Genomic DNA, 57,671 nt, shown 5'->3' with positions numbered 1-57,671 from the left:
ACGAAAATGTAACATTATAGGCTCACTTTGAGTGATATAATTAAGGTTAGTTTAGTAGTATGTCATATTTTAAACTGAATCGTTTAAAGTATTATTGGACTGTGAAGGAAGGGATTCAATGAATGCGAAACAAAGATACATATTATTATTAATCATTGACTCTATAATCGTAACGTTATCGGTATTTATCTGTTACTACATTTTAGAGCCATTTTTTGAAGGGTATAGTACGAAGCTCCTTATTACGACAAGCATTGTCTTATTAATCAGTCATCATATCTTCGGTTATCTATTTAACCTTTATCATCGTGCATGGGAGTATGCGAGTATCAAAGAACTCATCGCGATTGTTAAAGGTGTAACGGCAAGTGTACTTGTAACAACACTGATCATTAGCATAATGAATGGATACATATTTGCACGTCTTATGATAATTACATGGATGATGCACTTAATACTCATTGGTGGATCAAGAATTAGTTGGAGAGTGGTCAGAAGTTACGTCTTCAATAAGAAGGAAGACTTGATTCCTACCCTTGTTGTCGGAGCAGGACGCGGAGGTAACTTACTGATTAGTCAAATGAACACAACACCAGCACTAGGCATGAAGCCCGTGATCGCTGTTGATGATGATGAAGACAAACGAAATATAGAGTTATCCCAAGGCGTAAGAGTAAGAGGGACAACTAAAGATATCGAATCACTTGTAAATCGATATGATATAAAGAAAGTGGTTATTGCGATACCTAGTCTTGAAAAGAAGAAGCTTAACGCCATCTACGAAGATGCAAACAAGACAGGAGCAGAAGTGCTTATTATGCCGAATATCGATGACATTATGGCCGGCAAATTGGAAGTATCACAGCTGAAGCGAGTTGAAGTAGAAGACTTACTCGGACGAGATCCAATAGAATTGGATGATGAAGGCATTGCTGAGCAATTAGAAGGCAATACAATTCTCGTCACCGGCGCAGGCGGATCAATTGGGTCAGAGATATGTCGACAAGTCGTGAAGTATAACCCTAGTCGATTAGTCATTCTAGGCCATGGAGAGAATTCGATTTATTTAATCAACGAAGAATTGAATAATCGACTGTTAGGTAGTGTCGAGATTATTCCAGTCATCGCAGATGTTCAAGATCGCGACAGAATGTTTGAACAACTTGATAAGTATAAGCCGGAAGTTGTATACCACGCCGCAGCACATAAGCATGTGCCATTGATGGAAGCGAACCCAACAGAAGCGGTGAAGAATAATATTCTTGGAACGAAGAATACAGCAGAAGCGGCAATTGCAGCAGGAACGAAGAAGTTCGTACTCGTATCAACGGATAAGGCAGTGAACCCACCAAATGTAATGGGAGCAACGAAGCGAGTAGCTGAGATGGTCATCCAAGCGTTGGATAAAGAAAGTGAATATACAAGGCTTGTGGCAGTGAGATTTGGCAATGTCCTTGGATCAAGAGGATCTGTTATACCGAAGTTTAAGCAGCAAATCGAAGCGGGAGGACCTGTGACTGTGACGCATCCGGATATGACGCGTTACTTTATGACAATCCCTGAAGCATCGAGGTTGGTCATTCAAGCCGGAGCACTTGCGAATGGTGGAGAAATCTTTGTACTTGATATGGGAGAACCAGTAAAGATTGTCGATCTCGCGAAGAACTTGATAAGATTGTCGGGGTATAAGGAAGAAGAGATAGGGATTGAATATAGTGGTATTCGCCCTGGAGAGAAATTGTTTGAAGAGTTATTGAACGAAGATGAAATACACCCTGACCAGATATATCCGAAGATATATATTGGGAAGGCGAGTGAAGTTGAGTTGGATGAGATAAATAAGTTAATTCCTAAATTATTTAGTAACAATGAATTAAAAAATATATTACTTAATTTTATTGAACAGAAACCTAAGGAGGATTTAACATGAAATTTGGAATCGTTGGTTGTGGATTCATTGCAAAAAAACACGCTAAAGCATTATCAAACATAGAAGGTGCCGAATTTGTAGCTGTATGTGACAAAGTCGAAGATATGATGAAGCCGTATAAAGAAGAGTATGGAGTTGAAACTTATACCGAGTTAACTGATATGCTTCAATCAGATATTGACGTTGTATCTATTTGTACACCATCAGGGTTTCACGCTCCATTGGCACTTGAGATAGCGAAAGCAGGTAAGCATATTATTGTAGAAAAGCCGATGGCGATGAAATTAGAAGATACAGAACAAATGATTAATGCGGCAAAAGAAAATAACGTTAAGTTACAAGTAGTTCATCCGAATCGATTCAGACCTGTTGTCATTGAATTGAAGAAATTATTAGATAGTAATAAATTAGGTAAGATTTCACATGCAAACTGTATTGTAAACTGGAATCGAAACCAAGAATATTATGATCAAGCACCATGGAGAGGAACGAAGGAACATGATGGTGGTGTATTGATGAATCAAGCAATACATAATTTAGACTTGTTGTTATGGTTTATGGGAGAGCCGAAGGAAGTATTTAGTATGGAAGCAACACGTTTAAGAGATATCGAAGCTGAAGATGTATCATGTGGAACAGTTCGATTTGTAGATGGATCATTAGCAAGTGTTCAAGCTTCAACAACTGTATATCCTAAGAACTATGAGGAGTCAATTACAATCTTTGGAGAACATGGGACAGTAAAAATTGGTGGCCCAAATGCGTTGTATTTTGAACACTTGGAGTATGAAGGCATGGACGAGAGTGAAGTTGAACAAATGAAAGAAAGAATTCAAGAAGATCCATGGGGTACACCAGGACATCAAAGAATTATCGAAGATATGATTGAAGCAATTGAAGAGGATAGAGAGCCGCTTGTACCTGGTCCTCAAGGTGAAAATCCGTTGAAATTAGTACTTAAAATGTACGAATCGGCAGAAAATGGGAAAATTGTTCAGTGGTAGTTTTTTAACACGAAAAATAAACGATAAAAGTTTAAACCTCAATAAAGACTGATTATTGAAGTTTACTTTCTATAATGAATTAATATATATAACCTTAGATTGGAGATATAATTATGAAAAAACAATTAATCGAAAAACTACAAAATAAAACCGCGACAATCGGTGTTCTAGGCCTAGGATATGTTGGATTACCATTAGCTGTTGAGAAAGCGAAAGCAGGTTACAATGTAATCGGATTTGACGTACAAGATGAAAAAGTCAATAAAGTTAACGCAGGTGATAATTATATTGGTGATGTCATTCCCGCTGATTTAGAAGCATTGGTTAAAGATGGAAAATTAACAGCAACTACTAACTTTGAAGAATTAGCAAATGTTGATGCCGTTGCGATTTGTGTTCCGACACCAATCGATATTTATAAACAACCAAATATGAAATATGTACAAGCAAGTGCTGAATCAATTGCTGAATACATGACTGAGGGAACTTTAGTAGTACTTGAAAGTACAACTTATCCTGGCACAACAGAAGAAATTGTGAAAGTTGCAATCGAGAATAAAGGATTTAAAGTTGGAGAAAATGTGTTTGTAGCATATTCACCAGAACGTGTAGATCCAGGGAATAAACAATTTAAAACAAAGAATACACCTAAAGTCGTTGGAGGTATTACACCTAATTGTACTGAAGTTGCATCGACATTATACCGTAATGTGTTAGAAGGTGATATTCATGAAGTATCTTCTCCAAGTGTAGCAGAGATGGAGAAATTATTAGAAAATACGTTTAGAAATATTAATATCGCTTTGGCTAATGAAATGGCTATGTTATGTGAAAAAATGAATATAGATGTATGGGAAGTAGTTGATGCAGCTGCAACTAAACCATATGGATTTATGCCATTCTATCCAGGACCTGGTTTAGGCGGTCATTGTATTCCGATTGACCCTTGGTACTTAACGTATAAAGCTCGTGAATATAATATTCATACGAAGTTGATTCAAACTGCAGGAGAAATTAATGACTCTATGCCTGAGTATGTAGTTAATCGTATGATGCAGTTGTTGAATAAGCATAAGAAGCCATTAGCAGGTTCTAAAGTGCTAGTGTTAGGTGTAGCGTATAAGAAAGATATAGATGATTATCGTGAAAGTCCTATTTTACCGATTATGAATTTATTGACTGAAGCGGAAGCAGAGTGGGAAGCAGTTGATCCGTATATCCCTGAGTTTAAATTGAATGGTGAGATGATAAAGACGGTTGAGTTGAGTGAGGATAAGTTGAAAGAATCGGATATTGTATTAATTGCGACTAATCATAGTGATTTTGATTTTGAATATATAGTAGGAAACGCTTCTCTTATTTTAGATACTAGAAATTCAATAAAAGAAACAAATAGAAAGTTATATAAATTATAATGCTTATGATGTATCTACTTCTATTAATTAATATAATTGTTTTAATTTTGTTCAGAAAAAAAATAATTACTATATTAGGGATTTTCTTTGTTGGAAATATAATTTTTAATAATTTAGGATGGCTATTAGCATTTTACTTAAAAGATAAGGTTTATGTTTTACAAGGTAATGAAGATTTATTAATTAATATTATAGATGATATATATATATTGAATTTTATACTTATATTTTTATTAGTTATTCATCCAAAGACAAAGCTGTCAATGGATAAACTACAAGATTATTTACTTAAGGTAGTATCTAAAGATAATTTCTTTATTAGTTTAATTACTTATTCAACTGTGGTTGTTTGCTTAATATTTATGATTATTATTGATTTACAAAGTGCACCATTGTTTAATATTGGTCAATACACGTTTAGTGAAATGCAACATTATAGAAAGGAAATATTTAATACTCCTTTATTACAAAGTTTGAGTGTTGTTAGATCTTTAATTTTATATATGATTACTCCACTCCTTTTTCTTAAAAAGGGTTTAGGTGTAAAACATAATTTTTTTATTGATATTGTATTAATTACATTTTCCTTACTTACACTATCAAAAACCGCCTTTATACTTATACTGTTTTTTTATTGGATGGGAAAAATGCTTTCTAACTTTTCTTTTAAATATGTTTTATATCTAATAGTATCTGTAAGTACTGCATTTTATTTAATAGTGTATTTAACATATTATGTAGATGTACAAAGAGATTTTTATTCGGTTATTGAGGTATTAGTTATTAGATTATTAGCATCACCAATAGCACTTTGTGCACTATACGCTGAACTTTTCTCATTTAATGATGGGTTTAGAAGTTCTCAATATTATACTATATTATTTGGTGGTCAAGCGGCACAAATACCTATTATTGCAATGCAACATATAGATGTAAACTCTAGAGGCAATGCTCCTGCTGGTATCATTGGCTCAGCTTATCCAAACATACCTTTATTATTACATTGGGGATATTATTTAAGTTTTTCAACTTTAATTTATATCATATCGATAATTGGAAATAATATTAAGAGTATTATACTTGGGTACCTGATTATTCCCCTTTATGGGATATTAACTTGGTTTTTATATTTAACAGAACCTTTAGTAGCTTTGAATAGTTACGGCATTTTATACTTATCTATTCTTATAATAATAATATTTTTATTTCAACCAAAAAGGAGAACGATTGATGGATTTAAAAGAAAAAGTGAAATATGAGATACTACACCCTGAAAATTGGAGAGATCCATATGATACTGAAAAATTTAATAATAGATATGTAAGGGGGGTAATTAAAAGATTTTTAAATTATTATCCTAACATCTTATATAAATTTAAAATTCTAAAATCTCATTCGTGGGATGAGAATTATATTTTATTGGGTATTGCAGCTTTAAACTTACAAATGGAAGAGGAAGTGGATAAAGTTCTTAATATACTAACAAAGAAAAAACAGTGGGGTTTACCTATTGTATGGCATTCTCGAAAATATAAGTTCCCAATTGATTCTCTAATGTCTACAACAACTTCTGAATGTATTTTATTTTTATGTGAGGTAGCTAGACATTATCCAAATAAATTGGAGAAAAGTTATTTGAAACAAGTAGGTCATAATTTGCTAAATACATTAAATAAAGTTTATATAAATAAAACAGAATATATATATAGTTATACTAAATATGATAATTATAATGTTATAAATTCTAATTTACTAGTAGCAGCAGCCTTAAGAGAGTTATACAAAATCACCAATGAATCACTATTTTTTAAAGAAAGTAAGTATATTGAAAAAGTCATTATAAAACAAATTCCTAAAAAAGGATTTATACCTTATTTTGTTAGTGGGAATGAACAGAGTGCAGATTCCTATCATCAGTTGTTTTGTATGAGGTCATTATATATATTAGAAAATAATAATTACGAAAATACTTGTGAATATTTCGAAGATAATTTCATTAATCAACACGGAGTATTGTTCAAGGTAAATCACAATGTTTATGATTTACAAGGGTTAAGTGAATCTTTAAGATATTATGGAATCACTAAAAATACCGAAATGTTTCATTCTATGAAAAGTCTCTTATCAAATTATAAAAAGAATGATAATTATATACAAAAGTTTAAAATAAAAAATAATAAATTAAGAAAATATAATAGTCTATATTCAAGACAAGGATATCATAGATTATTATGTGCACTAAGCTATGAAAAATAAATTTAAAAAAGATGTTATCTTAACAATATTGATTCAAGGCTTAATTGCGGTATCAAATCTCTGTATTTTGTTTCTAATCACAAGAAATTTTGGTACCGAGGACTATGGAGATTTTTATTTAATAAAAAGGATGAGCGATTTATTCTGGGTTACTTTACTATTTGGCCTAACTGTTAGTGTGCCTAGAAATATTTATAAAGTGAAATATTTTGAAAATATATTAATAGTATCGCTTAGTATAACTTTAATTTCATCAATTTTAGTAGTTATATTCCCGAATAAAATACTTAACTTTTTTATTAGTGAGAACAGTTATATTTTTCAATTTAAAATATTGATAATATCGCAAATAATATTTGGAATTACTAATGCAATTTTTCGTGGTTTAGAAAAATTTATTGTATTTAATATTTTGAATGTCATCAATTTTATTATATCTCCACTTTTTGCATTTACTATTTCAGACAATATAGGAGAGTATATATATAACTTAGCAGTTGTTTCTTTAACAATAAATTTAATGATATCATTAAGTATAATTTCGATTTTCTTTTTAAAAAATAGAAATTTTAACTTTAATTTATTTGATATAAAATATATTGTATTATATGGTTTTAAAAGACTACCAGGTTTGTTAATAGCATCTTTTATATTCACGTTACCAATTTTTGTTATAGATAATTTTAATATCGATGAATTTAAGGGATATGTGAGTCAGATTTTTCAATTTTACTCATTTATTTTACTTCCTATTAATACTTTAGGGACTTTATTACTTCCAAAAATATCAAAAACTGTACATCTAAATAATAAAAAGGAATATACAGTTTTTAAGGAAAAATTAATTTATATGTATATTACTATTGTATCAATGGGTTTTATAATGTGCCTTTTTATACCTTTGATTTTAAATATTATCAATTTTAATTTTAATTTTTCATTTAGTATAATAATGATAATATTAGGAATTATTCCTCTATCAATTTATAATTTATTACGTAATCCAATTGATGCAATTACAGAGAAACCTTGGACATCATATATAGTTATTTGCTCATTTTTGATATCGATTATACTGTTGGTATTTATGAGTTACTTAAACTTTGAAAAAACGATTATTATTTCAATCTTCATTTTATCACTTTATAGTTTATTAGGGTTATTTTCAATTATTGTTTTCAATATGATTAATAGGAGGTTCCTCGATGATACTTCATATTTCAACCGCCCATAATCCATTGGACATAAGAATTTATAGAAAAGAAGTTTGTAGTTTGTTAGATAATGGTTTTAAGGTGCGGTATTTAGTACCGTGTAATGATAAGACAATTTTAAATGAAGATCATATTACAATTAAAAAAAGTCATAGTAGAATTAAAAGAATGATTGTTGATAATTGGCTGTTATTTAAAAAAATAAAAAAATTAAAGCCAAAAATTATTCATTTTCATGATCCTGAGTTTTTAATATACGGCTATATTTTAAAAAAATATTACAAAATGCATGTTATATATGATGCTCATGAAGATCTTCCAAGAGCAATTTTATCTAAACACTATATTCATAAATATATAAGAAAATTAGTTAGTTTTATAGCTGAAAATATTGAGAATTATATAAGTAAAAGACTAAGTTTTATTATTACAGCTACTCCATTTATAGAACAAAGATTTAAAAAACTTAATAAAAATACAATATGTATTAATAACTATCCTTTACTCAATGAATTAAATAACCCTGAAAATATGAGTAAAGAAAGGATAGTGTGTTATGTAGGTGGATTATCAGAAGTTAGAGGTAGTAAAGTATTAACGAAAGTTTCTAATTTATTAGATGATATAGAAATACATGTTGCAGGTAATGTCAGGGATATAGATAAAAAAAATAATTTGAAATTACTCGGAAATCTAGAAAGAAATCAAGTTGGAAAATTAATGAGCAAAAGTATCGCTGGACTAGTAACTTTTTTACCTGAACCTAATCACATTAACGCACGTCCAAATAAAATGTTTGAGTACATGTCAGCTGGATTACCAGTAATATGTTCAAATTTCACAGAATGGAAAGAATTGGTTGACGAATACAATGTTGGTATAACTGTTAATCCAGTGCATGAAAATGAAATTGTAAGTGCAATTAATTATTTGGCAAATAATCAAGAAATTGCTTCAAAAATGGGGGAAAACGGTAGGAAAGCAATTGAGAATGTATTCAATTGGGAAAGTGAAAGTTTAAAACTGATTAATATTTATGAAAATCTATGTAAGGAGGATTTATAATGAAAGTACAAATGTTAGATTTAGGTGAACAGTATCAAGGGATTAAAGAAGAAGTATTGCAGAATTTGGATGAGGTTATGTCTTCATCTCGATTTATTTTAGGTGATAATGTTAAAAAACTTGAAGCAGATGTTGCGAAAATGAGCAATTGTGATTTTGGAATTGGTGTTGGTAATGGTTCAGATGCTATTCATATTGCTCTTCAAGCAGCTGGTGTAGAAGAAGGTCATGAAGTGATTACAACGCCGTTCACTTTCTTTGCGACAGGTGGAGCGATTGCTCGTGCTAATGCTAAGCCAGTATTTGTTGATATTGACCCTGAAACATTTAATATTGATCCCTATAAAATTGAAGAAGCTATTACTGATAAAACTAAAGCGATTATTCCAGTTCATTTATATGGTCAAATGGCTGATATGGAAGCAATTATGAAAATTGCAGAGAAACATAATTTAGCTGTGGTTGAAGATGCTGCCCAAGCGATTGGATCTTCTGCAAATGGTAAGCAAGTTGGAGAACTTGGTACTGCTGCTACATATTCATTTTTCCCTACAAAGAACTTAGGCGCATATGGTGATGGGGGGATGATTGTGACAAACCATTCAGAAATTGATGAAATGTCAAAAATTATCCGAGTACATGGTTCTAAGCCGAAGTATTACCACAAAGTGCTTGGCTATAACAGTCGTTTAGATGAGTTACAAGCGGCTGTGCTAAATGTTAAATTCAAACATTTAGAAAGTTATTCTGAAGCACGACGTGAGCGCGCCGCATACTATACTGAGCAACTAAATGCTAAAGTATCAGAATATGTTAAGACACCTACAATTAAAGAAGGTTATCATCACGTATTCCATCAGTATACTTTACGTGTTGAAAAAAGAGACGAACTCAAACAATTTTTAGCAGATAATGATATTGCATCGATGATATATTATCCAGTACCATTACACTTACAACCTGTATTTGAACATTTAGGATATAAAGAAGGAGATTTCCCTGAAACTGAAAAAGCAACTAAAGAAGCAATCTCATTGCCAATGTGGCCTGAATTACCTAGAGAAAAGCAGGACTATGTAATCGAAAAGATAGTTGAATTTTATAATAAGTAATCGGAGGGGCTTATGAAAATATTAACAGTTGCAGGAACTCGTCCACAATTAGTTAAAATTGCTGCAGTTTCTAGAAAGTTAAGAAAAGAATTTGAGGAAATATTAATCAATACTGGCCAGCATTATGACTACAATATGAATGGTGTTTTCTTTGATGAATTAAATATTCCAAAACCTGATTATAATTTAGGAGTAGGTTCTGGTCCTCACGGAAAACAGACTGGCGAAATGATGATTAAATTAGAAGAAATCTTTGAAAAGGAACAACCAGATGTTGTCCTTGTATATGGAGATACGAATTCTACTTTAGCTGGGGCATTAGTGGCTAGTAAAAGACTCGTACCTTTAATTCATATTGAAGCGGGATTACGTAGTTTTAATAAAGATATGCCTGAAGAACAAAATAGAATATTAACAGATCATTTATCTGATTTATTACTTATTCCTAGTGAAAATGCAAAATCTAATCTTTCAAAAGAAGGTATTGAGAAAGGTGTTTTCAATGTAGGAGATGTGATGATGGATGCTGTACTTTATAATATCAAACTTGCTGAAGAAAAATATTCATTATCTGATTTTGAATTAGAAAAAAGTGAATATATATTAGGTACGATTCATAGAGCAGAAAATACTAATAATCCAGATAAATTAAAAGCAATTTTGAACTCATTCGCTGAACTTGAAAAGGAAGTATTTTTACCTTTACATCCAAGAACGAATAAATTGATTAAAGAATATGGATTTGATGAAATAGTGAAAATATCAAATAATATCAGAATTGTTGAGCCTATCTCATATTTGGAAATGTTATTGGTAGAAAAAAATGCATATGCAATTGTAACTGATTCTGGTGGAGTTCAAAAAGAAGCATATTTTGCCCAAGTACCTTGTCTAACTTTACGTAATCAAACTGAATGGACTGAAACAATTGATCTTGGATGGAACAAATTAATTGATCCATTGAATAATAATTTAGCCGATGAGTTAAAAACAATTCGTCCAGGTCAAGAAATATTTGATGCGTATGGGAATGGACATGCTGCTGATAAAATTATCGATAAAATTAAGGAATACTATATAATGTGAAAATCTTAATAGCCAGTCCTAGGACTGGCTATTAATTGCTATAAATTAGTTATAATACATATAATAAGATTAAGGAGTGATAAATTTGAGTATTCAAAAAGGTCAAAATGTCGTTATAGGTCAAAATGTTGAGTTTGGAGATAATGTTATTATTGGAAATAATGTCACTATCTATGATGATACTAAAATAGGATCAAATGTAATTATTATGGATAATGCGGTAATTGGAAAAAAACCAACTCGTGCAAAATCATCCATTATGCCTGAAGTAAAAGATTTCCCTCCGTGTGAGCTAGGTGATGGAGTAACGATTGGGACATCTGCAATTATCTATGTGAATGCAAAGATTGCAAATGATGTGTTTGTTGCTGATTTAGCAACTGTTCGTGAAAAAGTTACGGTTGGAGAAGGAACTATTGTAGGTCGTGGAGTTGCTATTGAAAATGAATGTACAGTAGGTAAGAAGTGTAAACTTGAAACGAACTGTTATATTACTGCATATTCTACAATAGAAGATTATGTTTTTATCGCACCATGTGTCGTGACGACAAATGATAATTACATGGCAAGAGATAAAGAAAGATATAATCATTTCAAAGGAACGACTGTGAAAACAGGTGGGCGTATTGGAGCAAATGCAACAATTTTACCAGGTAAAGTGATTCATGAAGATGGTACTGTTGCTGCAGGTAGTATCGTATCACGAGATGTCGAAAAAGAAAGCTTAGTAGTTGGAACACCCGCTAAAGAAGTTAGCAAAGTAGCAGATAAACAACTTTTAAGGAATCAGGAGTAATGATATGGAAATATGGATTTTTAATCATTACGCTATTGGTCCTAAATCTGGTGGTGGAACTAGGCATTACGATTTAGCTAAGTACTTAGTTAAACAAGGTCATAAAGTGAAAATTTTCGCCTCATCATTTAATCATCAAACTCGTAAAGAGGAACATTTATATAATGAGGAACAATTCAAAAAAGAAATTCATGATGGTGTAGAGTTTATTTGGATTAAAACTTATGAATATGAAGGTAATGATTATAAAAGAGTATTGAATATGTTAACATATTTTAAAAATGCTCATAATATTTCAAAAAAGATATATGGTCAGCCTGATCTTGTGATTGGTAGTTTAGTACATCCGTTAGCAGCGGTTTTAGGATATATTGTTGCAAAACGTAAGAATAGTTTATTCTATTTTGAGGAACGAGATTTATGGCCTCAGTCTTTAATTGACTTAGGTAAGCTTACTAAAAATAATCCTGTTATATATGCTTTGTATGCAGTTGAAAAATTTTTATTTAAAAAAGCAGATAGAATTATTGTTTTATTTGAAAATGCCAAAGGTTACGTCGAATCAAAAGGAATTAATTCAGATAAAATTATTTATTTGCCTAATGGTATCGATCCTAAAAGATTATCTGATAAAAATGAAGAGCTTCCGATTGAACTGACGAATTATTTTGAACAAAACAAAAATAAAACTATTGTGATATATACTGGAACACACGGATTAGCCAATAATTTAGATGAAATTTTAAATGCATCCAAAATAACAAGTGATCAATTTTCTTTTTTACTCATTGGAGATGGACCTAATAAATCTAAATTAATTGACAGAGTAAGTGATGAAGATATTAAAAATGTTTATTTAGCTGATTCAGTGAATAAAAGTCTTATACCGACGATTTTATCTAGAGCAGATATAGGATTATTGCCATTAAAAGAATCTCCAGTATTTAAATGGGGAATTAGTCCTAATAAATTATTTGATTATATGTCCAATAAACTACCAGTTATTTTACTATGTGATATCGATGATTCTCCGCTTCAAAAAGCGGATTCTGGATATGTTATTCGTGAAAATTACAGCGAAAATTTAGCCAAGACTTTGAATAATATGAATGTCAATGAACTGAAATCTCTTGGTGAGAAAGGATATCAGTTTGTTATGGAAAATCATAATTGGGAAATAAACTCCTCAAAACTTATAAAGTATATAGAGGAAGATTTGAATAAGTAAGGTGGTTTATATGAAACGAATCTTTGATATTTCATCATCATCATTAGGATTGATATTAACAGCACCAATCATTCTAGGTACTGCAATTGTCGTTAAGAAAAAAATAGGTAATCCTATTCTATTCAAACAAATACGACCTGGTCAACATGGTAAGCCGTTTGAACTGTATAAATTTAGAACGATGACAAATGAAACGAATGAAAATGGTGAATTATTACCAGATGATCAAAGATTGACATCAACAGGTCAATTTTTAAGAAAATATTCTTTAGATGAATTACCACAGTTAATTAACGTCATTAAAGGGGATATTTCATTAGTCGGTCCAAGACCACTTTTAATGGAATATAACGAATTATACAATGACGAACAGCGTCGTCGTTTGGAAGTTAAACCTGGGATTACCGGTTGGGCTCAAGTGAATGGTCGTAATGCGATTTCATGGGAAGAGAAGTTTAAGTTAGATGTTTGGTATGTTGATAATCAATCGTTCATGTTAGATATGTATATATTATATTTAACATTTATTAAAGTTTTTAAGAGTGAAGGGATTAACCAAGAAGGACAAGTGACGATGGAGAAGTTTAAAGGGTCTGTTGTAGATGGTTAAGTCTATTGTCATGATTGGTAATGGTGGTCATGCTAAAGTCATTAAAGATATGATTCAGCGTAATTCAGAGCTTGAATTGGTGGGAATTCTTGATGGTAATATCGAAGAATATCATGTGAGAGAAGATATATTTTATGATCATACTGATCAAATTTTGAAATATATTGAGTATCAATTTATTATCGCAATCGGTAATAACTATGTTAGGAAACGTATTGTAGATCAATTTAATTTATCTGATGATCGATTTGCTGCGGTTATTGATCCGAGTGCCATTGTATCTGATAGTGTTATCATAGGACCAGGTACTGTTATAATGCCTAACGTTGTCATTAATTCATCTAGTACAATTGGGGCACATAGCATAATCAATACAGGAGCTATTATTGAGCATGATAATAGGATAGATGATTATGTTCATATCTCGCCTGCAGCAACATTAGCTGGAACTGTGTCAGTTGGTTCGTTGACACATATTGGGTCGAATGCAACGGTGATTCCCAATCAAACAATCGGTTCAAAAAGTATCGTTGGAGCAGGTGCGGTTGTCGTTCAGAATTTATCAGATAAGGTCGTTGCGGTTGGTAACCCTGCTCAAGTGATTAAAAATATAGATTAGGAGACGATTATATGTCTGAAAGAATATTCTTGTCATCACCTCATATGGGTGGGACGGAAGAGAAATATGTACAGGAAGCATTTGATACGAATTGGATCGCACCTCTTGGTAATAATGTGAATGAATTTGAAAATCAAGTGAAATCTTATGTTGGGACACCTGCTGCGTGTGCATTGAGTAGCGGGACAGCTGCGATTCATATTGCTTTAGATTTATTAGGTGTTCAACGTGACGATATTGTATTTGTTTCATCACTCACATTTAGTGCAAGTGCTAATCCTGTATTATACTTAGGTGGTAAACCAGTCTTCATTGATTCAGAACGCGATTCTTGGAATATGTGTCCGAAAGCATTGAAAAAGGCATTTGAACAGTATGAACAGAAGGGTCAATTACCGAAAGCTGTTGTAGCAGTAAATCTATATGGTCAATCTTGTAGGTTTGATGAAATTAAGGCAATCTGTGATTCATATGATGTTCCAATTGTTGAAGATGCAGCTGAATCATTAGGATCAGTTTATCAAGGTCAGATGAGTGGTACATTCGGTGATTACGGCATATTTTCATTCAATGGAAATAAAATCATTACCACTTCAGGTGGTGGAATGATTATTTCAGAGTCTGAAGATAATATAAAGTTAGCCCTAAAAAAAGCAACGCAAGCTCGCGATAATGCACCATATTATCAACATAGTATGGTTGGATATAACTATCGCTTAAGCAATGTAAGTGCCGGTATCGGTCGTGGTCAAATGGAAGTATTGGATGAGCGTGTGAATCAGAAGAGAGCGATTTTTGATCGCTATGTTGAAGGACTAAAGGGGATAGACGCGATTGAATTAATGGAAGAATTACCGAACTCTAAGAGTAATCGTTGGTTATCTACCGCGGTCATTAATCCGGATAAAACTGATATAAGACCAAGTGACGTAATTGCTAAATTACAAGAATCAAACATTGAAGCAAGACATGTTTGGAAACCAATGCACTTACAACTGGTCTTTGAAGATAACGACTTTATCTCTATGGATGAAGATATTGCTGCTTACTTGTTTAACTATGGAATATGTCTTCCATCAGATACGAAGATGACAGAAGAACAACAAGAACGTGTGATAGAAATTATTAATTCTTTATTTTAAAATGTGAATGGCTTAGTATAATCATATACTAAGCTTTTTTATTTGAGGCGATATGATGAAAATATCTAAAGTTAAATTGATGGTTATATTTATAATTTTATTATTATTATTTCTTGATAGTTTAAATCTGAATTACTCGGAAAAACCCAAAAAATCTGATGTGATTATTATGTTGGGTGGTGGTGGTCCTGAAAGAATGGAAAAAACTGCTGAATTATATCGTCAAGGGTATGCAAATAAAGTCATGATTTCACCCGTTATTGAACATGAAACATCAACTCAAAGTGTTGCACTTGCAATGAAATTAGGGATTAACAGAGAAGATATTATTCATGAACGTCACGCTTATAATACATTCACGAATGCAACTTATACATTATCAATAGCACAACAGTTAGAGTATGATTCCGCGATTATTGTCTCGAGTGATTACCATATGAAGCGCTCGAAAATGATTTTTGATCGAGAGAATAGAAATCGCTTTGATCTAACTTACGTATCTGCTTTACCTCAAGATGGAACAAGATGGTATATGAAGAAGGATGCATTACAAAACTGGTCTTCAGAACTAAAGAAGTATTGGGGTTATCAGTTTAGGTTGTATAAGTATACAAAGTAAATAAAGGTTGCATCATTTAAAATAAGATGTAACCTTTATTTTAATTTTTATCTCTCAAAAATTATTTTTTTATACTTATCCTCCAAATAGCCAAACCCTCTCGACTGTTCAACCATTCGATAAGACAATACAGACGCGATGAAGATCAGAACGTAACTGATAAATATATTAAGTATATCTGGTGTGACACCGTGCAATAACTTATAAATAAAGATTAAGATTGTGTAGTGGTACAAATAAATACTGAATGAAATCTTCCCGATAAAATGCAACGGCTTAAATAAGAACACTTGCTTGATCGATTCGTTAAATAATAAGCCAATCATCAACATCAGACATGAGATATTCAGTAAATAATCACTAAACCGAAACGCCAAAAACTCCATATGACTTGGTAGTAATGACGATAAATACGGATAAATATCATGATTTGATAAGTAGAATAAGACGACACCGGTGGTGAAAATAATCGATGGGATGTATGTCTTCTTCGACTTAAACCATGCTGTTAATGTGTTTAAGTGACGGGCAAGAAGCATTCCTGCAAAGAAACTTAACGTATAATGAATGAAGTCTGTATACCCACTTAAATTCCCTTTGGCTTCAAATAGTTTGAATGCATTCAACGAAAGTGATGTTATCATGATGATTATGATTGTAATGACAGAATACCGCTTCTTCTTCAATGCAAGCAAGAATAGTGGAAAAACGAGTGCAAACCTGAATTCATGCAACAGTGTCCACACCACTGGGTTATATTCACTCGTGTTGAAATCAAGAATGAGTTGGAAATTATACAAAATATCACTGACTGAAGGGACTTCATGCCATTTACTCTCTGTCACTTGACTATAATATGAACGTTCTTTAAAGAATGTAAAATTGATGACGAGTAATAAAAATAGTACCGTTGTTGCGACAAAGAATGGCTTACCAATCCGCTTCGTTCTCTTGATGATGAATTGAATATATTCACTTTTTGATAAGTTGTAGTGATCTTTTCGCATGAAGGGTAAGGTTAACACAAATCCACTCAGAACAAAGAACAGAATGACCGCTTCATGTGATGCATATGTTAGATACAGTGGTGTATCTGAATACCAATCGGGTAAATCAACCCAATTCATCTTAAATGTGTGGCCAACAAGGACCATCAAACACGCGAGTCCTCTTATACTATCTAATTGTTCATAACGCATAGTTCGATTCACCTCGTTGCCTTTGCCATAGTTTAACTTAGTATTTACCGTTTTAGGATGTAATTAAACATTGTCATACGTTATAATAAAAAAGATTGAGTGATTATGCTAGAATATAACCATACTGACGAAGAGGTGTGAAACGTGAAGAAGATTACGATATTTTGTGTTTTATATATCATTTTAATTCTATTAGCGAGTGTCTTTCTTTATATGAAACTTGATATGCCGATTACGACGAAACAAGTATATCAGTCTAAAGAGATTAATATAAATAACTCTAAAATCGAAGAAATTGTAAATCAATCCGTAGGGAATAAACTAAAAGAAGATTCCCTTAGTGTTGCACATGACACAAATGAAATTAGTCTATCTTATAGTTTGTCAGATTCTAAACAATTAGAACCTGTGACGGAGTCGATCCAACAAGATTTAACAAAAGCGCTAGACAAACCAGTCATCTTGAATCAACAAAACACAACTCAAAATTTTAAATGGCCAATTATTATGTGGGTGAGTGCAATGAGTGCGTTGTTTGTTTTGTTATTACTTTTATTTATGTTGTTTACACCAAAAAAACGTCGCATTCGCTCTGAAGATGATATAAAGAAACACTTGAATAGTCGATATTTAGGTTCGATTTAGGGGGGATATGATGAGAACGTTTAATACAGAGCGCAAAAGTATGACACCAAATACATTGTTACTCGATCGATTAGATTATACGGCACAAATTATCGATGAACACATTACTAGAGGTAGCACGATGCAAGTGTGCATGTTGACGAGTCGCGGCTTGAATGAATTAACGGATAAAGTGATTGCTCACTTAGCACATATTTTGTTATCGAAAGGTCACCGTGTGTTGGTCGTCAATCCGAATATTAAAGAACTGAGTTATAATCAATTTCTCGCACCGAAGCCTCATCACATTGCTGGGAGTATCCAGAACATTGCGTTAAATAAATTTATTGTTGATACGGATTATGAGCAGATCAACTATTTACAAGTGTCAACCAGTGACGGGACGATTGATGAAGATGAGATGCAACGCATCGGTAGTGGAGATGACGCATTGTATACGAAGTATGATATCTGTCTCATGGCAGTCGATACAGAGCATGAGATGTTACGTCAATTTATGCTAAACAGTGCCGATATGAATATTACAATTATCGGGGAAGATAACAACCAAACAAAACCGATGAAACAGTTGATTGAATCACTTCATGCGAATAATGTATACAACATTGGTGTGTTGTTAAATCAATAATAATAGAGAAGACCATCAACATATGTTGATGGTCTTTTTTGTTTATAATATATTATAATTCACAAGCTTTAAACATATTATATGTTAATATTATATTATTAAGTACAAAGGAGAATTCCGTATGAATAATTCAGTCCTAATAGCCCATACAAAAGACCGCGTCGGTGTGACGAGTGAATTAACGTCATTGATTGCTGACGGTGGTTGCAATATCGAACATTTAGATCATTTCTTAGATCATGAATCGTATCAATTTTTCATTCGCATTGTATTCGATCCTTCTAATGAAGTTCACGATGCTATTCATAGATATTTTAACGCACATCCTGACATGCATTATGAACTACATTTGCCGAATCAGCGTCAAAAGATGGCGATTTTTGTGTCGAAGATGGATCATGCGATGATGGAATTAATTTTGCGTGTTCGTGCGGGTGAGATTCCTGTTGAGATCTCGATGGTCATTAGTAATCATGATACACATCGCGATCTTGTTGAGCAGTTCGGCATTCGGTTCCATCATGTACCGTTCAATAAGGAGATTAAAGCTCGTGCTGAACAACAAATGATTGACTTGTTAGATGGACAAGCAGATTTCATCGTGCTTGCACGTTATATGCAAATATTATCACCTGAGTTTATTGAGCGATACAAGTTTAAGATTATTAATATTCACCATAGTTTTTTACCCGCATTTATTGGTGCGAAGCCATATGCACAGGCGTATGACCGTGGTGTGAAATTGATCGGTGCAACAGCACATTATGTAACGAGTGAACTAGATGGCGGCCCGATTATTCAACAAGATGTATTACGTGTCAATCATCGATACACGAAAGATGAACTTGTTGTCGTTGGTCGTCACGTTGAAAATCGAGTGCTAGCCGATGCCGTCATGTGGCATGCTAATCATAAAGTGTTAGTCCATGGTAATAAAACGATTGTGTTGGGTGTTTAATTTTTTTAATTTGGTCTATATACTAAGTAGACAAATTTTAAAGGAGTTAGATATGATGAGTAAAAAAATAGCAGTAGTTGTAACAGACTTAGTTGAAGATATAGAGTTTACTAGCCCGAAAGATGCTTACGTTGAAGCAGGTCATACTGTTGAAACAATTAGTTATAAGAAAGGTTCAATCGAAGGGAAACAAGGTGCATCGTTTGATATTGATAAGACAATCGATGATGTGAAGGCATCTGATTACGATGCGTTATTGATCCCTGGTGGTTTCTCTCCAGACTTACTTCGTGCAGACGAAGAGGGGCGTTTCGGTCAGTTCACGAAGCAATTCGTTGAAGCGGGTAAACCGGTATTCGCGATTTGCCATGGTCCTCAATTATTAATTGATACGGATTTACTAGAAGGGAAAAAGTTAACGTCATTTATCTCAGTTCGTAAAGATTTAGAAAATGCTGGTGCGAATGTGGTTGATGAGTCAGTTGTTGTCGATTCTAATATCGTCACAAGCCGAACACCAGATGATTTAGAAGACTTTAACCGTGAGTCTTTAGCGTTACTTTAAGATTTTGTAAAGAATTTAAGAAAAAACACCTCTTTTTACGATATATATAGTAGGAGGTGTTTTTTCTATGCTCAATTTTAGCGAAGCATATATACTTCATGTCAATGATAGAATTCATTTAAATGAAAGCGATGCGGTTCAGTTATCGAATGTACAGAACGGTATAACGGGTGAGAAATTATTTCTTGAATTTTTTGATGGTTTGAAGGCGGTCGCGATGATCCATGGCTTGAGGCTTGATATTAAAGGTGAAGTTCAATATGACTTCTTATTCATTCAAGAAGGTGAGGTCTATCATTATGAAATCAAAAATTATCAAGGACAATTGGAAGAGCGTAATGGCTTAGTTAAAAATCAACATGGTTATATTTATAAAAATATTTTTCAGCAATTTGATCGAGCGAATGTATTGTTAGAGCAAATATTGAATGAATATCGTGTTGAATCGTACATCGTCTTCATCAATCCTAGCTGTACTATTAAAACTGACCGCCGTGATGTATTGGAATATCAAGATTTGAAACAACGTGTTGAATTTCACCAAGCGAAAAAATCGACATCTCATGATTTTGAATTGGCTAAGCTATTGAAGAGTCATCACTTACATCGATCTAAATATGAACGTATTCATTATTACGATTTTGATCAACTATCACCAGGTGTCAAGTGCCCAGAATGTATGAGGTTTTTTGAGGATTGTTATGGGGGAAGGGATTATGTAAAGTGTAGCTATTGTCACCATAAAATGAGAAAACAAGAATTGATTTTTGAAACAATAAAACAAGTAGAATTACTAAAAAATGATTATTACACAGCACTTGAAATTTCAAAATGGAGTGGCATCAGTAAAAGAACGGTCCATAAGGTTTTAAATCATTATTGTGATTCTTTCGGTTCAAACAGAGCCACAAGATATGTATTGAGAGATGAATTTCGACCAAAAATTTTTAATACAATCAAATAATTTTTTATTGAAATATGATACTTGCGCACAAACCGAATCTGCGCGCATGTACTAGAGGAAAGTGTGGGAATCGGGACCATACTTGCGCGCAAACTGAATCTGCGCGCAAGTACGAGAGGAAAGTGTAGGAATCGAGACCGTACTTGCGCGCAAACCGAATCTGCGCGCAAGTACGAGAGGAAAGTGTGGGAATCGAGACCATACTTGCGCGCAAACCGAATCTGCGCGCAAGTACGAGAGGAAAGTGTGGGAATCGAGACTGTACTTGCGCGCAAACTGAAAATACGCGCACCATATCTAATAAAATGAAACCCAACCTTCATCAAAGGTTGGGTTATTTGATCATGTATGGAATGTAACTTAATGTGTGTAAAAATAGTCCAATGTAGATGAACCATGCAAATTGTAATGGACCAAATAAACTCACAATCGCAAGAATGCTCATGACAAGAATAGTGACTGGAAGGTATTCTTTAATCGCCATGTATGTCATCAACACAACACCAATGACAGAGCAAATAATGACAGCCAAAATTACATTAGGTGATTCAATGAATTGTAACATAAACGGAATCAGATTGAACAATACAATCCGAATGACTAATCCGGTAACATTGAATCTAAAATTACGTCCTGGTGTGAATAGCTTCAAGGATAAAAAACTGACATGTATGATAAACGTTTCCGCTAAAGTGCCCATCATAAATGCAATGAGGTAGATCATTAAATGAGTTAAAATAATTCGGATTTTAGCATAACTTTTCGCTTGTTCGATTCTCTTGATGACGTATTCTGTCATTTTTATCACGCTCTTTAATCTAAGATGTTATATATTATTTATACTAGAAATCTTTCAATAATTCTAGTGGAACGTATGTTTTAAATTTGCTCGCGACACGCACGAACAGTGTTGTTCAATACATATGTGATGGTCATCGGACCAACGCCACCAGGTACTGGTGTAATATATGAGGCTTTGTTACTGACAGAGTCAAAGTCAAAATCACCGACTAATTTTCCATCAACGACTGTATTTCCGACATCAATCGCAATGACTCCATCTTTTAAATGCTCACCAGAAACTAGTCCAGGTTGTCCAACAGCACTAACGACAATGTCTGCTTGACCAAGTAACGACTCTAAATTTTGAGTTTTAGAGTGCGCAATCATAACCGTTGCGGACTCGTTCAATAGCAGTTGTGCAACAGGTTGTCCGACGATATGGCTACGACCAATGACAAGTGCATTTTTACCCGCAATGTCGATGCCTGTTTCTTTAATTAAATGCATGATGCCGAGTGGTGTACACGGTGCAAAAGTATCAATGCCTAAATGCATCTTACCGATGTTTTCGGGATGGAAACCGTCAACATCTTTACTCGGATCAATCGTTTCTAACACTAAATGTTCATCAATATGCGATGGTAGTGGCACTTGGACGAGTATTCCATGGACGCCTGTGTCTTCATTCAACGCTTTAATTTCTTTTAATAACGCCTCTTCAGTAATATCTGCATCGAAATGCTTAATCACAGAATCCATTCCAATCGATTGACATGCTTTATGCTTTGCGTTGACGTATGACTTCGAAGCACCATCTTCGCCGACTAAGACAACCGTTAAGTTCGGCGTTACACCTTTTTCTTTTAATTCACTGACTTGTTGTTTTAATGTTTCGCGATATGATTTCGCGATGTTTTTACCATTTAATAGTTTAGCCATAAATATCCCCCATACTCGAACGTATTGTTTTTTACAAAGACTAATTTACTATAAAAACCGAACGAAAATCAATAATTTATTTATAATATTCGTATTTAGCATTGAAATAGACTTGTAGAATTGTTATTCTTATAATGAAATTATAACACGAATAAGGAGTGTATTCATGAAAGTTGCAATCATTATGGGCTCAAGTTCCGATTGGGAAACGATGAAAGAAGCATGTACGATGTTAAATCATTTTAGTATTCCTTATGATAAGAAAGTTGTCAGTGCGCACCGTACTCCTGAGATGATGATGGAATTCAGTCATCAGGCGAAATCGAATGGTTACAGCGTCATCATTGCTGGAGCTGGTGGTGCAGCCCATTTACCAGGCATGGTGGCAAGCATGACGACGTTACCCGTCATTGGAGTCCCGATTCAGTCGAAAGCATTGAATGGTATGGATTCGTTGCTGTCCATCACGCAAATGCCAGGTGGCATTCCAGTTGCGACGATGTCTATCGGTAAATCAGGTGCGAAAAATGCAGGAATTTTAGCCGCGCGATTGATCGGTATGACAGATGAACACATTAGTACTCAATTAGATGACTACGCACAATCATTGAAAGACAAGGTGGAGGATATGCAACATGACTTACACTAAACTTAAATTTCAAGATACAATTGGCATTATTGGCGGTGGTCAACTCGGTAAAATGATGGCACAGTCTGCTGTTGAACGTGGATTCAAAGTGATTGTGTTAGACCCAAGCGGTGATGCTGTAGCAAAAAGTAGTAGTGATGACTTTGTCCAAGCGGCGTTCGATGACCTTGAAAGCATTAAGCAATTTGCCGCTCGATGCGACGTGATTACGTATGAGTTTGAGAACATTAACGCCGAAGTATTGAATCATTTAACTGAACATTACAACTTACCACAACGCGATGAAGCGATTAAATTACTCCAAGACCGTTATGTTGAGAAACAAACACTGACAAAAGCAGGCGTACATATTGCACCATATCATTTTGTCGATTCTAAATCCTCATTAGATGAAGCAATTGAAACGATTGGTTATCCATTGATGTTAAAGACACAGTTTGGTGGATATGATGGTAAAGGCCAAATTAAAATGACGTCAGACGAAACGTACGAAGAAGCACTTCAACTTATTGATGAAGCGCCTTGCGTTGCTGAACAATTCATCGATTTGAAAACAGAAGTGAGTGTGACAGCAACACGTGGACAAGATGGTCAACTTATATTTTTCCCGTTACAAGAAAATATTCATCAAGATCAAGTGTTATTCCAAACGAAAGTACCTTCGTCATTTATTTCCTATGAAGATAAAGCGCGTGAAGAGGTACAAAAAATCGTAAATGAAGTGCACTTTGTTGGGAGCTTCACGGTGGAATTCTTCATATCACAAGACGATCAATTGTACGTCAATGAGATTGCACCTAGACCACATAATTCAGGGCATCATTCCATTGAATCATGCAATTACTCTCAATTTGATACGCATATATTAGCTGTTGCAGGTTATCCACTACCGGTCATCAAATTATTATCCCCAGCCATTATGATTAACTTATTAGGTCAACAGGTTATTGACTTCGGTGAAGATGTATTAAACATAGAAGGAAGCCATGTTCACTTCTACGGTAAATCAGATGTAAGACCGAAGCGCAAAATGGGACATGTCACATTTTTATCTGAGCATTTAAACGAACTTGAGCACCGTGTGCAACAATATTTCAAACTTTAGGAGGTCACGACTCGTGGAATTATTATATGAAGGTAAAGCTAAACGTATTTATAAAACAGACACTCCAAATGAACTGCACGTTCAGTATAAAGATGATGTTACTGCTGGAAATGGTGAGAAACATGACATTATGGAAGGAAAAGGTCGATTAAATAACGAAATTTCGAGCTTGATTTTCGAATATTTGCATGACTTTGGCATTGAATCACACTTTATTAAGAAATTATCCGACACGGAGCAACTTGTCCGAAGTATGAAGATTATTCCGTTAGAAGTGGTCGTACGAAATGTTGCGGCGGGAAGCATTACGAAAAGGTTGCCGTTTGAATCAGGTCAACCATTAAATAAGCCGCTCGTTGAGTTTTTCTATAAAGATGATGCATTAGGTGACCCACTCATAACAGATGCACATGTGAAAGCATTGAATATTGCAAGCGACGTAGAAATTGCAGCATTAAAAACGAAAGCGTTAAAGATTAATGAAGCACTCATTGAATTGATGGATAAAATGAACTTACAACTCGTCGACTTCAAAATTGAATTCGGCAAAGATGACCAAGGGATTATTACACTTGCCGATGAAATTTCACCAGATACTTGCCGATTATGGGATAAAGATACGAAAGAAAACTTCGATAAAGATGTTTATCGTAAATCAACTGGAAACTTACTCGATGCATACGAAGCATTCTACAAAAAATTAAAAGGGGCTGTCTTATAATGAAACACGTTGAATTAAATGTTAGGTTACAACCACAAGTATTAGATACTCAAGGACAAACATTAACACGCGCGGTACACGATATGGGTTATGAGCAAATTGACGACATTCGTGTTGGTAAAGTATTAACGTTTACAATCGATGAAAAAGATGAAGCGAATATTGAGGAAGTCGTCAATACACTATCTGACAAACTATTTGCAAATACAGTGATTGAAACATACGACTATACGATTAAAGATTTAGAAAGTGACGTGGAGTAATATGAAATTTGCTGTCATTCGATTTCCGGGGTCTAATTGTGACCGTGATATGTACAATGCTGCCAAAAAGATTGACTGTGAAGTAGAATACGTAGATTATCGTAAAACGAGCTTAGAAGGATTCGATGGTGTTCTCATTCCAGGCGGATTCAGCTTCGGTGATTACTTACGTAGTGGGGCAATGGCCAAAGTTGCTCCGATTATGGATGAAATTAAACGCTTTGCCGATGAAGGTAAACTTGTTCTTGGTGTATGTAACGGATTCCAAGTGTTGACTGAAGCGAGATTGTTACCAGGCGCTTTGATTCATAACGATCATCATCAGTTTATTTGTCGTAATGATTCAATTCGTGTCAACAATCATTCACAATTCACTCATTTATATGACATCGGAGAAGACTTAACGATTCCAATCGCACATGGTGAAGGTCATTACTATTGCGATGATGAGACGTACCAATCACTTGTAGACAATCATCAAATTATGTTTACTTACAACGATAATCCGAACGGATCTTATAAAGATATCGCAGGTATTACGAACGAACAAGGGAACGTGCTTGGCATGATGCCACACCCAGAACGTGCGTTGGATCAATTACTATCAACAGATGATGGATTGAAGTTATTCCAATCAATGATCACACCATATGAGAAGGGAGAATAACGATGAGTCAATTTATTGAACCGACAATAGAACAGATTAAAGACGAAAAGTTATATCAAGAGATGGGGTTGACAGATCAAGAATTCGATAAAGTCCAAGAAATTTTAGGTAGATTACCGAATTATACTGAGATTGGTATTTTCAGTGTGATGTGGAGTGAACATTGTTCATACAAACATTCGAAGCCATTTTTGAAGCAATTCCCGACAGATGGAGAACATGTCTTAATGGGGCCAGGTGAAGGAGCCGGTGTCGTTGACATTGGTGACGATCAAGCGGTCGTCTTCAAAGTTGAGTCGCATAACCATCCATCAGCGGTTGAGCCGTATCAAGGGGCTGCAACAGGTGTCGGTGGAATTATTCGTGATATCGAAAGTATCGGAGCTAGACCGGTTGCATTACTGAACTCATTACGGTTCGGTGAGCTAACGTCTAAAGAGACGAAACGACTATTTCGTGGTGTTGTCAGTGGTATTGGTGGATACGGTAACTGTATTGGTATTCCGACGATTGCTGGTGAGATTGAATTCGACCGTTATTACGAAGGGAATCCACTCGTCAATGCGATGTGTGTCGGTGTCATTGATCATCAAGACATTCAGAAAGGGACTGCGAAAGGTGTCGGTAACTCAGTCATTTACGTTGGATTAAAAACTGGTCGAGACGGCATTCACGGTGCAACGTTTGCATCAGAAGAACTTAGTGAAGAGTCAGAATCAAAACGACCATCTGTCCAAATTGGTGACCCATTCGTTGGAAAGAAGTTAATGGAAGCGACATTAGAAGCCATTCAAACAGAAGGACTGGTCGGCATTCAAGATATGGGTGCAGCGGGTCTAACATCAAGTTCATCAGAGATGGCAGCAAAAGGTGGCTCAGGCATTCACTTACAATTAGAAAAAGTGCCAACACGTGAACATGGCATCTCACCGTACGAAATGATGTTATCTGAAACACAAGAAAGAATGCTTCTTGTTGTAGAGAAAGGTTATGAGCAAAAGTTCTTAGACTTATTCGATCACTACGAATTAGACAGTGCAGTCATTGGAGAAGTGACTGATACGGATCGATTCGTCTTAACATACAATGATGAAGTGTTTGCCGATATCCCAGTGCAACCGTTAAGTGATGAAGCCCCTGTATATATTTTAGAAGGAAAAGTAGAAACATTAAGCCCGTCTATACAATACGATGAATTAGATATCGAACAGCTAACGACTCAGCTCATTCAACATCCAACGATGGCGAATAAGTCATGGGCATACGAGCAATATGATTCACAAGTTGGTGCGAATACGATTCGTAGAAGCGGTATCGAAGCAGGAATTGTTAGAGTAGAAGGTACGAATAAAGCCCTTGCGGTGAGCATCGATGGTAAAGCAAGACACGTCTATAGTGATAATACAGTCGGTGGTGAATCCGTTGTATTAAGTGCTTATCAAGATTTAATTGCAACAGGTGCTAAGCCGTTAGCAATGACCGATTGCTTAAACTATGGAAATCCTGAGAAACCACATATTTACGCTCAATTACAGAAGTCAACTGAAGGGATGGCCAATGCATGTCGTATCTTGAACACACCTGTCGTGAGCGGTAACGTTTCATTATATAACGAGACACCTGTTTCAAGTATTTTACCAACGCCAGTTGTCGGGATGGTCGGTTTAATTGATGATGTTGAATACTTAAAAGACCAACAGGTTAAAGTTGGAGACTATATTTATGTCGCGGGATCTTTAACAGAAGAACTTGCAGGCTCTCAAGTTGAGAAATTATTATCTGAAGAAATTTCTGCGATGAATACATCAATTGATTTAGAACACGTGAAGACAATGAGTGAGGGCATCAGAGCATTGATTGTAGATGGTAAGATCAACCATGTACGTCCAATCGGCCGTGGCGGGTTCGTTGTGAAGTTAATGCAAACATTATCACACTTTGATTTATCAGCGGATATTGACGTAGATTATTCAGCGTCTCAATTATTCTCAGAAGTTGCAGGGAATTATATCATCTTCTCATCGACTGAATTATCAAATGACGACTACACATTTGTCGGTCGAATTACGGATGAAGATACGATTCGTTTAACACAGCAAGGCAATACAATAACGTTTGATCAACAGACGATTAAGTCACATTGGAAGGGATCCATCGAATCATGTATGACATCAAAGGCTTAAATGAAGAGTGTGGAGTATTTGGCATTTATGGACACGATAGTGCTGCAACATTAACGTATATGGCACTTCATGCATTGCAACACCGTGGTCAAGAAGGTGCTGGCATTGTTGCGAGTAATGGAGAAAATTTATTCGGTGCACGTGGCATGGGATTGTTACCTGAAGCGTTACCTGAACAAAAAGTAAAGTCACTTGCATCGTATAAAAATGCAATCGGCCACGTTCGTTACGCAACAACCGGTGCAAGTGAGCTAAGTAACGTTCAACCGTTCTTATTTAAGAGTCATAAAGGTGATTTAGGTCTTGCACATAACGGAAATTTAGTGAATGCAAAAAAGGTTCGCGATGCATTAGAAGATGAAGGTGCAATTTTCCAAACTTCATCCGATTCTGAAGTGCTTGCGCATTTACTCGCAAAGAGTAAAGCGGCAACGAGAAAAGATAAAATAAAACATGCACTGAAACAAATTAAAGGCGCATTTGCATTTGTTATTTTACACGAAGATTCATTAACGGTTGCATTAGATGACCATGGTGTTCGACCATTAATGCTAGGTGAGGTTGATGGTGCGTATTGTGTTGCGAGTGAGACGTGTGCGTTTCATGCGATTGGAGCGACATACATTCGTGATATTATGCCGGGTGAAGTGTTGACGATTACAGAAGATGGCATCGATGAAGATCGTTACGTTGATACGACATACCCGAATATGTGTTCAATGGAATATATCTATTTCGCAAGAGCAGACAGTGAATTTCATCAGAACTCTATTTATCGTATTCGTAAAGCACTCGGTTCTGCACTCGCTGAAGAGATGGGAGATATTGATGCGGATATGGTCATCGGTGTACCGGATTCATCCCTTGCAGCGGCGAAAGGGTTTAGTGCACAGTCAGGTATCATTAATGAGCAAGGGCTATTGAAGAATCGGTATGTCGGTCGTACGTTTATTACACCAGATCAAGTGATGCGAGAACGTGCGGTACGAATGAAGCTTTCACCGGTTTATGATTTGGTTAAAGATAAAAAAGTGATCGTCATCGACGATTCAATCGTTCGTGGAACAACGAGTAAATATATTGTACAAGCACTGAAAAATGCAGGAGCGAAAGAAGTGCACATGGGTATTTCATCACCACCGCTTAAAAATCCATGTTATTACGGTATTGATGTGTCAACGCATGCAGAAATTATCGCATCGAAAAAAAGCGTCGCAGAAATTCGAGTTGAAATTGGCGCAGATAGTTTAACGTATTTATCAGTTGATCGTATGCACGATGTATTCAAACAGTTTGGATCACGCGGTCAATGTGACGCATGCTTTACAGGGAATTATCCAATTGAAATCATTGATCATATTTTGCCACAAGAAAAAGATCGTAAAGTGAAAGGGGTCTAGTCATGAAAGATCAATATAAAGCGGCAGGTGTCGATATTGAAGCAGGTTATGAAGCGGTCAATCAAATGAAGTCGCATGTCCAACGTACGATGCGTAAAGAAGTTCTTGGTGGGCTTGGATCGTTTGGTGCTGCATTTGACTTAGGTCAGCTCAATATGAAGCATCCGATTTTAGTATCAGGGACTGACGGTGTTGGAACGAAGCTTAAACTAGCGATTGATTACAACAAGCATTCCACGATTGGTATCGATGCAGTCGCAATGTGTGTCAATGACATCTTAACGACAGGTGCAGAACCGCTATACTTCTTAGATTACTTAGCATTAAATAAAGTCGAACCGGATATGGTTGAATCAATCGTTGCGGGTGTTAGTGAAGGCTGTGTCCAAGCAGGTTGTGCATTAATTGGTGGGGAAACTGCTGAGATGGGAGATATGTACGACGTTGGAGATTATGACGTTGCAGGATTTGCGGTAGGTGCCGTTGAGAAGGATCAATATATTCATCACGATCAAGTGAAACCGGGACAAAAATTAATCGGTATACCATCATCAGGCATTCATTCAAATGGTTACTCACTTGTGCGTAAAATTATAAAGGATCAAAAGATCGACTTACAAACGACGTCACTTGAAGGAAAAGCATTAATCGATGTGTTGTTAGAACCGACAAAAATTTATGTCAAGCCAATTCAAGCGTTGTTACAGTCTGTTAAAGTGTATGCAATGAGTCATATTACTGGTGGTGGCTTTATCGAGAACATCCCTAGAATGTTGCCAGAGCATGTTGGTGTCAATATTTCGACTGAACAAATTAAATTACCTGCAATTTTTAATTATTTACAACATGAAGGGAATCTTGACACATTAGGAATGTATGATGTCTTTAATATGGGAATTGGATTCGTTGTCGTCGTTGATGAGGTAAATGTTGAGAAAACAGTTGAATTACTTCGTGAAAACGGCGAAGAAGCGGTTGTCATTGGTGAAGTAACGAATGAACCGACAATGATCATTGATGGTAAGGAGATTCAAGATGACGAACATTAGTGTCTTTGCATCAGGGAATGGAACGAACTTTGAGAAGATTATGAACTATATCGAAGTCGGTTATTTCAAAAACATTCACGTGACAAGTGTCGTGACAGACAAAGCAGATGCAGGAGTGATCGAACGTGCAAAAAAATATGACGTGCCTGTACACATCATTTCACCGAAAGATTTGCGTAATAAACGTCAATATGAAGTGCATATTTTGACCATTATGCGTAAAGAGCAAGTTGAATGGATTGTACTTGCAGGCTATATGAGACTCATAACATCTGTATTGCTCAATGCATTTGACCGTAAAATATTGAACATTCACCCTAGCTTATTACCAAGTTTTCCTGGTAAAGATGCGATTGGTCAAGCGCTTGATTATGGTGTCAAAGTGACTGGTGCAACAGTGCATTATGTAGATAGTGGAATGGATACAGGCGAAATTATTGCCCAGTCAAGTTGTGTCATTCACGATGATGATACGAAAGACACATTACAGTTAAGAGTTCAAAATTTAGAATATGAAATTTATCCACAAACGATTAAACAATTAATCGATCAATAAGGAGAATCTATTATGAGTTATGCATTATTAAGCGTATCAAATAAAGAAGGTATCATTGATTTCGCCAAATCACTCGTTGAATTAGGGTATGACATCATTTCAACGGGGGGAACGTTTAAAGCATTACAAGAAGCAGGCATCAAAGTGACGCCGGTCAGTGATGTGACGCAATTCGAAGAGATAATGAATGGTCGTGTCAAAACGTTACACCCTAAAATTCACGGTGGTATTTTGGCAGATCGCCATAATGACGAACACGTTCAAGCAATGGACAAACACCACATAACACCGATTGATATCGTCGCGGTGAACTTATATCCATTCGAAGAAACAGTTGCAAAAGAAGGTGTCACTGAAATGGATGCGATTGAGAATATCGATATTGGAGGGCCGACGATGTTAAGAAGTGCTGCAAAGAACTTTAAACACGTATTAACAATCGTTGATCCGAGCGATTATGATGAAGCAATTGAACGTTTGAAATCTGGCGATGATATGGATGCGTATCGCAAAGAGAAAATGATCAAAGTCTTCAATCATACGTATCATTATGATCAAGCCATTGTAGAATTTTTCAGCGGTGCTAAAGCGTCATTACGTTATGGTGAGAATCCGCATCAACAAGCTCATCTTGTTCGCACGAATGCAACACCGAATACAATTTTAGGTGCGGTGCAACACCATGGTAAACCGTTAAGTTATAACAACATTAAAGATGCAGATGCTGCGTTAAATTTAGTAAAACAGTTTGACCGTGCAGCAGCAGTTGCTGTTAAGCATATGAACCCATGTGGTGTTGGTGTTGGTGATTCTATTGAAGAAGCATATGATCGTGCATACGCCGCAGATTCAATGTCAATTTTCGGAGGCATTGTAGCGCTCAACCGTCCAGTGACTAAAGCGTTAGCGGAGAAATTACACGAGATTTTCTTAGAAGTGATTATTGCACCAAGCTTTGATGATGAAGCGATTGAAATTTTAAGCCAGAAGAAAAACATTCGTCTACTTGAAGTAAAAATGGATGTCGATGAAGATGCGACTGAATTTGTATCAGTTTCTGGTGGTTACTTAACGCAAGATGTAGATCAAGCATTTGCCCGTCGTGAAGATATGCAAGTCGTAACGGACAAACAACCAACTAAAGCGCAATGGGAAGCTGCGTTATTAGGTCTTAAAGTCGTTAAATCTGTAAAGAGTAACGCTATTTTATTATCTTCACCGACCCATACGGTTGGTATCGGGGCAGGTCAAATGAACCGTGTTGGTGCGTTGAAAATCGCAATAGAACGCGCAACCGAATTAAATGAAAACATCGCCTTAGCAAGTGATGGATTTTTCCCAATGAGAGATACGGTGGACCTTGCTGCTGAGCATGGCATTCAATGTATTATTCAACCCGGTGGATCAATTAAAGATCAGCAATCGATTGATGCGTGTAATGAGCATGGCATCGCGATGATAACAACAGGAATGCGTCATTTCAAACATTAAGGAGGGGTTTTGTATGAAAGTATTAGTCGTTGGAAGTGGTGGTCGTGAACATGCCATTGCCAAAAAAATCAACCAATCTCCACTTGTTGATACGTTATATTGTGCACCAGGGAATGATGCGATGAAGTCTTTTGCAACGTGTGTCGATGATCATAATATTGTTCAATTTGCTCAAAATAAGTCAATCGATTGGGTCATTATTGGACCCGAAGCACCTTTAGCTGAAGGGTTAGCAGATCAACTAACGGATGCAGGTGTAAAAGTGTTCGGACCGAATCAAAAAGCAGCGCAAATGGAATCGAGTAAAGATTTTGCGAAGCAATTAATGGAAAAGTATGATATACCTACAGCGAATCATATTACGGTTAACTCTTTAGATATTGCATTAACTCGATTGGAAGAATTTACTACACCTGTTGTTATCAAAGAAGATGGTTTAAAAGCGGGTAAAGGTGTCGTCATCAGTGAAACGATGGAACATGCTCAGAAAACACTTGAAGAAATTTATGCAGTCGATGAAAAAGCTGTAGTTGTATTAGAACAATTCCTTGAAGGTGAAGAGTATTCGTTAATGGTGATGGTCAATGATGAAACGTTTAAAGCATTTGATATCATTGCTCAAGATCATAAACGTGCACATGATGGAGATCAAGGACCGAATACAGGGGGAATGGGTGCCTATGCACCGGTTAATCACTTACCGAAAGAAGTCATTGGTGATACTATAACGAAGATTGTTAAACCTACAGTAGATGGAATGAGTCAAGAAGGATTGAATTTCTTCGGAATATTGTATGTCGGATTAATTTGGACAACTGAAGGACCGAAAGTGATCGAATACAATGTACGACTTGGTGATCCTGAAGCACAAGTATTGCTTGAATCGATGACTTCTGACTTTATGCAACATATCATCGATTTGCATGACGGGCGTGAAGTATCGATGTCATTCAATGATCAATATACATTAGGTGTCATGATGGCATCTGTTGGATATCCAGGGTCTTATGATAAAGATGTCTTAGTGAAAGGCTACGAAGGTCAAGATCATATTTTAATCAGCGGGTTGAAACAAGACGGTAATGACTGGAAAACAAATGGTGGACGTGTGTTATTAGTATTGGGTCAAGGAGATTCATTAAAAGCTGCAAAAGATCAAGCATATGAACGTGTGAATGAAATCGAAAGTGACGGATTGTTTTATCGAAAAGATATTGGGGATAAAGGGATATAATTATTATAGTTTTCGAACATTTATAGTTCGAAAACTTTTTTTATTTAGTACGACGACAGATTGAAGATTGAGAGTAAAAACTGTAGTCTTCATTGATTGAAAAATGCATTCCATCGTTCAACGGTGTATAATAGTGATACTTGGGGTGAGGTTATGAAACGATTGGAAGTTATTTTTAGTTATGTGATTGGTGCATACTTAATCTTCTTAGGTATTGTCTCGTTAATAAAACATGAAAATATAACAATGTACCACGAAAAAGGAGTATTTTCTCAAGAAACACCAACGATAAAAAACGGGCTAGATTTGTTTAATGCATTCTTTGATGAGATTGAAATGATCCTAGGTCAATCCATTGGTGGCTTCCCAATACTATTTAGCATTATTGTTTTTATACTAGGGTTACTCTTCATTTACTTTGGACGATTACTTAAAAAAACGACGGATTACGATAAGCCGCTGATGATGACTTATTTCGTATTCAGTTTTATATTTGTCATGATGACAACATTACTTATGACGGTTGTTTATAGTTATTTAGCGTGGTTATTTTTTGTTTTCTTTATGTTGCTAGGGTTGTATTTTACATATAAGCATCGATTAAATCCTGAAAATGACAAAGTACACTATTTCTTATTGCTAATAATGTTTATGATTGCGTACGTATCAACTCAACATTACGTATATCACGTGCTAGACCAAGATGTGTTTACACCGTTTGATGTGTTAAGTATAAATATCTTTTTCACGGTATTAACAGCACTGTCATTTATGTCATTATACGTCGCATTGTATTTGAAAAAATCTCTCATGCCTTGGGGATATGTTGATTCAAATGAAGAAGTGTTATCTAGACGACTGAAGAGGCAAAAAAGAGGGCCGATAGATTCCAATAAAGTCTATTTATTTGATCCATTGCATGATGTCTTAACGAAATTAAATCCAATAAGATTGTTTGAAGATGATCCATGGTTTAGATGGCCATCGTGGTTGAAAGTGACATATATTGAGTTGTTTCTAGGGATGATTATGCTGATCTTTGTTGGGATTGAATTCAATAATCGTAACGGGTTATTAATATCAGGAGATTTCAAAATTTCCCAATTAAATATGATTTATGAATGGTTAAATTTATTTGTATTGTTATGTGGCGTATTGTTATATATTATAGTAACGGTCTTGAATATATTGAAAGATCGCTACGGTGCGATTCAATTTGTACTCATATTTTTAATTACGTTGAAATTATTCACGAGTCTATCGATTAAATTATTCCAAGACGTTGAACTGGCACAGTTAATCCTACCGATTAACTTATTATTATGTATTATTTCTATACCGATGTTACTGATCAATTTAAGCAAAAACTATTAAAGGAGTTTCTATGAAACAAATTAAAATTACAAAAAATTTCAAGCAGTATAAAGACGGCTTATGGCTTATTCAACAAAGTGATATCGATACGAATCATCATTTAACTGAAGGAGAACCATTCGTGCTCACGATCGATGATGATGCGATTGGAAAAGGAATTTACGGTATTCAAAATAAAGGTGTCGGATGGTTATTTACAACTGATTTGAGAGAAGATTTCGATGAATTTTTTGTAAAAGATCAGCTCTATCAAGCGCTTGAAAGTCGTCAAAGTCTATTCAATCAAGATGGAATTAATTGTCTAAGATTATTCAATGATATCGGGGACGGTATTGGCGGTGTCACGATTGATTTATATGGCACGGATGTATTGGTCACATTCTACAATAGAGGTATTCATATGTATCGCCATTATTTCTATGATGCATTAGATGATTTGTTGGATTGTGATGTTATTATAGAGCAACAACGCTTTCTAGAACAGGTTACACATGAAGTCATTAAAGGGGACCCAACCTATCCGAAAGTCGTTCAAGAACATCACATTAACTATATGATTGACCTTTTGGATGGTGCGATGAGTGGTTTATTTATGGATCAACGTGATGTCAGAAATAAAATTATTAAAAATTATACACCACGTAACATGTTGAACTTATTTAGTTATAGTGGAAGTTTTTCAATCGTTGCAGCGTTGAACGGTGCAACGACGACGAGTGTTGATGCAGCGAATCGTACAACTGAGTTGATAGAACGAAATATGGCATTGAATGAAATTGATCCCACTGAACATTCTATATATATTATGGACGTATTCAATTACTTTGACTATGCGAAGAAGCATCAGTTAATGTATGACTTTATCATGATTGATCCGCCGAGTTTTGCTCGCGTCAATGATCGAATCTTCTCAGTGTTAAGTGATTACCCTAAGTTGATTAAAGATGCAGTAGAAGTCGTAGAAGACAATGGAACGATTGTTTTATCAACGAACCATAGTGATATTTCATTGAAAGACTTCAAGAAGATGATCGACAAAACGATGTCGACGATTGATATCGACTATACGATTGAACATACGATTGGATTACCGAAAGATTATGTCACTTCAAAACATTATAAGAAAGGTAAATACTTAAAAGTTGTCTTCTTAAATATTAGCAAAATGATTGAACAATAAAAAAATCGGGCATATATCACTGAACACAATAATATTTCAAAAAAGGTGATTACTATGAATAGACCAACAACAGAAGCAGAAATTCAAGCGCGTAAAGCAGAAGCGTTGAAACTAATAAAGCGTAAATCGATGTATTCATCGGTTGCAGCAATCGTCCCGATTCCAGGGCTTGATGTAACAACAGATATGAAATTGATGTCTGATATCGTCAATGATATTAATGAACTGTTCGGATTAAGTCATAAAGATGTCCAAAAGTTACCAGATTCATTAAAAAAGAAAGTGTTAATTATGGCAACAAGTGCTGGTAGTGAATTTATAGGGCGGAGAGTTACTAAAACGATTATCGGTATATTTTTCAGATCAACTGCTAAGAAACAAGTTGCCAAACAGTCGAAGTATATTCCATTCATCGGACAAGCGGTTGCAGGTGGAATTAGTTATTACATGATGAAGAAAATGGGTGAAGATCATATCGAGAAATGTGTGAACGTTTCAAGGCGATTAATCTCATAAATTGAATTCATGTTAAAAATTGTGATAAAATACTTGTATATATATACTAAAGGAGAATGATCATTATGGAACAACAAACATTTACAATTACTGACGAAACAGGGATTCATGCACGCCCAGCAACATTATTAGTGCAAGCAGCATCAAAATTTGACTCTGACATTCAATTAGAGCATAACGAAAAGAAAGTGAACTTAAAATCAATTATGGGTGTTATGAGTTTAGGCGTTGGTCAAAATCAAGATATTACAATTATTGCTGAAGGCGATGATGAGAAAGAAGCAATCGAAGTGATTGCGTCAACATTGAAAGAACAAGGATTGACAGACTAATGAGTAAAATAATTCAAGGGATACAAGCGAGTGATGGAATTTCTATCGCTCCTTGTTATTTATTTGTAGAACCTAACTTAAATATTGACAAGAAAACAATCGATAATCCACAACAGGAAATTACTCGCTTTGACAATGCGATGCACGAATCAAAAGTACAACTGACTAAAATTCGTAATACTGCTGAAGAAGCATTAGGTGCTGAACATGCGGCTATTTTTGATGCGCATTTACTTGTGTTGGATGATCCTGAATTAATTCACCCGATTAAAGAGGCCATCGAACAAAAGTCTGTCAATGCAGAATCAGCATTAGAAGATAAAGCGAATGAATTCATTCAAATCTTCGAATCAATGGATAATGAATATATGAAAGAACGTGCTGCTGATATTCGTGATGTTTCAAAACGAATTAAAGCAAATTTACTTGGTGTTGAATTGCCCAGCCCAGCGACAATTGATCACGAAGTGATCGTCGTTGCGCATGATTTAACACCATCTGACACGGCACAATTAAACAAACAATTCGTTAAAGGCTTTGTCACAAATATCGGTGGTCGTACATCACACTCAGCAATTATGGCACGTTCATTAGAAATTCCAGCTGTAGTCGGAACGAAATCAATCATCGATGAAGTGAATAATGGAGATATTTTGATCATTGATGGTGAAGCTGGTGTTGTTATCGTTGATCCAACTGAAGAAGAGATTAGCGAATACACTGAGCGCGCACGTCAAGTTGAACAAGATAAAGAAGAGTTAAAACAATTTGTCGAGGAAAAAACAGAAACAAAAGATGGACATCATGTTGAACTAGCAGCGAATATTGGAACACCGAAAGACGTTGATAGCGTGATTGAAAACGGTGGTGAAGGTGTAGGATTATTCCGTACTGAATTCCTATATATGGGCCGAGACAATATGCCAACAGAAGATGAGCAATTTGAGTCTTATAAGACAGTGCTTGAAGCAATGGACGGTAAGCCAGTTGTTGTTAGAACATTAGATATCGGTGGAGATAAAGAATTAAGTTATTTAGATATGCCGGAAGAATTGAATCCATTTTTAGGTTATCGTGCAATTCGTCTTTGTTTAGATCGTGAAGATATTTTCAGACCACAATTGAGAGCATTGCTTCGTGCATCAACTTATGGAACATTGAAAATTATGTTTCCAATGGTTGCGACAATTGATGAATTTAGACAAGCGAAGTCAATTTTACTTGATGAAAAAGAGAAACTTAAATCAGAAGGTCATGACGTGAGTGATGACATCGAAGTTGGGATTATGGTAGAAATTCCAGCAACTGCGATGATTGCTAAGCAATTTGCTAAAGAAGTAGATTTCTTTAGTATCGGAACGAATGACTTAATTCAATATACATTTGCTGCTGACCGTATGAGTGAGCATGTATCGTATTTATATCAACCATTTAATCCATCATTGTTACATTTAATCAAAAATGTCATCGATGCTTCTCATGAAGCAGATATTTGGACAGGTATGTGTGGAGAGATGGCTGGAGATTCAAGAGCCATCCCATTATTGCTTGGACTAGGGTTAGACGAATTCTCTATGAGTGCGACGAGCATTTTGAAAGCAAGAAGACAAATGAAATCGCTCACGACAGATGAAATGAAGAAATTATCTGACGAAGCATTACAATGTTCTACAAGTGAAGAAGTATTAGATCTTGTGAACGCTTATGTAAAATAATTATTAAGAATTCATTCATCATGACATAAAAGATAAAAAAGTCGCTATACTTTATATTAAGTATAGCGACTTTTTTTAGAGCTAATTTTAGGATGATGAAGATAAATATTTTTTATCTTTTAGCACGCTTTCTATTTTGTCGAAGTCAACGTGATATATTTTTTCATCGTCGATTAAGATGAATGGTGTACTCATTGCATCATATTTAATAATTAATTCTTTCTTGTACTCGTTATGATGTGTGATGTTACGCTCTTCAAACTGGATTTGATGGTCTTTGAAATATTGTTTAACGAATTGGCATGGTGGACATTGGTCTTGTGTATAAATGTAAATCATAATAATTACTCCTTATAAATATAATGTCATGATAGTGTCATATGTTATGTTCGTCATTTATGAATATGACTGATATAATGATAACCATAATACATGAAAATGAAGGGATGTTCAATATGGATCAAGTCATTATTGCTCGAATGCTCGCTGCAATGACGTTAGCATTTCACATTATATTTGCAACGGTTGGTGTTGGTGTACCAATCATTATTATGATCACTGAATTTCTAGGGATAAAAAATAAAGATAAGCATTACTTAGCGATGACTAGAAGAATCTCTAAAGGCTATACAGTAACTGTTGCGGTTGGTGTTGTAACCGGGACAATTATCGGCTTACAGCTTTCATTATTATACCCTACGTTCATGGAAATGGGCGGTCATGTGATTGCGTTGCCGTTATTTATGGAAACCTTCGCATTTTTCTTTGAAGCAATTTTTTTAAGTATTTATTTATATAGTTTTGATCGTTTCAAGAATTTATGGACACATTGGCTACTCAATATTCCGATTGTACTTGGTTCAACGCTTTCTGCGGTCTTTATTACGACCGTCAATTCATTTATGAATACGCCCCAAGGATTTGACGTTGAAGGGGGTAAACTTGTTAATGTTCAACCGCTTGAAGCGATGTTTAATCCAAGCGTACCAGTAAGAGTATTACATGTCGTATTTACAGCGTATATGACAGTGGCATTTATCGTGGCATCTATTGCAGCATTCAAACTCATTCGAAATAAGTTCACCGAAGACCGCACTTATCACAAGAAAGGTTTGAAAGTTGCACTCATTACAGGGATTATTTTCTCTGTTATTGCGATGTTTGCAGGTGACCTCAGTGCGAAGTTCTTGCATGAGCATCAACCTGAAAAGCTTGCCGCAATGGAATGGCACTTTGAAACAGAGTCACAAGCAGATCTTGTGCTTTTCGGGATGTTAGATGAAGACACTCAAGAAGTGAAAGGTGCTTTGAAAATTCCAGGTGTATTAAGTTTTCTAGCAGGTAATTCGTTTGATACAGAAGTTACTGGATTAAATGATATTCCTAAAGATGAACAACCGCCACTCATCATTCACTATTTCTTTGACTTTATGGTGTTCTTTGGAATGTATTGTTTGGCTATAGCAGTAGCCTTTATGTTGATATGGAAATTTAAACCGAAATGGATTCATAATAAATTATTATTATCACTGGTCGTGCTGACTGGACCTTTTGCGATGCTTGCGATTGAAGCTGGTTGGTTCTTAGCTGAAATGGGCCGTCAACCATGGATTTTACGTGGTTATTTGAAGGTCAGTGAAGCGGCAACTGATGCACCTGGATTAATCTTGACATTCGGTGGCTTCTTATTACTCTATATCATTCTCGGTGTAAGTAGTGTGTATGTATTAACTCGTATGTTTAAAGATAAAAGTGCTAAAGCACAGATGGATGAACTCGATGATCATACGCTATTGAATGATCAGAAAGGAGGGTATTAACGATGATATTTGGTCTTGAATATCAAACGATTGGGATCATTGTATTGTGGACCTTCTTACTCGGTTATGTCATTGTAGGAAGTATAGATTGGGGTGCTGGATTTTTTGCATTATATGGTCGAATTACAGGACGAACAAAAGATTTAAACCAGCTCATCGCTAGGTATTTGAATCCAGTATGGGAAGTGACGAATGTATTCTTCGTCTTCTTCTTCGTCGGGATCGTAGGCTTTTTCCCAGAGACAGCTTATTACTATGGGTCTACGTTGTTAATTCCTGCAAGTATTAGTTTGATTATATTAAGCATTCGTGGCGCATTTTATGCGTTCGAGAACTACGGTATTGATTCCAAGTTAAGTTGGACGATATTGTACGGTTTAAGTGGATTATTTATCCCGGCTTCATTATCAGTCGCGCTAGTTATATCTGAAGGGAATTATATCGTTGAAGGTGCTAACGGTCATTATCTTGATTGGCAATCGTTAATCTTAAGTCCGTATGCGTGGAGTGTTGTGCTATTAGCAATTATATCAGTACTCTATATTTCAAGTGCATTTTTAACGACATATGCACACATTGCTAATGAAACGATAGGCTATTCGATCTTACGCCGTTGGTTTTTAATGTGGGCAGGCCCAATGATCTTCACCTGCTTATTTGTTTTCATAAGTTTGAGAGAACATAATCATGAACACTTTATGAATGCCGTAAATAATCAGCTATGGTTATTTATAGCTAGCTTCATCTTGTTTATTTTCGCAACATTGTTGTATTATTTTAAAAAAGCCCACACCATAGCATTCATTTGTGTTTTTTTACAATTTAGCTTTGCATGGTTTGGTTATGGTATGAGTAAGATGCCGTATATATTATATCCATATATTAACGTCAACGAATCAGTTGTTAATCCATCGATGGCATTGAGCTTAACAATTGCATTTATTCTTGGATTATTGTTGCTTGTACCTTCATTATTACTGTTGCTTAAATTATTTGTCTTTAACAAAGCTTATGTTAAAGGGATGAAGTAGGGAGGCTATATTATGCAAAAAGAGTTTGTCGTGATTGGTCTAGGTCGTTTCGGTGGAAGTATTGTGAAAGAATTAAAAGATTTAGACGCTGACGTGTTAGCGATTGACTTAGATGAACAACGGGTTAATGAATATAAAGAAATCGCAAATGAAGTTGTGATCGCAGATACTACCGATGAGAATGCCTTGAAGAGTATTGGAGTCAGAAATTTTGATCATGTGATCGTATCGATCGGTGATAATATTCAATCGAGTATTCTAACAACAATCATCTTAAAAGAACTTGGATGTAAACAAGTGACTGTTAAAGCACAAAGTGATTATCATGCAATCGTGCTCGAGAAAATAGGGGCAGACTATGTTGTACATCCAGAGCGAGATATGGGCAGGAGAATTGCGCATAATATCATGTCATCTAGTGTATTAGATTATTTAGAATTAAGTGATGAATTTTCACTCGTTGAGATGAGGTCGAGTGGATTCTTATTGAATAAAACATTGATAGAGTTAAATATCCGTGCCAAATATGCACTGAATATTATCGCAATTAAACGGAGTGAAGATATTATTGTAGCACCTGATCCAAATGAGGAGATTTTGGCGGGGGATATTTTAATTATGATTGGTAAAGACAAAGACTTAAACCGATTCGAGAAAGTCATTCGAGAAGATTAAATCTTTATAAAAAAACTGCGGATTATAACTTGGTTATAATCCGCAGTTTTCTATTAAATTATTTATTCTCATTAACATCCATAATAATAGGTAAAATCATCGGATTTCGATGCGTACGATCGTGTAAGAATGGACTTAATGAATCAATAATTGTTGATTTTAAGTGGTGCCATTCGACGTGTTCACTTTTCGAAAGTTTTTTGTGTAATGTTTTCGTCAACATACGTTCAGCTTCGTAAATCATCTTACCGCTTTCACGCATATAGACGAAACCTCGTGAAATAATATCTGGTCCTGACATTAATGTGTTCGTGTTGAAATCAACACTAATGACAACGATGACTAAACCTTCTTCACTGAGCATTTTACGATCATTAATAACCACATTGCCAATATCTCCAATACCATGACCATCTACGAGAATAACACCAGCTTTGATTGGTTGTGCTTCTCGTGCTGAATCTTTTGTTAAAGCAAGCATGCGACCATTATCTAATACAAAGATATTGTCATCTGGAATACCGGTATTGACTGCCAGTTGTCTATGCAAATCTAGCATACGATATTCACCGTGAATCGGCATGAAATATTTCGGCTTCATCAAACGAAGCATTAATTTTTGCTCTTGTTGAGAGCCGTGTCCTGATGTATGGATATTTGATAATTTACCGTGAATGACTTCTGCACCAGCTTTATAGAGTGCATTAATCGTACGATTCACACTTAATGTATTCCCTGGAATAGGTGATGATGAGAATACGACCGTGTCGTCTGGAATGATCGAGATTTGACGATGTGTACCATTCGCAATTCTTGATAGTGCAGCCATCGGCTCACCTTGTGAACCAGTACATAAAATCATGACTTCATGCTTAGGGTAGTGATTCATATGCTTTGTTTCAATGAATGTCTCTGGTGGTGCTTTAATATAGCCTAGTTCTGTTCCAATTCGAATGTTGTTTTCCATACTGCGACCGAACACCAAAATCTTACGGTTGAATTTAACTGCAGCTTCAACTGCTTGTTGAACTCTGAAAATATTCGAAGCAAATGTCGCGAATATAATACGTCCTTTACATTGTCTGAAGATTTGTTCAACGTTTTCACCGACTTGTTTCTCACTCATCGTAAAGTTTGGCACTTCTGAATTCGTTGAATCACTGAGTAAGCATAATACGCCTTCTTCACCGAGTTTTGCCATACGTGCTAAGTTTGCCGGTTCACCAACCGGTGTGAAGTCGAACTTGAAATCACCTGTATGGACAATATTTCCTTCGGGTGTATGGACTACGACCCCATACGCTTCAGGTATAGAGTGAGTCGTTAAATAAAATGATACTTTCAAGTTGCCAAGGGTCAATACTGTATCTTCTTCAATTGGATTTAAAGTCGTTCTTGATAGTAATTTATGCTCTTCCAATTTGTTGCGAATTAACCCAAGTGCAAGTGGTCCTGAATAAATCGGCACTTCAATTTGCTTGAGTAAGAACGGGATACCACCAATGTGGTCTTCGTGACCATGCGTCACGATCAAACCTCGTATTCTATCTTGATTTTGAACATAGTAAGTATAATCTGGAATGACATAGTCAATTCCTAGCAGGTCATCGTCTGGAAATTTTATCCCAGCATCGATTAAAATAATATCGTCTTTATATTCGACGGCGTAGGTATTTTTACCAATCTCACCTAAACCACCAAGGGCGACAACCCCAACTTCATTTGATTTTAAAGGTTCCATTATATCTTTTCCACCTTGAAATCATCTGAAGCTTGTTCATATTGTAAATGAGCTTCTGTTAGTTCTTCCACATGTTCGATATTAATATCTTGTCCTGCTAGAGACTTACGCACTTGTTCAATTGTTTCTGCTTCGAAATACTTTGCTTTAGTTGCTTCACGAATAACCATACGTTGGTTATGGTCTTGATAATATACTTTAAAAATTGCCATAATAATTTTGTTCCTCCAAATTTTATATATAATTTATTGTTAATTTATTGATTTATTTTGATGATAAATAAATAATGCCCTCTTAAATAAGGGCAAATAATTATTGTTAATTATTTTAGTCAGCCATTTCTAACGATGGCACCTCTATCATTTCTTAATATCATTTTACATGATAAACTTAAATAAATAAAGTAGTTATATTTATTAATGGAGGAATCGTGTTGAGATATAAAATGATTTGTTTAGATGTCGATGGAACGATATATAATGAAGAAAAAGTTGCATCAGAAGCAACAATTGCAACGATTAAACAATTACAACATGCAGGTTATAAAGTGGTCATTGCAACAGGACGCGCACCGTTTTTTATTGAACCTTTATTAGAGCGATTGGGGATTGATTCATTTATTTGTTTAAATGGTCAGCTTGTAAAAATTGATGGTCAATATATTCGTAAAGTACCTGTTCCACATGATGCTCTAGAAGCTATTAGAGCGCGCTCGATTGAACACGGACATCCAATGGTATTTTTCTCAGATGAAACTTATAAGACAACTTCTCTTCACGATTATGTTATAGATAGTCTGTCGACGTTAAAGATTACATTACCAGAAGAAGATGAATCGTTTTATGAATCACATGATATATATCAAGCGTTATTGTTCCACCGTGCTGAGGAGGATCATTTATATGATGATGTACTCACTGAAGTTAAACAATACCGTTGGCATGAAGTGAGCCGTGATATCGTTCCGAAAGAAGGTTCGAAATTTGAAGGTATCAAAGCGGCATGTGACTATTTAGGGATCACAACAGATGAAGTCATTGCCTTCGGAGATGGACCGAATGATATAGAGATGTTGTCAAATGTTGGATTAGGTGTTGCGATGGGCAATGCATTAGATGAGGTTAAAGCATGTAGTGATTATGTGACGAAATCAGTAGATGACGAAGGGATTACATATGCGGTCCGTGATCTAGATTTATTAATGATGTCTAAATATAGTCAACAGACCTATGAGTACATTCAAGAGATTAAATCACACCATGTAAAATTCATTGAAATTCATGATGAACGTTTTTTTAAATTGTATAACGCACAAAATGATAAAATAGATGTTGTCGAAATTGATGACCAATATTTCGAAGAGATGATTCAATATTTGCTAGAAGCTAAAATTCAATATACAAAGTTATAATATTGATTGAATCGTTATTAATATCTTTACTCACTCCGACGATTTTTCTGTAATCAGAGTAAATTGTAATTACTCTGAATACGGGTGGAAAAGTGTCGGAAATCGTCTGGTATTCAGAGTAAAACGCAAGTACTCTGAATACGGGGTGGAAAAAGAGTTGAAACTAGTCTGGTATTCAGAGTAAAACGCAAATACTCTGAATACGGATGGAAAAAGAGTTGAAACTAGCCTGGTATTCAGAGTAAAACGGAAATACTCTGAATACGGAAATGAAATCATTAATTATTCAAAGAAATAGCGATAAAATTTGAAGTTCATCAAATTTTATCGCTATTTTCATTTAAATCGAAAACTAAAAATGATTATAATTCAACAGCATTGTCAACTTTTTTAAATGGATCTTCTTGATTAATATGATCATAAAACATGACACCATTTAAGTGGTCAATCTCATGTTGTGCAACGATTGCTTCGAATCCTTCAAATCGATGTTTCACCATTTCACCGTCCATCGTATATGAACGAACGGTAACTTTGCGATAACGTGGGACGTATCCAGGGATTTGTTCATCGACACTCAAACACCCTTCACCAGTTGATAAGTAAGCGAGTTCACTAGAATGTGCGATAATCTTTGGATTGATTAATACTTCTTCAAGCAATACATTACCTTCTTCATCTTTAATAAAGAGTGCAATCATTTGTTTTGAGATGTTAATTTGAGGTGCTGCAATTCCAACGCCTGGTCTAAGTTGTTGTTGTTCAGCTATCTTGTCATCTTGGCTACGCTTCAAATAATCCATCATGTCATGAAGTGTCTTTCTATCTTCATCGTTCAATGGCAATTCAACAGGTTGTGCTTTTAATCTTAAAGTGTCATGTGGGTCTCTAATAATCTCTTTCATTGTAATCATTTCAGTACACCTCTTAATAATGTATTTCATTTCAATGCAAGTCATCATTTTAGTCATGATTTTATCATAATTTTATCACAAAATAGATATTGTTTATATAAGATAAATGTTAAAATTATTGTTGAGTACCCGGACATTATATTAAGGTGGTTCAATTAACACGATGAAAAGATTGTGATATAATGTACATGGTATTAAATATAAAAGATTAGAAAGGTTTGGTGTAATAATGGCAACTCAAAAGAAAACATTCGATGCAGTAGAAGTATTGAATGAAATCGAATCGAAATTCGATATGGTCCAAATTCTTGATCAAGAAGGAAATATCGTGAATGAGGACTTAATGCCTGATTTAACAGATGAACAGTTAGTAGAATTAATGGAAAGAATGGTATGGACACGTGTCCTAGACCAACGTTCAATTTCTTTGAATAGACAAGGACGTTTAGGATTCTATGCACCAACTGCAGGACAAGAAGCTTCTCAGCTTGCAAGTCAATATGCACTTGAGTCAGATGACTATATTTTACCAGGTTACCGTGATGTTCCACAGTTAATTTGGCAGGGCTTACCATTAACGAAAGCATTCTTATTCTCACGTGGTCACTTCGAAGGGAACCAATTCCCAGAAGGTGTTAACGCACTTAGCCCACAAATTATCATTGGTGCACAATATGTTCAAACAGCCGGCGTTGCATTAGGAATCAAAAAACGCGGTAAAGACGCAGTTGCAATTACTTATACAGGAGACGGCGGTACAAGCCAAGGGGACTTCTATGAAGGAATCAACTTTGCAAGTGCATACAAAGCACCAGCGATTTTCGTCGTTCAAAACAACCAATACGCAATCTCAACACCTCGTGATTTACAAACAAATGCGAAAACTCTTGCTCAAAAAGGTGTCGCATCTGGTATTCCAAGTGTGTTAGTAGATGGTATGGATGCATTAGCAGTATACAAAGTGACGAAAGAAGCGCGTGAACGTGCAGTTAAAGGTGAAGGTCCTACTTTAATCGAGACGATGACGTATCGTTACGGTCCACATACAATGGCTGGAGACGATCCAACAAGATATCGTACTGAAGAAACAGATACAGAATGGGAAGCAAAAGACCCAATCATTAGATTCCGTAAGTTCTTAGAAGCTAAAGGATTATGGAATGAAGAGAAAGAAAACGAGCATATTGAAAAAGCGAAAGAAGACATTAAAAATGCTATTAAAGAAGCAGATGGTGTAGAAAAACAAACTGTGACTCAATTAATGGAAATCATGTATGATGAAATGCCTTCTAACTTAAAAGAGCAATATGAAGTCTACAAAGAAAAGGAGTCGAAATAACCTATGGCACAAATGACGATGATTCAAGCCATCACGAATGCGATGCAAACAGAACTTAAAAATGACGAAAATGTATTAGTTTTCGGTGAAGACGTAGGGGTTAACGGAGGAGTATTCCGTGCAACTGAAGGTCTTCAAAAAGAATTCGGCGAAGATCGTGTATTCGATACACCACTTGCTGAATCAGGAATTGCTAGTTTGGCACTGGGATTAACATTAGAAGGATTCCGTCCAGTAGCAGAAATTCAGTTCTTTGGATTTTTATTTGAAGCGATGGATGGTGTTGCGGGTCAAATCGCACGTCATAGATATCGTTCAGGTAATTCTAAACAAGCACCAGTTGTGATTCGTTCACCTTTCGGTGGTGGGGTTCATACTCCAGAATTACACGCTGACTCACTTGAAGGTTTAGTGGCTCAAACACCTGGACTTAAAGTCATTATCCCATCTAACCCATACGATGCGAAAGGATTATTAATCGAAGCGATTCGCTCGAATGATCCGGTCATTTATTTAGAACATATGAAATTATACCGCTCATTCAGAGATGAAGTCCCTGAAGAAGAGTACACGGTTGAAATCGGTAAAGCAAAAGTGAAGCAAGAAGGAGAGGACATCACATTAATCGCATACGGTGCAATGGTTCAAGAAGCAATGAAAGCAGCTGAAGAACTTAAAGAAGAAGGTATTAATGCTGAAGTCATCGACTTAGTAACTGTATCACCAGTAGATTACGATACGTTAGTTAAATCGGTTGAGAAAACAAACCGTGCTGTGATGATTCAAGAAGCTCAACGTCAAGCAGGTATCGCTGGACAAGTGATTTCTGAATTACAAGAACGTACTATCTTAAGCCTAGAAGCACCAATTGGACGTGTCACTGCGGCTGACACTGTATATCCATTTACTGCTGCTGAAGGTGTTTGGTTACCAAACAAAAAGGATATTGTACAAAAAGCAAAAGAAACTGTAGAATTTTAATTAATATAAACCTATTTAGGAGGAATCATAGTGTCATTTGAATTTAAATTACCCGATATCGGTGAAGGTATCCACGAAGGTGAAATCGTAAAATGGTTCGTCAAAGATGGCGATGAAATTGCTGAAGATGATGTATTATGTGAAGTACAAAACGACAAAGCAGTCGTTGAAATTCCATCTCCAGTATCAGGAACTGTTGAAAAAGTGCATGTTGAAGAAGGTACAGTTGCGGTTGTCGGTGATGTAATCGTATCAATCGACTCTCCTGATGCTGAAGGCATGACGTTCAAAGGATCTGATGAAGAAGATAGCTCTAAAAAAGAAGAAAAGAAAGAAGCGCCGAAAGAAGAACCTAAATCTGAAAACAAAGAAGACAATAATTCTAATGCATCATCAAATGAAGATGTAGATGAAAATCGATTAGTCATTGCAATGCCTTCTGTGCGTAAATACGCTAGAGAACAAGGTGTAAATATTAAAGCAGTATCTGGTTCAGGTAAAAATGGTCGTATCTTAAAAGAAGATATCGATGCATTTAATAACGGTGAACAGCCAACAAACGCTTCAGCGGCTGAGCAAACAACTGGAGAAGCTGCATCAACTGAAACAGCACAAAAAGCGACTGAAGTACCAGCAGGTGAAATGCCTGAAACACGTGAGAAGATGAGTGGTATGCGTAAAGCGATTGCTAAAGCAATGGTTAACTCTAAACATACTGCACCACACGTGACGATTATGGATGAAATCGATGTTCAAAAATTATGGGATCACCGTAAAGCGTATAAATCAGTTGCTGAAGAACAAGGTATTAAATTAACATTCTTACCTTACGTTGTGAAAGCTTTAGTATCAGCGCTTAAGAAATACCCAGCATTGAACACATCAATCGATGATGAAACAATGGAAATTATTCAAAAACATTATTACAATATTGGTATTGCAGCAGACACTGAGAAAGGTTTATTAGTTCCAGTTGTGAAAAATGCTGATCGCAAATCAATGTTTGCAATCTCAGATGAAATCAACCAACTTGCAGCGAAAGCTCGTGATGGTAAATTATCATCTGACGAAATGAAAGGTGCAACATGTACAATTTCTAACATTGGTTCAGCAGGTGGACAATGGTTTACACCAGTTATTAACCACCCAGAAGTTGCAATCTTAGGTATTGGTCGTATCGCTCAAAAACCAATTGTTGTTGATGGTGAAATTATTGCAGCACCAGTACTTGCGTTATCATTAAGTTTTGACCATAGACAAATTGATGGATTGACTGCACAAAACGCAATGAATCACATTAAGAGATTATTAAATAATCCAGAATTATTATTAATGGAGGGCTAATATAATGGTAGTAGGAGATTTTCCAATTGAAACAGATACTATAGTCATTGGAGCAGGACCAGGTGGATATGTTGCAGCGATTCGCGCAGCTCAACTTGGCCAAAAAGTTACAATCGTTGAGAAAGGTGACCTTGGTGGTGTGTGCTTAAACGTAGGTTGTATTCCTTCTAAAGCAATGCTACAAGCATCTCACAAATTTCACGAAGCACAACACTCTGAAGACTTTGGTGTTGTAACAAATGATGTATCACTTGATTTCAGTAAAGTTCAAGAATTCAAAAACGGTGTCGTTAAGAAATTAACTGGCGGTGTTGAAGGATTATTGAAAGGAAATAAAGTTGAGATCGTTAAAGGTGAAGCATTCTTCGTTGATGAAAACAACTTGAAAGTGATGACTGAAAAACAATCACAAACGTATACATTCAAAAATGCAATCATCGCAACTGGATCTCGTCCAATCGAAATCCCTAACTTCAAATTTGGTGAGCGCGTATTAGATTCAACAGGTGCACTTGCATTAAAAGAAGCGCCTAAGAAAATGGTTATCGTTGGTGGAGGTTACATCGGAAGTGAGCTTGCTACTGCATACGCAAACTTCGGTACAGAAGTGACGATTTTAGAAGGAGCTAAAGATATTTTAGGTGGATTTGAGAAATCAATGACACAACTTGTGAAAAAATCATTTAAGAAAAAAGGTATCGAAATCGTCACAGAAGCGATGGCTCAAAAAGCTGAAGAAACAGATAACGGTGTGAAAGTGACATATGAAGCAAAAGGTGAAACGAAAGAAATAGAAGCGGATTATGTATTAGTAACTGTTGGTCGTAAGCCAAACACTGAAGAAATCGGTCTTGAGCAAGTTGGTATTGAAATGGGTGAACGTGGCTTAATCAAAGTCGACGAGCAAAGTCGTACATCTGTTAAAAACATTTATGCAATTGGTGATATCGTTCCTGGTTTACCACTTGCACATAAAGCTTCATATGAAGGTAAAGTTGCTGCTGAAGCAATTGCTGGAGAGAAATCTGCTGTTGATTACTTAGCAATGCCAGCTGTATGTTTTACTGAGCCAGAACTTGCTACAGTAGGTTATGATGAAGGATCTGCGAAAGATGCTGGTTTAGAAGTGAAAGCTGCTAAATTCCCATATGCTGCAAATGGTCGTGCATTAAGCATGAATGCAACAGATGGATTCGTGAAATTGATTACACGTAAAGAAGATGGTTTATTAGTTGGTGCTCAAGTGGCTGGTGCAGGTGCATCAGACATTATCGCTGAACTTGGATTGGCGATTGAGACAGGTATGACTGCTGAAGATGTTGCATTAACAATTCACGCACATCCAACGTTAGGTGAGATTTCTATGGAAGCAGCGGAAGTTGCATTAGGAACACCAATTCATATCGTAAAATAATAAATTATAATTCAAGCTCCTCTAATGAGGAGCTTTTTTTGGAGGTTTGTATGGAATACTCTTATCCAATCGACACAGATTGGTCTACAGAAGAAATAACGAAAGTTATTCACTTTTTTAATTGTATAGAGCAACATTACGAACAACAGAATGTTAGTGATGAAGCAATCCTTAGTCATTACAAAGCATTTAAACAAGTCGTCCCATCAAAAGCGTTAGAGAAAAAGATGTTTAAACAATTTGAACGTTCAACATCGTATAAAGTATATGATGTCGTTAAAGCTGCATTAAATCATTCAAAGTAAACCGTTGAAATTTATATTTCAACGGTTTTTTTATGCAAAAAATGATTGTTAAATGTATATTCATGTGGTAAATTCATTCAGTAATACAAAACAAAGTGTTTCGTAATAGTAAACAAGGAGGGTGATTATGGATATTGGCAAACGATTGAAGGCGTATCGAAATATTAATCAAATGACACAAGATGAACTTGGTCATCGAACAAATCTATCAAAGTCGTATATATCCCAACTTGAAAATAATAAAGTACAAGCAACGGTTGAATGTTTCTTACATATTTTATCTGTACTTGATGTATCCCCAACTGAGTTTTTCAATAGTGAAAATGATGAACAAATCATTCATAAGCATAATGACCAAACAATCGTGAACGAAGACGGTATTACGATGCGTTGGCCAATTAAACAATCGAATGCGATGGAGATGGAACCTATTATTATAACCCTAGAACCAGGTGCCTCGATGAAGAAGTTTAAGCCTTCGAAGGCAGAAACATTTATCTATATACAACAAGGCCATTGCACTCTTAAAATTGGAGAACATCAATACGTCGCAAATCAACATGATGCGATGTATTTCAAATCAAACGCATCTCATCAAATCATAAATACATCAGATGATATAACAACTTTTACGATGGTAATGACACATTCATATATATAAGGAGGATGTTATGGAACATATTTTAACATTAGATCAAATTGAAAAATCATTTGGCGAACAGAAGGTCATTAAACCGATTTCTATTGAAATGGAACGGGGGAAATTTTATACATTACTTGGCCCAAGTGGTTGTGGTAAAACAACATTGCTTAACATTATTGCTGGATTCGTTAAACCAGACAATGGGACGATTTATTATGATGGTAAAGATATTACTGCTAAAACACCGAATGCTCGTGAAGTCAATACAGTGTTCCAAAACTATGCATTATTTCCACATATGAATGTGTATGATAATGTTGCATTCGGTTTGAAATTAAAAAAATTGAACAAGAAAGCAATCAGAGAAAAAGTTGAAGAAGTACTCACATTAGTGAACTTAAAAGATTATCAAAATAGTGATATTAACGACTTAAGTGGAGGCCAGAAACAACGTGTTGCGATTGCACGTGCGATTATTAATGAACCGAAAGTTTTACTACTAGATGAGCCACTGAGTGCACTAGATTTAAAACTAAGAACAGAGATGCAATATGAGTTAAAAGCGATTCAAAAACGATTAGGAATTACATTCGTCTTTATTACACATGATCAAGAAGAAGCACTTGCGATGAGTGATTACATTTATGTCATGAAAGATGGTGTCGTTGAACAATCAGGAACGCCGACAGATATTTATGATGAACCCGTTAACCGCTTTGTTGCAGATTTTATCGGTGAATCAAATATTATTGAAGGGACGATGATTGATGATGGTATCGTTCAAATGTATAACAAGCGTTTTGAATGTGTCGATGGAGGATTTGAACCGATGGCGAATGTTGAAGTCGTGTTGCGTCCAGAAGATATAGAAGTGACCGATGAGTTAGAAGGATTATTAGACGTGACGATTAAATCCTCATTGTTTAAAGGGGTACATTACGAGTTAATCGGTGTTGATAATGAAGGATATGAATGGTTAATTCAAACGACGAAGAAACGTCTTGCAAGGGATAAAGTTGGACTCAAATTTAATCCGGAAGATATTCATATTATGTTACCAGGTGAAACGGAAGATGAGTTTGACGCGAGATTGATGCGTTATCAGGATGTGTTGAATGATGAGTAACATACGTAAATATATAGGACTGCCATATTTAGTTTGGATTCTTCTATTTGTCTTAATGCCACTCGTATTACTCTTCTTTCAGTCATTTCAATCACAAGAGAATACGTTGACGCTTGCTAACTATATGAATTTCTTTACGTGGAGTTATATTAAGATGACGATCATGAGTTTTATCTATGCATTGATTATTACGCTCTTTACATTAATCGTTAGTTATCCAATTGCATTATTAATCAATTCATTACGCCATAAGCAATTCTGGTTGTTGATTATTATTTTACCAACATGGATTAACGTTTTACTGAAAACATATGCGTTTATCGGTGTCTTTGTAAAGGATGGATTGTTAAATAATATACTGAATGTGTTTCATTTAGCAGATCAACAATTTTTATTTACACCAATGGCATTTATTATCGTCAGTGTGTATATTTTTATTCCATTTATGATTTTACCGATATTTAATAGTCTCCAAGATATCGACCCAGCATTGATACGAGCTAGCCATGACCTTGGCGCTTCAAAAATAGAAACGTTCAAACGAGTCATTATACCATTATCAATGAATGGTGTAAAAACAGGCATTCAAGTTGTGTTCATCCCCGCATTATCACTCTTCATGATTACACGATTGATTGCAGGAAATACAATCGTCACGTTAGGTACAGCGATTGAGCAGCAATTTTTATTCAATCAAAATTTTGGAATGGGATCAACAATAGGTGTGTTTTTAGTCATCATTATGATTCTAATCATGCTTGTGACGAAATCAAATGATCAGTATGGAGGAATGAAATCATGAAAAAATTCTTTCTCGCACTGATTGTGTTTGTATTATATTTTCCGATTTTATTTTTAGCGTTTTATTCATTTAATTCAGCAGGCAATATGACATCCTTTGAAGGATTCACATTGGAATATTATCGTAATGTGTTAACCGATGACCGGTTGATGTCAATCATTTTTAATACGTTGAGTATTGCATTAATTTCATCCAGTATTGCGACAATATTTGGATTAAGTGGTGCATTGATGCTTTATTTAATTCGATCGAAACATATGAGGTCAACGTATTTGTCAATCAATAACATATTGATTGTATCCCCTGATGTTATTATTGGTTCAAGCTTTTTAATACTATTTATGTACTTAGGGATTCAACTCGGATTTATGAGTGTGTTACTCAGTCATATTGCATTTTCAATTCCAATTGCCACGTTAATGATTTTGCCGAAGCTCTATGAGATGAATGATGAAATGATTAATGCAGCAATCGATCTCGGAGCATCAAAACTAGACGTTTTAACTAAAATTGTGTTGCCGAATATTAAGCCAGGTTTGATTGCTGCATTTTTAATGTCATTGACGTATTCATTAGATGATTTTGCGGTGAGTTTCTTTGTGACAGGTAATGGATTTAGTGTGTTAAGTGTTGAAATATACTCGATGGCGAGAAAAGGGATCACGATGGAAATCAATGCGATTTCAACATTGATCTTTGTGATCGTCATGATCTTAATTGCTGTATACTACATGGTCACTCAAAGAGGACGTAAGGAGGTTCAATCATGAAACAATTAATCCAATGGATTGTCATTCCGATTATTATTGGTATTTTGTGTCTTTTTGTTTCGAATCAATTGAGTCAAACCGAGTCTGTCGATGGTAAAGTACTATATGTTTATAACTGGGGAGAGTATATTGATCCTGAATTGATTGACCAATTCGAGGAAGAGTATGGTTATAAAGTAATCCTTGAAACCTTTGATTCGAATGAAGCAATGCTTGCCAAGGTGAAAAATGGCGGGACGCATTATGACGTTGCAGTACCGAGTGAATATATGATTGAAATGATGAAAGAAGAGGATTTGTTAGTTCCTATTAACTATGAACAAATCCCTAACATTAAACATATCGAAGATGAGTTTTTAGACTTAAGCTTTGATCGGAACAATGAATATAGTGTGCCTTACTTTTGGGGAACAGTAGGGATTTTATACCATCCTGAAAGAACAAAGAGCATTGATTTCTCGAGTTGGGAAAGTCTGTATGATGAACGCCTCAAAAACGAAGTTTTACTCGTTGATGGGCCGAGAGAATCTTTAGGATTCGCATTAAACTTAAATGGCTATTCATTGAACAGTAAAGAAGATCAACAGTTGGATAAAGCGTACGACAGTTTATTGGATCTTACACCCAATATTCGCGGTATCGTCGGTGATGAAATCAATACGATGATGACACAAAATGAAGCGAAAGCAGCCGTTGTATGGAGTGGAATGGCACGAGATATTATGTGGGAAAATGAAGCATTGGACTATATCGTCCCTGAAGAAGGATCTAATCTGTGGTTTGATAATTTTGTTATTCCAAAAACAGCACAAAATACAAAAGGTGCCCATGAATTCATTAACTTTTTGCTAGATCCTGAAATCTCTGCACAGAATACGGAGTGGGTCGGATACGCAACGCCAAATGAAGCGGCGAAAGCATTGCTAGATAAAGAGGTCAGTGAGGATGAACGATTCTATCCAAGTGATCAAATGAAAGAAAAACTCGAAGTGTATGAAAACCTCGGTGAAGCGTATACAAATAAGTACTCTGAATTGTACTTGAAGTTCAAAATAAACTTAAACTAATAACATTTAAATTTCTGTTTTAAATATAGTATGATAGGGTATGTAAGTACAGAAATCATAATATTAGGAGGGACTTATATGTGCGATGGTTATGTAGAAATCAAACGCCCAGTAAAGCGTACGATTGAAAAAGTTTTAAGTATTATTGGTATATTATTATTATTACTTTCAATTGGTGGGACATTATTTTTAAAGTTTTTCGGAATGGATTCACCAGAAGTTAGATCTCAAATCGAGGATTCTTTGAAAAAAGAAATTGAAAATGATCCAACAATGCAAGAGATTACACCGGATCAAGTCATTAACTTATTCGAAAGAATTTTAGATTTTGGTTTATGGGCATTAATTGCATCATTAATCTTAAGTTTATTAGGATTTATATTAATGAAATCTAGAGTGATTGCAGGGTTATTATTCTTACTTGCTGCAATCGTTGGATTCCCAAGTTTGTTAGCAGCGTTATTATTCTTAATCGTTGCAATTATGCTATTCGCTCGTAAAGACAGAATTGAACATGTAAGAGAAGATTCAATTTCTGATTACGATCGTAAAGAGAGTAACCGTGATTATGACAGAGATGATCGATTTGAAGATCATCGCGACCGTAATGTTGTAGATCGTCATGATGATGTAGATCGCGAACGTAAAGACTATGATCGCACTCGTCCGGTAACAGATGATCGTCATGATTCAGATTATGATACTAAATTAGGTGGATATGATCGTGACAATGATCGTAACAATGCTTATGATGACAATCATACTTCTGCAACAGATGAACGTTCAAGACGCGTGGATGATCACAACATGAACAACCGTCAAGATAAAGATGGATTCTTTGATCGTAAAGATGATGATCGTAAATATTACGAAGGTGACCGTGATAACTCAGAAGTGATCAATCGCCGTCGTGACGATAACGATTATTAATAGATTTATAGAAAACCATGAGAACATTATGTTCTTATGGTTTTTTTCTGTAATCAGAGTAAAAGAGAAATACTCTGAATACGGGAGTGGAATGAGCTGAAAATGTTCTGGTAATCAGAGTAAAAGAGAAATACTCTGAATACGGG

The 57,671-nt window shown here is 35.4% G+C and carries 58 protein-coding genes; 51 read left to right on the top strand and 7 right to left on the bottom strand.

All coding sequences use genetic code 11. The features are described 5' to 3' along the window. Nucleotides 1-118: 118 nt before the first annotated feature. The 15 genes from EDD62_RS04660 (at nt 119) to EDD62_RS04590 (ending at nt 16,096) form a co-directional block, all read left to right on the top strand. Nucleotides 119-1,930: a polysaccharide biosynthesis protein gene (locus EDD62_RS04660; RefSeq protein WP_123807721.1), complete on the top strand. Its 1,812-nt coding sequence runs from the start codon at nt 119-121 to the stop codon at nt 1,928-1,930. After that, the gene (locus tag EDD62_RS04655; protein ID WP_123807720.1) at nt 1,927-2,934 is read left to right on the top strand and encodes a Gfo/Idh/MocA family protein; all 1,008 of its coding nucleotides are present in this window, start codon (nt 1,927-1,929) and stop codon (nt 2,932-2,934) included. Before EDD62_RS04660 ends, EDD62_RS04655 begins: the two co-directional genes overlap by 4 nt. 113 nt (nt 2,935-3,047) lie before the next feature. Next, nucleotides 3,048-4,349, top strand: coding sequence for a nucleotide sugar dehydrogenase (locus EDD62_RS04650; protein WP_414731050.1), 1,302 nt, complete (start codon nt 3,048-3,050; stop codon nt 4,347-4,349). A 47-nt stretch (nt 4,350-4,396) separates the two neighbouring features. Beyond that, entirely contained in the window at nt 4,397-5,608 is a 1,212-nt protein-coding gene (locus EDD62_RS04645) for a hypothetical protein (protein WP_123807718.1), read from the top strand. After that, nucleotides 5,580-6,605 (top strand): hypothetical protein, encoded by a 1,026-nt coding sequence (locus tag EDD62_RS04640; protein ID WP_123807717.1) that lies wholly within the window; start codon nt 5,580-5,582, stop codon nt 6,603-6,605. The genes EDD62_RS04645 and EDD62_RS04640 overlap by 29 nt, the downstream gene beginning before the upstream one ends. Continuing rightward, nucleotides 6,595-7,839 (top strand): oligosaccharide flippase family protein, encoded by a 1,245-nt coding sequence (locus EDD62_RS04635; protein ID WP_123807716.1) that lies wholly within the window; start codon nt 6,595-6,597, stop codon nt 7,837-7,839. The genes EDD62_RS04640 and EDD62_RS04635 overlap by 11 nt, the downstream gene beginning before the upstream one ends. Continuing rightward, entirely contained in the window at nt 7,811-8,884 is a 1,074-nt protein-coding gene (locus EDD62_RS04630; RefSeq protein WP_123807715.1) for a glycosyltransferase, read from the top strand. Before EDD62_RS04635 ends, EDD62_RS04630 begins: the two co-directional genes overlap by 29 nt. Further along, nucleotides 8,884-9,996, top strand: a complete 1,113-nt coding sequence (locus EDD62_RS04625) for a DegT/DnrJ/EryC1/StrS family aminotransferase (RefSeq protein WP_123807714.1) — start codon at nt 8,884-8,886, stop codon at nt 9,994-9,996. The genes EDD62_RS04630 and EDD62_RS04625 overlap by 1 nt, the downstream gene beginning before the upstream one ends. A gap of 12 nt (nt 9,997-10,008) precedes the next feature. Then, the gene (wecB, locus tag EDD62_RS04620; RefSeq protein WP_123807713.1) at nt 10,009-11,082 is read left to right on the top strand and encodes a non-hydrolyzing UDP-N-acetylglucosamine 2-epimerase; all 1,074 of its coding nucleotides are present in this window, start codon (nt 10,009-10,011) and stop codon (nt 11,080-11,082) included. A gap of 91 nt (nt 11,083-11,173) precedes the next feature. After that, nucleotides 11,174-11,878, top strand: a complete 705-nt coding sequence (locus EDD62_RS04615; RefSeq protein WP_414731056.1) for an acyltransferase — start codon at nt 11,174-11,176, stop codon at nt 11,876-11,878. Nucleotides 11,879-11,882: 4 nt separating this feature from the next. Then, nucleotides 11,883-13,106, top strand: coding sequence for a glycosyltransferase family 4 protein (locus tag EDD62_RS04610; RefSeq protein WP_123807712.1), 1,224 nt, complete (start codon nt 11,883-11,885; stop codon nt 13,104-13,106). A gap of 10 nt (nt 13,107-13,116) precedes the next feature. Next, nucleotides 13,117-13,716: a sugar transferase gene (locus EDD62_RS04605; RefSeq protein WP_123807711.1), complete on the top strand. Its 600-nt coding sequence runs from the start codon at nt 13,117-13,119 to the stop codon at nt 13,714-13,716. Continuing rightward, nucleotides 13,709-14,335: an acetyltransferase gene (locus EDD62_RS04600; RefSeq protein ID WP_123807710.1), complete on the top strand. Its 627-nt coding sequence runs from the start codon at nt 13,709-13,711 to the stop codon at nt 14,333-14,335. The genes EDD62_RS04605 and EDD62_RS04600 overlap by 8 nt, the downstream gene beginning before the upstream one ends. Before the next feature lie 11 nt (nt 14,336-14,346). Next, nucleotides 14,347-15,477 (top strand): aminotransferase class I/II-fold pyridoxal phosphate-dependent enzyme, encoded by a 1,131-nt coding sequence (locus EDD62_RS04595; RefSeq protein WP_123807709.1) that lies wholly within the window; start codon nt 14,347-14,349, stop codon nt 15,475-15,477. Between the two features lie 55 nt (nt 15,478-15,532). Then, on the top strand, nt 15,533-16,096 hold the full coding sequence (locus tag EDD62_RS04590) for a YdcF family protein (protein WP_123807708.1): 564 nt from the start codon (nt 15,533-15,535) through the stop codon (nt 16,094-16,096). A 47-nt stretch (nt 16,097-16,143) separates the two neighbouring features. Here EDD62_RS04590 and EDD62_RS04585 read toward each other — a convergent pair whose 3' ends face one another. Further along, nucleotides 16,144-17,295, bottom strand: coding sequence for an acyltransferase family protein (locus EDD62_RS04585; protein WP_123807707.1), 1,152 nt, complete (start codon nt 17,293-17,295; stop codon nt 16,144-16,146). 144 nt (nt 17,296-17,439) lie between these two features. Here EDD62_RS04585 and EDD62_RS04580 point away from each other — a divergent pair, with 144 nt between their 5' ends. From EDD62_RS04580 to EDD62_RS04560, 5 genes are all read left to right on the top strand, one after another. Then, nucleotides 17,440-17,940: an Asp23/Gls24 family envelope stress response protein gene (locus EDD62_RS04580; RefSeq protein ID WP_148086837.1), complete on the top strand. Its 501-nt coding sequence runs from the start codon at nt 17,440-17,442 to the stop codon at nt 17,938-17,940. A 10-nt stretch (nt 17,941-17,950) separates the two neighbouring features. Further along, nucleotides 17,951-18,568, top strand: coding sequence for a hypothetical protein (locus tag EDD62_RS04575; protein WP_123807705.1), 618 nt, complete (start codon nt 17,951-17,953; stop codon nt 18,566-18,568). 121 nt (nt 18,569-18,689) lie between these two features. Continuing rightward, nucleotides 18,690-19,526 carry a formyltetrahydrofolate deformylase gene (gene purU / locus EDD62_RS04570; RefSeq protein ID WP_123807704.1) on the top strand — a complete coding sequence of 279 codons (837 nt, stop codon included), beginning with the start codon at nt 18,690-18,692 and terminating at the stop codon, nt 19,524-19,526. A gap of 55 nt (nt 19,527-19,581) precedes the next feature. Beyond that, nucleotides 19,582-20,091: a type 1 glutamine amidotransferase domain-containing protein gene (locus EDD62_RS04565; protein ID WP_123807703.1), complete on the top strand. Its 510-nt coding sequence runs from the start codon at nt 19,582-19,584 to the stop codon at nt 20,089-20,091. 67 nt (nt 20,092-20,158) lie between these two features. Then, complete coding sequence (locus EDD62_RS04560; RefSeq protein WP_123807702.1) at nt 20,159-21,055, top strand: nuclease-related domain-containing protein; 897 nt, start codon at nt 20,159-20,161, stop codon at nt 21,053-21,055. Nucleotides 21,056-21,389: 334 nt separating this feature from the next. Here the strand turns inward: EDD62_RS04560 and EDD62_RS04555 are convergent, their stop codons facing one another. Next, a complete protein-coding gene (locus EDD62_RS04555; protein WP_123807701.1) occupies nt 21,390-21,854 on the bottom strand; it encodes a hypothetical protein in 465 nt (154 codons plus the stop codon). Nucleotides 21,855-21,934: 80 nt separating this feature from the next. Continuing rightward, nucleotides 21,935-22,777, bottom strand: coding sequence for a bifunctional 5,10-methylenetetrahydrofolate dehydrogenase/5,10-methenyltetrahydrofolate cyclohydrolase (locus tag EDD62_RS04550; RefSeq protein WP_123807700.1), 843 nt, complete (start codon nt 22,775-22,777; stop codon nt 21,935-21,937). A 166-nt stretch (nt 22,778-22,943) separates the two neighbouring features. On the opposite strand from EDD62_RS04550, the gene purE reads away from it, so the two are divergent. The 16 genes from purE (at nt 22,944) to ptsP (ending at nt 39,212) form a co-directional block, all read left to right on the top strand. Beyond that, complete coding sequence (gene purE / locus EDD62_RS04545; RefSeq protein ID WP_123807699.1) at nt 22,944-23,426, top strand: 5-(carboxyamino)imidazole ribonucleotide mutase; 483 nt, start codon at nt 22,944-22,946, stop codon at nt 23,424-23,426. Continuing rightward, nucleotides 23,413-24,531, top strand: coding sequence for a 5-(carboxyamino)imidazole ribonucleotide synthase (gene purK, locus EDD62_RS04540; RefSeq protein WP_123807698.1), 1,119 nt, complete (start codon nt 23,413-23,415; stop codon nt 24,529-24,531). The genes purE and purK overlap by 14 nt, the downstream gene beginning before the upstream one ends. Before the next feature lie 13 nt (nt 24,532-24,544). After that, the gene (gene purC / locus EDD62_RS04535) at nt 24,545-25,252 is read left to right on the top strand and encodes a phosphoribosylaminoimidazolesuccinocarboxamide synthase (RefSeq protein ID WP_123807697.1); all 708 of its coding nucleotides are present in this window, start codon (nt 24,545-24,547) and stop codon (nt 25,250-25,252) included. After that, entirely contained in the window at nt 25,252-25,515 is a 264-nt protein-coding gene (purS, locus tag EDD62_RS04530; protein WP_077139997.1) for a phosphoribosylformylglycinamidine synthase subunit PurS, read from the top strand. The genes purC and purS overlap by 1 nt, the downstream gene beginning before the upstream one ends. Nucleotide 25,516: 1 nt before the next feature. Beyond that, nucleotides 25,517-26,182 (top strand): phosphoribosylformylglycinamidine synthase subunit PurQ, encoded by a 666-nt coding sequence (gene purQ / locus EDD62_RS04525; RefSeq protein ID WP_123807696.1) that lies wholly within the window; start codon nt 25,517-25,519, stop codon nt 26,180-26,182. A gap of 2 nt (nt 26,183-26,184) precedes the next feature. Beyond that, nucleotides 26,185-28,365 (top strand): phosphoribosylformylglycinamidine synthase subunit PurL, encoded by a 2,181-nt coding sequence (gene purL, locus EDD62_RS04520; protein ID WP_123807695.1) that lies wholly within the window; start codon nt 26,185-26,187, stop codon nt 28,363-28,365. Continuing rightward, on the top strand, nt 28,344-29,765 hold the full coding sequence (purF, locus tag EDD62_RS04515; protein WP_123807694.1) for an amidophosphoribosyltransferase: 1,422 nt from the start codon (nt 28,344-28,346) through the stop codon (nt 29,763-29,765). Before purL ends, purF begins: the two co-directional genes overlap by 22 nt. 2 nt (nt 29,766-29,767) lie before the next feature. Further along, the gene (purM, locus tag EDD62_RS04510) at nt 29,768-30,814 is read left to right on the top strand and encodes a phosphoribosylformylglycinamidine cyclo-ligase (protein ID WP_123807693.1); all 1,047 of its coding nucleotides are present in this window, start codon (nt 29,768-29,770) and stop codon (nt 30,812-30,814) included. Continuing rightward, entirely contained in the window at nt 30,801-31,370 is a 570-nt protein-coding gene (gene purN, locus EDD62_RS04505; protein ID WP_123807692.1) for a phosphoribosylglycinamide formyltransferase, read from the top strand. The genes purM and purN overlap by 14 nt, the downstream gene beginning before the upstream one ends. A gap of 12 nt (nt 31,371-31,382) precedes the next feature. Then, nucleotides 31,383-32,861 carry a bifunctional phosphoribosylaminoimidazolecarboxamide formyltransferase/IMP cyclohydrolase gene (gene purH / locus EDD62_RS04500; protein WP_123807691.1) on the top strand — a complete coding sequence of 493 codons (1,479 nt, stop codon included), beginning with the start codon at nt 31,383-31,385 and terminating at the stop codon, nt 32,859-32,861. A 13-nt stretch (nt 32,862-32,874) separates the two neighbouring features. Beyond that, nucleotides 32,875-34,095 carry a phosphoribosylamine--glycine ligase gene (gene purD, locus EDD62_RS04495; RefSeq protein ID WP_123807690.1) on the top strand — a complete coding sequence of 407 codons (1,221 nt, stop codon included), beginning with the start codon at nt 32,875-32,877 and terminating at the stop codon, nt 34,093-34,095. A 153-nt stretch (nt 34,096-34,248) separates the two neighbouring features. Continuing rightward, a complete protein-coding gene (locus EDD62_RS04490; RefSeq protein WP_123807689.1) occupies nt 34,249-35,469 on the top strand; it encodes a hypothetical protein in 1,221 nt (406 codons plus the stop codon). A 10-nt stretch (nt 35,470-35,479) separates the two neighbouring features. Further along, complete coding sequence (locus EDD62_RS04485; protein WP_123807688.1) at nt 35,480-36,649, top strand: class I SAM-dependent rRNA methyltransferase; 1,170 nt, start codon at nt 35,480-35,482, stop codon at nt 36,647-36,649. A 54-nt stretch (nt 36,650-36,703) separates the two neighbouring features. Continuing rightward, complete coding sequence (locus EDD62_RS04480; RefSeq protein ID WP_077140007.1) at nt 36,704-37,165, top strand: DUF697 domain-containing protein; 462 nt, start codon at nt 36,704-36,706, stop codon at nt 37,163-37,165. A gap of 65 nt (nt 37,166-37,230) precedes the next feature. Next, nucleotides 37,231-37,497 carry a phosphocarrier protein HPr gene (locus EDD62_RS04475; protein WP_077140008.1) on the top strand — a complete coding sequence of 89 codons (267 nt, stop codon included), beginning with the start codon at nt 37,231-37,233 and terminating at the stop codon, nt 37,495-37,497. Continuing rightward, nucleotides 37,497-39,212 carry a phosphoenolpyruvate--protein phosphotransferase gene (gene ptsP, locus EDD62_RS04470; protein WP_123807687.1) on the top strand — a complete coding sequence of 572 codons (1,716 nt, stop codon included), beginning with the start codon at nt 37,497-37,499 and terminating at the stop codon, nt 39,210-39,212. Before EDD62_RS04475 ends, ptsP begins: the two co-directional genes overlap by 1 nt. 87 nt (nt 39,213-39,299) lie before the next feature. Here ptsP and EDD62_RS04465 read toward each other — a convergent pair whose 3' ends face one another. Continuing rightward, the gene (locus tag EDD62_RS04465; RefSeq protein WP_414731047.1) at nt 39,300-39,551 is read right to left on the bottom strand and encodes a glutaredoxin family protein; all 252 of its coding nucleotides are present in this window, start codon (nt 39,549-39,551) and stop codon (nt 39,300-39,302) included. 116 nt (nt 39,552-39,667) lie between these two features. On the opposite strand from EDD62_RS04465, the gene EDD62_RS04460 reads away from it, so the two are divergent. The 3 genes from EDD62_RS04460 to EDD62_RS04450 are packed head-to-tail and all read left to right on the top strand — an operon-like array spanning nt 39,668 to nt 42,738. After that, nucleotides 39,668-41,032, top strand: a complete 1,365-nt coding sequence (locus EDD62_RS04460) for a cytochrome ubiquinol oxidase subunit I (protein ID WP_123807685.1) — start codon at nt 39,668-39,670, stop codon at nt 41,030-41,032. A 2-nt stretch (nt 41,033-41,034) separates the two neighbouring features. Continuing rightward, complete coding sequence (locus tag EDD62_RS04455; RefSeq protein WP_123807684.1) at nt 41,035-42,063, top strand: cytochrome d ubiquinol oxidase subunit II; 1,029 nt, start codon at nt 41,035-41,037, stop codon at nt 42,061-42,063. Between the two features lie 12 nt (nt 42,064-42,075). Then, a complete protein-coding gene (locus EDD62_RS04450; protein WP_077140014.1) occupies nt 42,076-42,738 on the top strand; it encodes a potassium channel family protein in 663 nt (220 codons plus the stop codon). A gap of 58 nt (nt 42,739-42,796) precedes the next feature. On the opposite strand, the gene rnjA is transcribed toward EDD62_RS04450, so the two are convergent. Both rnjA and EDD62_RS04440 read right to left on the bottom strand, forming a co-directional pair. After that, nucleotides 42,797-44,479, bottom strand: a complete 1,683-nt coding sequence (gene rnjA / locus EDD62_RS04445; protein ID WP_077140015.1) for a ribonuclease J1 — start codon at nt 44,477-44,479, stop codon at nt 42,797-42,799. After that, nucleotides 44,479-44,691 carry a DNA-dependent RNA polymerase subunit epsilon gene (locus tag EDD62_RS04440; protein ID WP_077140016.1) on the bottom strand — a complete coding sequence of 71 codons (213 nt, stop codon included), beginning with the start codon at nt 44,689-44,691 and terminating at the stop codon, nt 44,479-44,481. Before EDD62_RS04440 ends, rnjA begins: the two co-directional genes overlap by 1 nt. A gap of 221 nt (nt 44,692-44,912) precedes the next feature. On the opposite strand from EDD62_RS04440, the gene EDD62_RS04435 reads away from it, so the two are divergent. Beyond that, nucleotides 44,913-45,890, top strand: a complete 978-nt coding sequence (locus EDD62_RS04435; RefSeq protein WP_123807683.1) for a Cof-type HAD-IIB family hydrolase — start codon at nt 44,913-44,915, stop codon at nt 45,888-45,890. Nucleotides 45,891-46,252: 362 nt separating this feature from the next. Here EDD62_RS04435 and def read toward each other — a convergent pair whose 3' ends face one another. Continuing rightward, nucleotides 46,253-46,804, bottom strand: coding sequence for a peptide deformylase (gene def / locus EDD62_RS04430; RefSeq protein WP_077140018.1), 552 nt, complete (start codon nt 46,802-46,804; stop codon nt 46,253-46,255). A gap of 229 nt (nt 46,805-47,033) precedes the next feature. Here def and pdhA point away from each other — a divergent pair, with 229 nt between their 5' ends. From pdhA to EDD62_RS04375, 11 genes are all read left to right on the top strand, one after another. Next, nucleotides 47,034-48,143: a pyruvate dehydrogenase (acetyl-transferring) E1 component subunit alpha gene (gene pdhA, locus EDD62_RS04425; protein ID WP_123807682.1), complete on the top strand. Its 1,110-nt coding sequence runs from the start codon at nt 47,034-47,036 to the stop codon at nt 48,141-48,143. Between the two features lie 3 nt (nt 48,144-48,146). Beyond that, nucleotides 48,147-49,124, top strand: a complete 978-nt coding sequence (locus tag EDD62_RS04420) for an alpha-ketoacid dehydrogenase subunit beta (protein WP_123807681.1) — start codon at nt 48,147-48,149, stop codon at nt 49,122-49,124. A 30-nt stretch (nt 49,125-49,154) separates the two neighbouring features. Then, nucleotides 49,155-50,468 (top strand): dihydrolipoamide acetyltransferase family protein, encoded by a 1,314-nt coding sequence (locus EDD62_RS04415; protein ID WP_123807680.1) that lies wholly within the window; start codon nt 49,155-49,157, stop codon nt 50,466-50,468. A gap of 4 nt (nt 50,469-50,472) precedes the next feature. After that, nucleotides 50,473-51,882, top strand: coding sequence for a dihydrolipoyl dehydrogenase (lpdA, locus tag EDD62_RS04410; protein WP_077140022.1), 1,410 nt, complete (start codon nt 50,473-50,475; stop codon nt 51,880-51,882). Between the two features lie 50 nt (nt 51,883-51,932). After that, nucleotides 51,933-52,187 (top strand): UPF0223 family protein, encoded by a 255-nt coding sequence (locus tag EDD62_RS04405; RefSeq protein WP_123807679.1) that lies wholly within the window; start codon nt 51,933-51,935, stop codon nt 52,185-52,187. A 127-nt stretch (nt 52,188-52,314) separates the two neighbouring features. Beyond that, entirely contained in the window at nt 52,315-52,848 is a 534-nt protein-coding gene (locus EDD62_RS04400; RefSeq protein ID WP_123807678.1) for a helix-turn-helix domain-containing protein, read from the top strand. Between the two features lie 10 nt (nt 52,849-52,858). Next, nucleotides 52,859-53,956 carry an ABC transporter ATP-binding protein gene (locus EDD62_RS04395; RefSeq protein WP_123807677.1) on the top strand — a complete coding sequence of 366 codons (1,098 nt, stop codon included), beginning with the start codon at nt 52,859-52,861 and terminating at the stop codon, nt 53,954-53,956. After that, nucleotides 53,946-54,758 (top strand): ABC transporter permease, encoded by an 813-nt coding sequence (locus EDD62_RS04390; RefSeq protein WP_414731046.1) that lies wholly within the window; start codon nt 53,946-53,948, stop codon nt 54,756-54,758. The genes EDD62_RS04395 and EDD62_RS04390 overlap by 11 nt, the downstream gene beginning before the upstream one ends. Then, nucleotides 54,755-55,528 carry an ABC transporter permease gene (locus EDD62_RS04385; RefSeq protein ID WP_123807675.1) on the top strand — a complete coding sequence of 258 codons (774 nt, stop codon included), beginning with the start codon at nt 54,755-54,757 and terminating at the stop codon, nt 55,526-55,528. The genes EDD62_RS04390 and EDD62_RS04385 overlap by 4 nt, the downstream gene beginning before the upstream one ends. Beyond that, nucleotides 55,525-56,595 carry an ABC transporter substrate-binding protein gene (locus EDD62_RS04380; protein WP_123807674.1) on the top strand — a complete coding sequence of 357 codons (1,071 nt, stop codon included), beginning with the start codon at nt 55,525-55,527 and terminating at the stop codon, nt 56,593-56,595. The genes EDD62_RS04385 and EDD62_RS04380 overlap by 4 nt, the downstream gene beginning before the upstream one ends. A 78-nt stretch (nt 56,596-56,673) precedes the next feature. Continuing rightward, nucleotides 56,674-57,525, top strand: coding sequence for a DUF4064 domain-containing protein (locus EDD62_RS04375; RefSeq protein WP_170152775.1), 852 nt, complete (start codon nt 56,674-56,676; stop codon nt 57,523-57,525). The last annotated feature ends 146 nt before the right edge of the window (nt 57,526-57,671 follow it).

Origin of the sequence: Abyssicoccus albus (genome assembly GCF_003815035.1) — a bacterium.
Lineage (GTDB): Bacteria > Bacillota > Bacilli > Staphylococcales > Abyssicoccaceae > Abyssicoccus > Abyssicoccus albus.
This window is presented reverse-complemented; position numbering and strand designations above follow the sequence as displayed.

What these genes read in the sequence shown, in the direction of transcription:
- def (WP_077140018.1), bottom strand. Translation starts at nt 46,804, where the DNA reads ATGATTACAATGAAAGAGATTATTAGAGACCCACATGACACTTTAAGA.
- pdhA (WP_123807682.1), top strand. Translation starts at nt 47,034, where the DNA reads ATGGCAACTCAAAAGAAAACATTCGATGCAGTAGAAGTATTGAATGAA.
- purK (WP_123807698.1), top strand. Translation starts at nt 23,413, where the DNA reads ATGACTTACACTAAACTTAAATTTCAAGATACAATTGGCATTATTGGC.
- EDD62_RS04655 (WP_123807720.1), top strand. Translation starts at nt 1,927, where the DNA reads ATGAAATTTGGAATCGTTGGTTGTGGATTCATTGCAAAAAAACACGCT.
- EDD62_RS04465 (WP_414731047.1), bottom strand. Translation starts at nt 39,551, where the DNA reads ATGATTTACATTTATACACAAGACCAATGTCCACCATGCCAATTCGTT.
- purF (WP_123807694.1), top strand. Translation starts at nt 28,344, where the DNA reads ATGTATGACATCAAAGGCTTAAATGAAGAGTGTGGAGTATTTGGCATT.
- EDD62_RS04565 (WP_123807703.1), top strand. Translation starts at nt 19,582, where the DNA reads ATGAGTAAAAAAATAGCAGTAGTTGTAACAGACTTAGTTGAAGATATA.
- purL (WP_123807695.1), top strand. Translation starts at nt 26,185, where the DNA reads ATGAGTCAATTTATTGAACCGACAATAGAACAGATTAAAGACGAAAAG.
- EDD62_RS04635 (WP_123807716.1), top strand. Translation starts at nt 6,595, where the DNA reads ATGAAAAATAAATTTAAAAAAGATGTTATCTTAACAATATTGATTCAA.
- EDD62_RS04550 (WP_123807700.1), bottom strand. Translation starts at nt 22,777, where the DNA reads ATGGCTAAACTATTAAATGGTAAAAACATCGCGAAATCATATCGCGAA.
- EDD62_RS04420 (WP_123807681.1), top strand. Translation starts at nt 48,147, where the DNA reads ATGGCACAAATGACGATGATTCAAGCCATCACGAATGCGATGCAAACA.
- EDD62_RS04480 (WP_077140007.1), top strand. Translation starts at nt 36,704, where the DNA reads ATGAATAGACCAACAACAGAAGCAGAAATTCAAGCGCGTAAAGCAGAA.
- EDD62_RS04475 (WP_077140008.1), top strand. Translation starts at nt 37,231, where the DNA reads ATGGAACAACAAACATTTACAATTACTGACGAAACAGGGATTCATGCA.
- EDD62_RS04640 (WP_123807717.1), top strand. Translation starts at nt 5,580, where the DNA reads ATGGATTTAAAAGAAAAAGTGAAATATGAGATACTACACCCTGAAAAT.
- purE (WP_123807699.1), top strand. Translation starts at nt 22,944, where the DNA reads ATGAAAGTTGCAATCATTATGGGCTCAAGTTCCGATTGGGAAACGATG.
- EDD62_RS04380 (WP_123807674.1), top strand. Translation starts at nt 55,525, where the DNA reads ATGAAACAATTAATCCAATGGATTGTCATTCCGATTATTATTGGTATT.
- EDD62_RS04405 (WP_123807679.1), top strand. Translation starts at nt 51,933, where the DNA reads ATGGAATACTCTTATCCAATCGACACAGATTGGTCTACAGAAGAAATA.
- ptsP (WP_123807687.1), top strand. Translation starts at nt 37,497, where the DNA reads ATGAGTAAAATAATTCAAGGGATACAAGCGAGTGATGGAATTTCTATC.
- EDD62_RS04455 (WP_123807684.1), top strand. Translation starts at nt 41,035, where the DNA reads ATGATATTTGGTCTTGAATATCAAACGATTGGGATCATTGTATTGTGG.
- EDD62_RS04490 (WP_123807689.1), top strand. Translation starts at nt 34,249, where the DNA reads ATGAAACGATTGGAAGTTATTTTTAGTTATGTGATTGGTGCATACTTA.
- EDD62_RS04605 (WP_123807711.1), top strand. Translation starts at nt 13,117, where the DNA reads ATGAAACGAATCTTTGATATTTCATCATCATCATTAGGATTGATATTA.
- EDD62_RS04600 (WP_123807710.1), top strand. Translation starts at nt 13,709, where the DNA reads ATGGTTAAGTCTATTGTCATGATTGGTAATGGTGGTCATGCTAAAGTC.
- purQ (WP_123807696.1), top strand. Translation starts at nt 25,517, where the DNA reads ATGAAATTTGCTGTCATTCGATTTCCGGGGTCTAATTGTGACCGTGAT.
- EDD62_RS04610 (WP_123807712.1), top strand. Translation starts at nt 11,883, where the DNA reads ATGGAAATATGGATTTTTAATCATTACGCTATTGGTCCTAAATCTGGT.
- purU (WP_123807704.1), top strand. Translation starts at nt 18,690, where the DNA reads ATGAATAATTCAGTCCTAATAGCCCATACAAAAGACCGCGTCGGTGTG.
- EDD62_RS04390 (WP_414731046.1), top strand. Translation starts at nt 53,946, where the DNA reads ATGATGAGTAACATACGTAAATATATAGGACTGCCATATTTAGTTTGG.
- EDD62_RS04660 (WP_123807721.1), top strand. Translation starts at nt 119, where the DNA reads ATGAATGCGAAACAAAGATACATATTATTATTAATCATTGACTCTATA.
- purS (WP_077139997.1), top strand. Translation starts at nt 25,252, where the DNA reads ATGAAACACGTTGAATTAAATGTTAGGTTACAACCACAAGTATTAGAT.
- EDD62_RS04450 (WP_077140014.1), top strand. Translation starts at nt 42,076, where the DNA reads ATGCAAAAAGAGTTTGTCGTGATTGGTCTAGGTCGTTTCGGTGGAAGT.
- EDD62_RS04460 (WP_123807685.1), top strand. Translation starts at nt 39,668, where the DNA reads ATGGATCAAGTCATTATTGCTCGAATGCTCGCTGCAATGACGTTAGCA.
- purD (WP_123807690.1), top strand. Translation starts at nt 32,875, where the DNA reads ATGAAAGTATTAGTCGTTGGAAGTGGTGGTCGTGAACATGCCATTGCC.
- EDD62_RS04585 (WP_123807707.1), bottom strand. Translation starts at nt 17,295, where the DNA reads ATGCGTTATGAACAATTAGATAGTATAAGAGGACTCGCGTGTTTGATG.
- EDD62_RS04485 (WP_123807688.1), top strand. Translation starts at nt 35,480, where the DNA reads ATGAAACAAATTAAAATTACAAAAAATTTCAAGCAGTATAAAGACGGC.
- purN (WP_123807692.1), top strand. Translation starts at nt 30,801, where the DNA reads ATGACGAACATTAGTGTCTTTGCATCAGGGAATGGAACGAACTTTGAG.
- EDD62_RS04595 (WP_123807709.1), top strand. Translation starts at nt 14,347, where the DNA reads ATGTCTGAAAGAATATTCTTGTCATCACCTCATATGGGTGGGACGGAA.
- EDD62_RS04395 (WP_123807677.1), top strand. Translation starts at nt 52,859, where the DNA reads ATGGAACATATTTTAACATTAGATCAAATTGAAAAATCATTTGGCGAA.
- EDD62_RS04440 (WP_077140016.1), bottom strand. Translation starts at nt 44,691, where the DNA reads ATGGCAATTTTTAAAGTATATTATCAAGACCATAACCAACGTATGGTT.
- EDD62_RS04560 (WP_123807702.1), top strand. Translation starts at nt 20,159, where the DNA reads ATGCTCAATTTTAGCGAAGCATATATACTTCATGTCAATGATAGAATT.
- purH (WP_123807691.1), top strand. Translation starts at nt 31,383, where the DNA reads ATGAGTTATGCATTATTAAGCGTATCAAATAAAGAAGGTATCATTGAT.
- EDD62_RS04590 (WP_123807708.1), top strand. Translation starts at nt 15,533, where the DNA reads ATGAAAATATCTAAAGTTAAATTGATGGTTATATTTATAATTTTATTA.
- EDD62_RS04575 (WP_123807705.1), top strand. Translation starts at nt 17,951, where the DNA reads ATGAGAACGTTTAATACAGAGCGCAAAAGTATGACACCAAATACATTG.
- lpdA (WP_077140022.1), top strand. Translation starts at nt 50,473, where the DNA reads ATGGTAGTAGGAGATTTTCCAATTGAAACAGATACTATAGTCATTGGA.
- EDD62_RS04650 (WP_414731050.1), top strand. Translation starts at nt 3,048, where the DNA reads ATGAAAAAACAATTAATCGAAAAACTACAAAATAAAACCGCGACAATC.
- rnjA (WP_077140015.1), bottom strand. Translation starts at nt 44,479, where the DNA reads ATGGAACCTTTAAAATCAAATGAAGTTGGGGTTGTCGCCCTTGGTGGT.
- EDD62_RS04375 (WP_170152775.1), top strand. Translation starts at nt 56,674, where the DNA reads ATGTGCGATGGTTATGTAGAAATCAAACGCCCAGTAAAGCGTACGATT.
- EDD62_RS04385 (WP_123807675.1), top strand. Translation starts at nt 54,755, where the DNA reads ATGAAAAAATTCTTTCTCGCACTGATTGTGTTTGTATTATATTTTCCG.
- EDD62_RS04400 (WP_123807678.1), top strand. Translation starts at nt 52,315, where the DNA reads ATGGATATTGGCAAACGATTGAAGGCGTATCGAAATATTAATCAAATG.
- EDD62_RS04630 (WP_123807715.1), top strand. Translation starts at nt 7,811, where the DNA reads ATGATACTTCATATTTCAACCGCCCATAATCCATTGGACATAAGAATT.
- purM (WP_123807693.1), top strand. Translation starts at nt 29,768, where the DNA reads ATGAAAGATCAATATAAAGCGGCAGGTGTCGATATTGAAGCAGGTTAT.
- EDD62_RS04555 (WP_123807701.1), bottom strand. Translation starts at nt 21,854, where the DNA reads ATGACAGAATACGTCATCAAGAGAATCGAACAAGCGAAAAGTTATGCT.
- EDD62_RS04625 (WP_123807714.1), top strand. Translation starts at nt 8,884, where the DNA reads ATGAAAGTACAAATGTTAGATTTAGGTGAACAGTATCAAGGGATTAAA.
- wecB (WP_123807713.1), top strand. Translation starts at nt 10,009, where the DNA reads ATGAAAATATTAACAGTTGCAGGAACTCGTCCACAATTAGTTAAAATT.